This is a genomic window from Kitasatospora sp. NPDC101176 (genome assembly GCF_044768035.1).
Classification (GTDB): Bacteria; Actinomycetota; Actinomycetes; order Streptomycetales; family Streptomycetaceae; genus Kitasatospora.
In genome coordinates, this window is the sequence record NZ_JBIWPA010000002.1 from 196,793 (window position 1) to 252,611 (window position 55,819).

At 72.4% G+C, this 55,819-nt stretch carries 53 protein-coding genes and 2 tRNA genes (1 of these 55 only partly in view); 24 read left to right on the top strand and 31 right to left on the bottom strand.

Annotated elements, in window-relative coordinates; genetic code table 11:
• Positions 1 to 250: 250 nt before the first annotated feature.
• Positions 251 to 829, top strand: a complete 579-nt coding sequence (locus tag ACIRS1_RS03630) for a TerD family protein (RefSeq protein WP_360210005.1) — start codon at positions 251 to 253, stop codon at positions 827 to 829.
• Between the two features lie 149 nt (positions 830 to 978).
• A complete protein-coding gene (locus tag ACIRS1_RS03635; RefSeq protein WP_360210003.1) occupies positions 979 to 2,073 on the top strand; it encodes a DUF475 domain-containing protein in 1,095 nt (364 codons plus the stop codon).
• Positions 2,074 to 2,155: 82 nt separating this feature from the next.
• Here the strand turns inward: ACIRS1_RS03635 and ACIRS1_RS03640 are convergent, their stop codons facing one another.
• Positions 2,156 to 3,373: a DUF2637 domain-containing protein gene (locus ACIRS1_RS03640; protein ID WP_402836516.1), complete on the bottom strand. Its 1,218-nt coding sequence runs from the start codon at positions 3,371 to 3,373 to the stop codon at positions 2,156 to 2,158.
• 347 nt (positions 3,374 to 3,720) lie between these two features.
• On the opposite strand from ACIRS1_RS03640, the gene ACIRS1_RS03645 reads away from it, so the two are divergent.
• Positions 3,721 to 4,470, top strand: coding sequence for a Tellurium resistance (locus ACIRS1_RS03645; RefSeq protein WP_402836518.1), 750 nt, complete (start codon positions 3,721 to 3,723; stop codon positions 4,468 to 4,470).
• A 150-nt stretch (positions 4,471 to 4,620) separates the two neighbouring features.
• Here the strand turns inward: ACIRS1_RS03645 and ACIRS1_RS03650 are convergent, their stop codons facing one another.
• Positions 4,621 to 5,889, bottom strand: coding sequence for a TerD family protein (locus ACIRS1_RS03650; RefSeq protein WP_402836520.1), 1,269 nt, complete (start codon positions 5,887 to 5,889; stop codon positions 4,621 to 4,623).
• A 371-nt stretch (positions 5,890 to 6,260) separates the two neighbouring features.
• Here ACIRS1_RS03650 and ACIRS1_RS03655 point away from each other — a divergent pair, with 371 nt between their 5' ends.
• The 3 genes from ACIRS1_RS03655 to ACIRS1_RS03665 all read left to right on the top strand — a co-directional run bounded on the left by ACIRS1_RS03655 (position 6,261) and on the right by ACIRS1_RS03665 (position 11,186).
• Positions 6,261 to 7,457, top strand: a complete 1,197-nt coding sequence (locus ACIRS1_RS03655; RefSeq protein ID WP_396316811.1) for an HpcH/HpaI aldolase/citrate lyase family protein — start codon at positions 6,261 to 6,263, stop codon at positions 7,455 to 7,457.
• A gap of 286 nt (positions 7,458 to 7,743) precedes the next feature.
• On the top strand, positions 7,744 to 10,332 hold the full coding sequence (locus ACIRS1_RS03660) for a phosphoribosyltransferase domain-containing protein (RefSeq protein WP_402836522.1): 2,589 nt from the start codon (positions 7,744 to 7,746) through the stop codon (positions 10,330 to 10,332).
• Complete coding sequence (locus tag ACIRS1_RS03665; protein ID WP_387898022.1) at positions 10,332 to 11,186, top strand: HAD family hydrolase; 855 nt, start codon at positions 10,332 to 10,334, stop codon at positions 11,184 to 11,186. Before ACIRS1_RS03660 ends, ACIRS1_RS03665 begins: the two co-directional genes overlap by 1 nt.
• 60 nt (positions 11,187 to 11,246) lie before the next feature.
• Here ACIRS1_RS03665 and ACIRS1_RS03670 read toward each other — a convergent pair whose 3' ends face one another.
• The gene (locus ACIRS1_RS03670) at positions 11,247 to 11,468 is read right to left on the bottom strand and encodes a zinc ribbon domain-containing protein (protein ID WP_360222652.1); all 222 of its coding nucleotides are present in this window, start codon (positions 11,466 to 11,468) and stop codon (positions 11,247 to 11,249) included.
• A gap of 190 nt (positions 11,469 to 11,658) precedes the next feature.
• Entirely contained in the window at positions 11,659 to 13,026 is a 1,368-nt protein-coding gene (locus tag ACIRS1_RS03675; RefSeq protein WP_402836525.1) for a hypothetical protein, read from the bottom strand.
• A 167-nt stretch (positions 13,027 to 13,193) separates the two neighbouring features.
• On the opposite strand from ACIRS1_RS03675, the gene ACIRS1_RS03680 reads away from it, so the two are divergent.
• A tRNA-Val gene (locus ACIRS1_RS03680) sits at positions 13,194 to 13,268 on the top strand.
• 68 nt (positions 13,269 to 13,336) lie between these two features.
• On the opposite strand, the gene xerC is transcribed toward ACIRS1_RS03680, so the two are convergent.
• The 19 genes from xerC to ACIRS1_RS03775 form a co-directional block, all read right to left on the bottom strand.
• Complete coding sequence (gene xerC, locus ACIRS1_RS03685) at positions 13,337 to 14,479, bottom strand: tyrosine recombinase XerC (protein ID WP_402836527.1); 1,143 nt, start codon at positions 14,477 to 14,479, stop codon at positions 13,337 to 13,339.
• Entirely contained in the window at positions 14,479 to 14,670 is a 192-nt protein-coding gene (locus ACIRS1_RS03690) for a helix-turn-helix domain-containing protein (protein ID WP_402836529.1), read from the bottom strand. The genes xerC and ACIRS1_RS03690 overlap by 1 nt, the downstream gene beginning before the upstream one ends.
• Positions 14,671 to 14,943: 273 nt before the next feature.
• Positions 14,944 to 16,938 (bottom strand): DUF3987 domain-containing protein, encoded by a 1,995-nt coding sequence (locus ACIRS1_RS03695; protein ID WP_402836531.1) that lies wholly within the window; start codon positions 16,936 to 16,938, stop codon positions 14,944 to 14,946.
• Positions 16,939 to 17,017: 79 nt separating this feature from the next.
• Positions 17,018 to 17,377: a hypothetical protein gene (locus tag ACIRS1_RS03700; protein ID WP_402836533.1), complete on the bottom strand. Its 360-nt coding sequence runs from the start codon at positions 17,375 to 17,377 to the stop codon at positions 17,018 to 17,020.
• Positions 17,374 to 18,378, bottom strand: a complete 1,005-nt coding sequence (locus tag ACIRS1_RS03705) for a DNA cytosine methyltransferase (RefSeq protein ID WP_402836873.1) — start codon at positions 18,376 to 18,378, stop codon at positions 17,374 to 17,376. The genes ACIRS1_RS03700 and ACIRS1_RS03705 overlap by 4 nt, the downstream gene beginning before the upstream one ends.
• Before the next feature lie 47 nt (positions 18,379 to 18,425).
• Positions 18,426 to 19,019: a hypothetical protein gene (locus ACIRS1_RS03710; protein ID WP_402836535.1), complete on the bottom strand. Its 594-nt coding sequence runs from the start codon at positions 19,017 to 19,019 to the stop codon at positions 18,426 to 18,428.
• 184 nt (positions 19,020 to 19,203) lie between these two features.
• A complete protein-coding gene (locus ACIRS1_RS03715) occupies positions 19,204 to 19,509 on the bottom strand; it encodes a hypothetical protein (RefSeq protein ID WP_402836536.1) in 306 nt (101 codons plus the stop codon).
• 10 nt (positions 19,510 to 19,519) lie between these two features.
• Positions 19,520 to 19,702, bottom strand: coding sequence for a hypothetical protein (locus ACIRS1_RS03720; RefSeq protein WP_402836537.1), 183 nt, complete (start codon positions 19,700 to 19,702; stop codon positions 19,520 to 19,522).
• Between the two features lie 11 nt (positions 19,703 to 19,713).
• Positions 19,714 to 20,151: a hypothetical protein gene (locus tag ACIRS1_RS03725; protein ID WP_402836539.1), complete on the bottom strand. Its 438-nt coding sequence runs from the start codon at positions 20,149 to 20,151 to the stop codon at positions 19,714 to 19,716.
• Between the two features lie 37 nt (positions 20,152 to 20,188).
• Positions 20,189 to 20,377 (bottom strand): hypothetical protein, encoded by a 189-nt coding sequence (locus ACIRS1_RS03730; protein WP_402836541.1) that lies wholly within the window; start codon positions 20,375 to 20,377, stop codon positions 20,189 to 20,191.
• 232 nt (positions 20,378 to 20,609) lie between these two features.
• Positions 20,610 to 22,730, bottom strand: coding sequence for a hypothetical protein (locus tag ACIRS1_RS03735; protein WP_402836543.1), 2,121 nt, complete (start codon positions 22,728 to 22,730; stop codon positions 20,610 to 20,612).
• A 95-nt stretch (positions 22,731 to 22,825) separates the two neighbouring features.
• On the bottom strand, positions 22,826 to 24,559 hold the full coding sequence (locus ACIRS1_RS03740) for a hypothetical protein (protein WP_402836544.1): 1,734 nt from the start codon (positions 24,557 to 24,559) through the stop codon (positions 22,826 to 22,828).
• 91 nt (positions 24,560 to 24,650) lie between these two features.
• The gene (locus tag ACIRS1_RS03745; RefSeq protein WP_402836546.1) at positions 24,651 to 24,887 is read right to left on the bottom strand and encodes a hypothetical protein; all 237 of its coding nucleotides are present in this window, start codon (positions 24,885 to 24,887) and stop codon (positions 24,651 to 24,653) included.
• A gap of 17 nt (positions 24,888 to 24,904) precedes the next feature.
• Positions 24,905 to 25,327 (bottom strand): ATPase, encoded by a 423-nt coding sequence (locus ACIRS1_RS03750; protein WP_402836548.1) that lies wholly within the window; start codon positions 25,325 to 25,327, stop codon positions 24,905 to 24,907.
• A 50-nt stretch (positions 25,328 to 25,377) separates the two neighbouring features.
• The gene (locus ACIRS1_RS03755) at positions 25,378 to 25,752 is read right to left on the bottom strand and encodes an RRQRL motif-containing zinc-binding protein (protein ID WP_402836550.1); all 375 of its coding nucleotides are present in this window, start codon (positions 25,750 to 25,752) and stop codon (positions 25,378 to 25,380) included.
• Entirely contained in the window at positions 25,749 to 26,093 is a 345-nt protein-coding gene (locus tag ACIRS1_RS03760) for a hypothetical protein (RefSeq protein WP_402836552.1), read from the bottom strand. The genes ACIRS1_RS03755 and ACIRS1_RS03760 overlap by 4 nt, the downstream gene beginning before the upstream one ends.
• The gene (locus tag ACIRS1_RS03765) at positions 26,090 to 27,691 is read right to left on the bottom strand and encodes a DUF2637 domain-containing protein (protein WP_402836875.1); all 1,602 of its coding nucleotides are present in this window, start codon (positions 27,689 to 27,691) and stop codon (positions 26,090 to 26,092) included. Before ACIRS1_RS03765 ends, ACIRS1_RS03760 begins: the two co-directional genes overlap by 4 nt.
• Positions 27,692 to 27,696: 5 nt before the next feature.
• Entirely contained in the window at positions 27,697 to 28,095 is a 399-nt protein-coding gene (locus tag ACIRS1_RS03770; protein WP_402836554.1) for a WhiB family transcriptional regulator, read from the bottom strand.
• Positions 28,092 to 28,340, bottom strand: coding sequence for a hypothetical protein (locus ACIRS1_RS03775; protein ID WP_402836556.1), 249 nt, complete (start codon positions 28,338 to 28,340; stop codon positions 28,092 to 28,094). Before ACIRS1_RS03775 ends, ACIRS1_RS03770 begins: the two co-directional genes overlap by 4 nt.
• A 545-nt stretch (positions 28,341 to 28,885) precedes the next feature.
• Here ACIRS1_RS03775 and ACIRS1_RS03780 point away from each other — a divergent pair.
• The 3 genes from ACIRS1_RS03780 to ACIRS1_RS03790 all read left to right on the top strand — a co-directional run bounded on the left by ACIRS1_RS03780 (position 28,886) and on the right by ACIRS1_RS03790 (position 31,053).
• Positions 28,886 to 29,233 (top strand): GntR family transcriptional regulator, encoded by a 348-nt coding sequence (locus ACIRS1_RS03780; protein WP_402836558.1) that lies wholly within the window; start codon positions 28,886 to 28,888, stop codon positions 29,231 to 29,233.
• 264 nt (positions 29,234 to 29,497) lie between these two features.
• On the top strand, positions 29,498 to 30,499 hold the full coding sequence (locus ACIRS1_RS03785; protein WP_402836560.1) for an AAA family ATPase: 1,002 nt from the start codon (positions 29,498 to 29,500) through the stop codon (positions 30,497 to 30,499).
• Entirely contained in the window at positions 30,496 to 31,053 is a 558-nt protein-coding gene (locus tag ACIRS1_RS03790) for a guanylate kinase (protein ID WP_402836561.1), read from the top strand. The genes ACIRS1_RS03785 and ACIRS1_RS03790 overlap by 4 nt, the downstream gene beginning before the upstream one ends.
• A 12-nt stretch (positions 31,054 to 31,065) precedes the next feature.
• Here the strand turns inward: ACIRS1_RS03790 and ACIRS1_RS03795 are convergent, their stop codons facing one another.
• The 4 genes from ACIRS1_RS03795 to ACIRS1_RS03810 all read right to left on the bottom strand — a co-directional run bounded on the left by ACIRS1_RS03795 (position 31,066) and on the right by ACIRS1_RS03810 (position 34,948).
• Positions 31,066 to 31,914, bottom strand: coding sequence for a DUF1932 domain-containing protein (locus ACIRS1_RS03795; protein ID WP_402836562.1), 849 nt, complete (start codon positions 31,912 to 31,914; stop codon positions 31,066 to 31,068).
• Positions 31,911 to 32,567, bottom strand: a complete 657-nt coding sequence (locus ACIRS1_RS03800) for an HAD family hydrolase (RefSeq protein ID WP_402836564.1) — start codon at positions 32,565 to 32,567, stop codon at positions 31,911 to 31,913. The genes ACIRS1_RS03795 and ACIRS1_RS03800 overlap by 4 nt, the downstream gene beginning before the upstream one ends.
• 676 nt (positions 32,568 to 33,243) lie before the next feature.
• A complete protein-coding gene (locus ACIRS1_RS03805; protein WP_402836566.1) occupies positions 33,244 to 34,458 on the bottom strand; it encodes a hypothetical protein in 1,215 nt (404 codons plus the stop codon).
• Complete coding sequence (locus ACIRS1_RS03810; RefSeq protein WP_402836567.1) at positions 34,451 to 34,948, bottom strand: DUF4365 domain-containing protein; 498 nt, start codon at positions 34,946 to 34,948, stop codon at positions 34,451 to 34,453. The genes ACIRS1_RS03805 and ACIRS1_RS03810 overlap by 8 nt, the downstream gene beginning before the upstream one ends.
• Before the next feature lie 513 nt (positions 34,949 to 35,461).
• Here ACIRS1_RS03810 and ACIRS1_RS03815 point away from each other — a divergent pair.
• From ACIRS1_RS03815 to ACIRS1_RS03850, 8 genes are all read left to right on the top strand, one after another.
• Entirely contained in the window at positions 35,462 to 36,745 is a 1,284-nt protein-coding gene (locus ACIRS1_RS03815; protein ID WP_402836569.1) for a restriction endonuclease, read from the top strand.
• A 404-nt stretch (positions 36,746 to 37,149) separates the two neighbouring features.
• Positions 37,150 to 37,219 (top strand) — tRNA-Cys (locus tag ACIRS1_RS03820).
• A 356-nt stretch (positions 37,220 to 37,575) separates the two neighbouring features.
• Positions 37,576 to 40,188, top strand: coding sequence for an ATP-dependent Clp protease ATP-binding subunit (locus ACIRS1_RS03825; protein WP_402836877.1), 2,613 nt, complete (start codon positions 37,576 to 37,578; stop codon positions 40,186 to 40,188).
• Between the two features lie 194 nt (positions 40,189 to 40,382).
• Positions 40,383 to 41,681, top strand: a complete 1,299-nt coding sequence (locus ACIRS1_RS03830; protein ID WP_402836571.1) for a sensor histidine kinase — start codon at positions 40,383 to 40,385, stop codon at positions 41,679 to 41,681.
• A complete protein-coding gene (locus tag ACIRS1_RS03835) occupies positions 41,678 to 42,355 on the top strand; it encodes a response regulator transcription factor (protein WP_360220474.1) in 678 nt (225 codons plus the stop codon). The genes ACIRS1_RS03830 and ACIRS1_RS03835 overlap by 4 nt, the downstream gene beginning before the upstream one ends.
• Positions 42,356 to 42,696: 341 nt before the next feature.
• Positions 42,697 to 42,975 (top strand): SHOCT domain-containing protein, encoded by a 279-nt coding sequence (locus ACIRS1_RS03840; RefSeq protein WP_360220477.1) that lies wholly within the window; start codon positions 42,697 to 42,699, stop codon positions 42,973 to 42,975.
• Positions 42,972 to 43,727: an ABC transporter ATP-binding protein gene (locus tag ACIRS1_RS03845; RefSeq protein WP_360220480.1), complete on the top strand. Its 756-nt coding sequence runs from the start codon at positions 42,972 to 42,974 to the stop codon at positions 43,725 to 43,727. Before ACIRS1_RS03840 ends, ACIRS1_RS03845 begins: the two co-directional genes overlap by 4 nt.
• A complete protein-coding gene (locus tag ACIRS1_RS03850) occupies positions 43,724 to 46,300 on the top strand; it encodes an FtsX-like permease family protein (RefSeq protein ID WP_402836574.1) in 2,577 nt (858 codons plus the stop codon). Before ACIRS1_RS03845 ends, ACIRS1_RS03850 begins: the two co-directional genes overlap by 4 nt.
• 150 nt (positions 46,301 to 46,450) lie before the next feature.
• On the opposite strand, the gene ACIRS1_RS03855 is transcribed toward ACIRS1_RS03850, so the two are convergent.
• The 3 genes from ACIRS1_RS03855 to ACIRS1_RS03865 all read right to left on the bottom strand — a co-directional run bounded on the left by ACIRS1_RS03855 (position 46,451) and on the right by ACIRS1_RS03865 (position 47,997).
• Complete coding sequence (locus tag ACIRS1_RS03855; RefSeq protein WP_360220486.1) at positions 46,451 to 47,323, bottom strand: metallophosphoesterase; 873 nt, start codon at positions 47,321 to 47,323, stop codon at positions 46,451 to 46,453.
• A 106-nt stretch (positions 47,324 to 47,429) separates the two neighbouring features.
• The gene (locus ACIRS1_RS03860; RefSeq protein ID WP_402836576.1) at positions 47,430 to 47,801 is read right to left on the bottom strand and encodes a DUF4190 domain-containing protein; all 372 of its coding nucleotides are present in this window, start codon (positions 47,799 to 47,801) and stop codon (positions 47,430 to 47,432) included.
• A 40-nt stretch (positions 47,802 to 47,841) separates the two neighbouring features.
• Entirely contained in the window at positions 47,842 to 47,997 is a 156-nt protein-coding gene (locus tag ACIRS1_RS03865; protein WP_360220492.1) for a hypothetical protein, read from the bottom strand.
• 118 nt (positions 47,998 to 48,115) lie between these two features.
• On the opposite strand from ACIRS1_RS03865, the gene ACIRS1_RS03870 reads away from it, so the two are divergent.
• The 6 genes from ACIRS1_RS03870 to ACIRS1_RS03895 all read left to right on the top strand — a co-directional run bounded on the left by ACIRS1_RS03870 (position 48,116) and on the right by ACIRS1_RS03895 (position 55,141).
• Positions 48,116 to 48,745 carry a TetR family transcriptional regulator gene (locus ACIRS1_RS03870; RefSeq protein WP_402836578.1) on the top strand — a complete coding sequence of 210 codons (630 nt, stop codon included), beginning with the start codon at positions 48,116 to 48,118 and terminating at the stop codon, positions 48,743 to 48,745.
• 131 nt (positions 48,746 to 48,876) lie between these two features.
• Positions 48,877 to 49,800 (top strand): serine protease, encoded by a 924-nt coding sequence (locus ACIRS1_RS03875; protein WP_402836580.1) that lies wholly within the window; start codon positions 48,877 to 48,879, stop codon positions 49,798 to 49,800.
• Positions 49,801 to 50,124: 324 nt separating this feature from the next.
• A complete protein-coding gene (locus ACIRS1_RS03880; protein ID WP_402836582.1) occupies positions 50,125 to 51,609 on the top strand; it encodes a S28 family serine protease in 1,485 nt (494 codons plus the stop codon).
• 223 nt (positions 51,610 to 51,832) lie between these two features.
• Positions 51,833 to 52,648 carry a TetR/AcrR family transcriptional regulator gene (locus tag ACIRS1_RS03885; RefSeq protein WP_402836584.1) on the top strand — a complete coding sequence of 272 codons (816 nt, stop codon included), beginning with the start codon at positions 51,833 to 51,835 and terminating at the stop codon, positions 52,646 to 52,648.
• Positions 52,632 to 54,266 (top strand): acyl-CoA dehydrogenase family protein, encoded by a 1,635-nt coding sequence (locus ACIRS1_RS03890; RefSeq protein WP_402836586.1) that lies wholly within the window; start codon positions 52,632 to 52,634, stop codon positions 54,264 to 54,266. Before ACIRS1_RS03885 ends, ACIRS1_RS03890 begins: the two co-directional genes overlap by 17 nt.
• On the top strand, positions 54,263 to 55,141 hold the full coding sequence (locus tag ACIRS1_RS03895) for an amidohydrolase family protein (RefSeq protein WP_402836588.1): 879 nt from the start codon (positions 54,263 to 54,265) through the stop codon (positions 55,139 to 55,141). The genes ACIRS1_RS03890 and ACIRS1_RS03895 overlap by 4 nt, the downstream gene beginning before the upstream one ends.
• Before the next feature lie 154 nt (positions 55,142 to 55,295).
• Here the strand turns inward: ACIRS1_RS03895 and ACIRS1_RS03900 are convergent, their stop codons facing one another.
• On the bottom strand, positions 55,296 to 55,819 hold the 3' portion of the coding sequence (locus ACIRS1_RS03900; protein ID WP_402836590.1) for an inositol monophosphatase family protein. Its footprint extends 319 nt past the window's final position; 524 of the gene's 843 nt are visible here — the last part of the coding sequence; its start codon lies beyond the right edge, outside the window — the gene reads right to left on this strand; it ends in the stop codon at positions 55,296 to 55,298.

The following is a 55,819-nucleotide window of genomic DNA, read 5'->3' on the forward strand; positions in this document are numbered from 1 at the left end:
GCCGCCCCCCCCTGTGCGGGGGCCCAACCGGGCCCCCGCGGGGCCGGCGGCGGGGCCCCCCCCCGCCGGGGGGGGGGGGGCCCCCCCCCCCCCCCCCCGGGGCGGGCCCCGCCCCCGTTCCGTCCCGGCGCCGCGCGCTGGGAGGATGTGAGTTCAGGAAGTTCAGCCGGCCAAACGGGGCCGGCCGGGGTCTCGGGGGACTACACCTTGTAGGCGCGCCCCGGGAGAAGGCAAGGGAGGAAGAACAGTCATGGTGGTCACGCTCGCCAAGGGCGGGAACGTCTCGCTCACCAAGGCCGCGCCGAACCTGACGCAGGTCCAGATCGGCCTCGGCTGGTCCGCCCGTTCGACCACGGGCGCACCGTTCGACCTCGACGCGAGCGCCCTGATCTGCGGCGGCGGCCGGGTGCTCGGTGACGAGTACTTCGTGTTCTACAACAACCTCAAGAGCCCCGAGGGCTCGGTCGAGCACACCGGCGACAACCTCACCGGCGGCGACGACACCGGCGACGACGAGGTGGTCCTGGTCAACCTGGACCTCGTCCCGGCCCAGGCGGACAGGGTCGTCTTCGCGGTGTCGATCTACGACGCCGAGGCCCGGCTGCAGAACTTCGGGCAGGTCCGCAACGCCTACATCCGGGTCGCCAACTCCCTGGACGGCCAGGAGATCGCGCGCTACGACCTGTCCGAGGACGCGTCCAGCGAGACCGCGATGATCTTCGGCGAGCTGTACCGCTACGCGGGCGAGTGGAAGTTCCGCGCGGTGGGCCAGGGGTACGCCTCCGGCCTGCGCGGCATCGCGCTCGATTTCGGAGTGAACGTACAGTAAGGGCGAAAATCAGAACGATCGCACCCAACCAACGATCATGAGAACAGAGGGCAGTGCGGGGGTGACCTGACCGGGCCGGGCCCGGTCAGGGCGTCTCGGGACGAGGCCGACCCCCGGCACGGCCCGAACCCGAAAGGTAACCAAGTCCCGTGTTCCTCCGCACTTTCGGCTGGTCGTTCGCGATCACCGTCATCGGCCTGATCGCGGCCGGACTGCTCTGGGGGGCCCAAGGATTCGGCATCGTGCTGATCCTCTCCATCCTGGAGATCTCCCTGTCGTTCGACAACGCGGTGGTCAACGCCACGGTGTTGAAGCGGATGAACCCGTACTGGCAGAAGATCTTCCTGACGGTGGGCGTGCTCATCGCCGTCTTCGGCATGCGCCTGGTCTTCCCGCTGCTGGTCGTCGGCCTCACCGCCCAGCTCAACCCCAGCACGGTCATCGACCTCGCGCTGCACTCCGACAAGACGTACGAGGGCCTCACCTACGGCCAGTACCTGGAGGCGGCCAACCCCGCCATCGCGGCCTTCGGCGGCGTGTTCCTGCTGATGATCTTCCTCGACTTCGTGTTCGAGGAGAAGGAGCACAACTGGCTGGCCTGGATCGAGCGCCCGCTCGAGAAGGTCGGCAAGCTGGACGCCTTCTCCGTGGTCGTCGCGCTGGTCACCCTGGTGCTGGCCTCCAACTTCTTCGCCGGGGAGCACGCGGAGACCGTTCTGCTCGCCGGTGTCCTCGGCATGATCACCTACCTCGTGGTCGGCGGGCTCTCCTCCGTCTTCGAGGCGGGCCTGGAGGAGGAGGCCGAGCGCGAGGAGGAGGCCGAGAAGAGCGGCAAGTCGATCGTCCAGGTCGGCGGCAAGGCCGCGTTCTTCCTCTTCCTCTACCTGGAGGTCCTGGACGCCTCGTTCTCCTTCGACGGCGTGGTCGGCGCGTTCGCCATCTCCAGCGACATCTTCCAGATCACCCTGGGCCTCGGCATCGGCGCGATGTACATCCGCTCGCTGACCGTCTTCCTGGTCCGCAAGGGCACCCTGGACGACTACGTCTACCTGGAGCACGGCGCGCACTACGCGATCGGCGCCCTGGCCGTGATCCTGATGGTCGGGATCAAGTACCACATCCCAGAGATCGTCACCGGCCTGATCGGCGTGGCGTTCATCGGGCTGGCGCTCGGCTCCTCGATCCTGCGCAACCGGCGCGAGGGGTCGGACGACGACCACGAACTGGTGAGCAGCGACCAGTAGTCGTTCGGCACACCGCACGCGCGAAGGCCGCCCCCGGGACTCCCGGGGGCGGCCTTCGCGCGTGCGGTGTGGTGCGCGGTCCTCAGCCGAGCTGCTGCTCGATGGCGCGCAGCTTGCGCTCCAGCGAGTCCAGCTTCGGCATCGAGAGGGTGTCGTCGTCCGCCGTCAGGTCGACGGTCGAGCCGCGCTGGGACGAGCCCTTCTCGGTGCCCGAGGAGTACGACGAGCCCGAGGAGTAGGAGCCCGAGTCGTAGGACGAACCCGACTCGTAGGACGAGGAGGACGAGTAGGACGACGACGAGGAGTAGGACGAGGAGGAATAGGACGAGCCGACGGCGGCACGCGGGCGGCGGCCGGCGTCCAGGGCGCCCGAGGGGGCCGACTCGAGCGCCGCGGAGGCGGACTGACGCGGGGAGGCGGTGTCCGACTCGGCCGCTAGGGCAGGCTCCGTAGCGGTCGGGCCGTCTCCGGCCGCCGTCAGCGCCGGCACCTGGCGGCCGCCGCGGGCCCGGGTCAGCATGCCGCCCTGGCGGGAGATGGCCTTGAGCTCGGCCCGCTCGCGACGGTCGGCGGTGCGGGCGCGGGCCTTGGCGTCCAGCTTCGCCTGACGCTCCTCGCGCACCTCCTCGACCGCCTCGTCCAGGCTGCGGACGTTCTCCAGCAGCATCAGCGACCAGGCCGCGTAGGTCTCGCGCGGGGCGCGCAGCCAGCGGACGATCCGGATCTGCGGCAGCGGGCGCGGCACGAGGCCCTGCTCGCGCAGCGCGGCCTTGCGGGTCTGCTTCAGCGCCCGGTCGAACAGGATGGCCGCCGAGATCGACATGCCGGAGAAGAACTGCGGGGCACCGTCGTGCGACACGCCGCGCGGGGCGTGCACCCAGTTGAACCAGGCCGAGGCGATCGCGAACACCCAGACCAGCAGGCGCGAACCGAGCGCGGCGTCACCGTGGCTGGCCTCGCGCACCGCGAGCACCGAGCAGAACATCGCGGCGCCGTCCAGGCCGAACGGGACGAGGTACTCCCAGCCGTTGGAGAGCCCCAGGTTCTCCTTGCCGAATCCGACCAGGCCGTGGAAGGAGAGCGCGGCCGCGACGCCGGCGCAGCAGAACAGCAGCGTGTAGGAGGAGATGCCGTAGATCATCTCCTTGCGCCGCCGCCGCTCCTCACTGCGCTCCCAGGAGTCGCCGGCCTCCTCCTTCTTCGTGTTCTTGAAACGCAGCGTCGCCACCAGCACGGCGACGAACAGCAGGGCTGCGCCTCCGACGACGGTCCAGACCAGCTGTATGGAGGTCAGGTTCATTGCGGGTCGGGCCTCGGGTTTCCGCAGGGGACGGGTTCACGGAGCGACACAGGCGGCCAGCTCCCTTGGTGCCTGGGCCGCCTGACGGATCGTTCGTCGCCGCACGGCGTGCCCACCGCGCCCGCGCAGGACGGGACGGGACACCTGTGCGGCTAGACGATATCGCGTCCGAGGGGGCCGCATGTTACGGGAGGGCGGCTTCCCCGGCCAATCGGCCCGAGGGTGAGCGCCGGGCGGCGCTTTGGGGTAGGGGAGAGGACGGTTCGGGTATCCGGCGGCCGGGCTGATGCCCGATCATGGAACGGCGCCCCGTCAGAACGCCTGACGGGGCGGGGGGAGAGGACGGGATGGTCTCGATCTGGGAGTACCTGCGCGGGGAGCGCAACTACACCTTCGACAACCCCGGCGGTCAACACAAGGTCATACTCACCAAGTCGACCCCGCAGCACGCGATCACCGGGTCCGCGGCCACCACCGGGTACCTCTACGTCAACCTGCACTGGACCACCCGCTCCGGAGCCGTCCGCCCGAGCGGCGGCGAGCGGATCAAACGCTTCTTCAGCCCGCGCATCCTCAGCCCGCTGGAGCCGGACACCGCCCAGAACGAGCAGGTCAACGTCGACCTCGATCTGGCCTGCATGTACGAACTGTCCGACGGCAGCAGCGGGGTGGTGCAGCCGCTCGGCGGCTACTTCGGCGACCTCCGGCAGCCGCCGTACATCAAGCTCAGCGGCGACGACCAGTACGGGGCGCCCTCCGGCGAGACGATGTACGTCAACCTGGAGAAGAAGGACAAGTTCAAGCGGCTGCTGATCTTCGTCTACATCTACGACGGGACGCCGGCCTTCGAGCAGTCGCACGCGGTGGTGACGATCGTGCCGCAGACCGGGCCGCGGATCGAGATCAAGCTGGACGAGCGGGCCCGGGCGGCGCGCTCCTGCGCGGTGGTGCTGATCGAGAACGCCGGGGACAACCAGCTGACGGTGCGCCGGGAGGTGCGGTACGTCAACGGCTTCCAGGCGGACATCGACCGGCTGTACGGGTTCGGGATGCAGTGGCAGCGCGGCTACAAGGGCGAGTCGGGCGGCGCGGAGTAGTTCGGCGGGCCGGGGCGGCCCGGCGGCGCCCCGCTGCCGAGCCCGGACCGGGGGGCGGACCGGGGGCCGGGGCCGGCCGGCGGATCCCGCCGGACGAGCCCCGTGCGGCCGTGTGGTCCGTGCGGCCGTGTGGTGAGTGAGGCGGTCCGGTCAGCGCGGCTGGAACTGCGGGCCCTGTGGCGGCAGGGCGAAGTCCTCGCCTCCGGCGGGCTGGCCCTGGCCCTGGCCCTGGCCCTGGGCCTGGGCCTGGGCCGGCGGCTGAGCCGGCGGCTGAGCCGGGGGCTGGGCGTGCTGTTGCTGGTGCGGGTACCCGTACCCCGTGCCCTGCTGCGGCGGGGCGGGCTGCTGCTGCGGGTATCCGTAGCCCGTGCCGGCCTGCGGCGGGTACTGCTGGGGGGTGGGCTGCGGATACCCGTAGCCGGTGCCCTGCGGGGGCGGGGCGGAGTGCTGCTGCGGATAGCCGTAGCCGGCGCCGGACGGGGCCTGCGGCGGCTGGGGGTAGCCGTAGCCGGTGCCGGGCTGGTGGCCCGGAGGCACGGGCGGAGGCGTCGGCGGTGCCGTCGGCATGGCCGGTGGCGCGGTCGGCGGCGGAGTCACGGTCGGCGGGGCGGTGGGCGGCGGCGGGGTCGGCGCCTGGCCCGCGGCGGCGGTGGTCTGCGGACGGCCCTGGGCCTGACCCTGGCCCTGGGGCGGGGTCGAGGGCTGCGGGACGGCCGGGGCCAGGGTGAAGGTGCCGGGCTCGGGCCGGGCGGCCGGACGCGGGTCGGGCAGCGGCGTGCTGCGCGGGTCGAGGGCGGCGGTGGGCGTGGCGGTCGAGGCGGGCGCGGCCGTGGGGGCCCCCGCGGGCGCCCCGGAGTCGGCGCCCTCCGCCTCGTCGTCCACCGTGATGCCGAAGTCGGTGGCCAGGCCGATCAGCCCGGAGGTGTAGCCCTGGCCGATCGCCCGGAACTTCCAGGCCCCGGCCCGGCGGTACAGTTCGCCTGCGACCAGGGCGGTGACGTTCTCCCCGTCGCTGATGTCGAACTGGGCGAGCGCCGTCCCGCCGTCACCGCTCGCGGCGTCGAAGAGCAGCAGGCGCAGCCCCGGCACCGCCCGGAACGGGCCGCCCTCGGAGGAGCCCGCCAGCACCACCCGGTCCACGTCGGCGGGCAGCTTGGCCAGCTCGACCTCGACCGTGTCGATGATCTCGGCGCCGCCGGAGGTCTGCTGCTTGGGCAGGTGGCGGACCAGGCCGGACGGGTGCCGGGGCTGGTTGTAGAAGACGAAGTCGGCATCCGAACGGACCTTGCCGTTGGCTCCGAGCAGCAGCGCGGACGCGTCCACGTCCGGCGCACCGGGCGTGGCGCTCCAGCGCAGCACGGCGCGGACCGCCGCCGCCGGCAGTGCGATGTTGGCGCCCTTGGCCATCACGTGCGTCATAGCGGACCATCCTGCCCGTTCGCCACCCCTTCGGACAACGTGACCGGGGTTGCCGGGCTCGCGTCGGACTTTGCCAAGACTTGCGCTTGCCGGGGGTTTGCCGGGACTTCACCCGCGATCGGTGAAGTGGACGGAGATGTTCCGAGAGTTCAGTGACCCGGAACCGCGGACGGCCGGATCCCGTCCGTACGATGGGCGGTCGAAGGGCCCCCGGGGGTCCGGCGGAGGGGGATCCGCCGGCGCGCACCCGGGAACCACGGCGCCCGGCGAGCCGGTCGACCCCCGTGCCGTCCGGCCCGAACCCGGTGCCGCGCCGCGCCGCCGCACGCCCCGGCAACGGGCCGGAGCCCGTCCATCCTGAGGAGAGCACCTTGCGCCATTTCGGCCACCTCGCCGACGACGTACGCGGCCGGCTCTTCCTGGAGGAACCCAGGCCGTTCACCGCCCGGAGCGAGCCCGCGGTCCTCGCGACCGCCCTCGGCGGCACCCTCTACTGCCCCGCCACCCGGCCCGCCCTGGCCGCGGACGTCCGCAAACAGGCTGCTCGGGGGGTGGTCTCGATGGTGCTCTGCCTGGAGGACGCCATCGCCGACCACGAGGTGGACGCCGGGGAGCGCAACCTCGTCGAGCAGTTGAACGATCTGGTCACGGACTTCACCGACTGCACACAGGGTCACCCCCTGCTCTTCATCAGAGTTCGAGCCGCCTCCCAGATCCCGGACCTCGCCCGACGGCTCGGGCCGGCCGTCGACCTGCTCAGCGGCTTCGTCCTGCCGAAGTTCACCACCGAGAGCGGCGGCGCCTACCTGACCGCCCTGGCCGAGGCCGAGGCCGCCACCGGGCGCAGGCTGTTCGCCATGCCCGTGCTCGAATCGCCCGAACTCGCCCACCTGGAGACCCGCCGCGGGCAGCTGTTCGGCATCGCGGAGCTGCTCGCCGCCCACCGGGAGCGGGTGCTCGCCGTCCGCCTGGGCGTGACCGACCTCTGCTCCGCCTACGGCCTGCGCCGCTCGCCCGACCTCACCGCGTACGACGTCGCGCTGGTCGCCGCCGTGATCGGCGACGTCGTCAACGTGCTCGGCCGGGCCGACGGCACGGGGTACACCGTCACCGGCCCGGTCTGGGAGTACTTCCCGGTCCAGGAGCGGATGTTCAAACCGCAACTGCGCCGCACGCCCTTCGCCGAGGCCTCCGGCACCGACCACGCCTCCGGCGAGGAGGTCCGGCGGCGGATCATCGAGCACGACCTGGACGGGCTGATCAGGGAGGTCGAACTCGATCGGGCCAACGGCCTGCTCGGCAAGACCTGCATCCACCCCAGCCACGTCCCCGCGGTGCACGCACTCTCCGTGGTCACGCACGAGGAGTACTGCGACGCCCGGGACATCCTCCGGCAGGAGCAGGACGGCGGCGGCGTACTGCGCTCGGCGTACACCAACAAGATGAACGAGGCCCGGCCGCACCGCGCCTGGGCGGAACGGGTACTGCTGCGGGCGGAGGTGTTCGGAGTGGCCCGGGAGGACGTGAGCTTCGCGGAACTGCTGTCGGCCTGCCTGTGCGGGGGCTGAGGCGGGCGGCGCCCCGCGGCCGTGGGCGTCCGCCCGCGGGGCGAGGGCCGCGGGGCGCTCGACCGCTGATCCGAATGACCCGTTCGCTCCGGACGGCCCGATTGGTCCGGACGGCCTGATTGGGCCGGACAGCCCGATTGACCCGGACGCCCTGATTGATCCGGATGAGCTGAGCTGTTCGATCCGTAGGACCTACCAGGTCCGCAAGGCCCGGCAGGTCCGAGTGGCCCACCAGGTCCGTACGACCCACAGATCCGCAACCGCACCACCGAAGGCAGGACCAGCAGTGACAGCACAGCAGACGTGGACCGGTCAGTGGGTCGCCGACCGGGCCGGCATCGGCCTGACCGGATCCGACCGCCTCCCCGAACTCGTGGGCCTCGCCCTGCGCGAGAACCGCAAGCGCGCCCACCTGCTGGTCTCCACCGTGCTCGGCAAGCACGTCCCGCAGCGGCCCTCGGTCGTCCACCGCTCCGGACTCGAACTCGGTGCCCGGGTCCGCGAACTGCTCGGCGCCGAGGCGGCCGCCCGAGCCGTCGTCCTCGGCTACGCGGAGACCGCCACCGGCCTCGGCCACAGCGTCGCCGACGGCCTCGACGCCCCCTACCTGCACTCCACCCGCCGCCCGGTACCCGGCACGGCGCCGCTCGGCGGCTTCGAGGAGGAGCACTCGCACGCCACCTCGCACCTGCTCCTCCCCGACGACCCCGGCCTGCTCGCGGGAGACGGCCCGCTGGTGCTGGTCGACGACGAGTTCTCCACCGGGCAGACCGTCCTCAACACGATCCGCGCCCTGCACGCCCGCCACCCGCGCGACCACTACGTCGTCGTCGCCCTGGTCGACCTCCGCTCGGCCGAGGACCGGCACCGGCTCGACGGCACCGCCGCCGAACTCGGCGCACGGCTCGACCTGGTGGCCACCGCCAGCGGCGCCGTCCGGCTCCCCGTCGACATCCTGGACCGCGCCGAGCGGCTGATCGCCGAGGTCGGCCCGGCCCCGGCCGCCCCGCCGGCACCCCGGCCGGCCCCGCTGGTCCGGGCCGCCCTGGACTGGCCCGCCGGACTCCCGGACGGCGGCCGGCACGGCTTCACCGCCCGGCACCGCGCCCGGCTCGACGCCGCCCTGCCCCGGTTGGCCGAGCAGCTGGCCGCGGCACTGCCCACGACGGCGGAGCGCGTCCTCGTCCTCGGCTTCGAGGAGCTGATGTACGCGCCGCTGCGCCTCGCCGACGCCCTCGCCGACCGGCTCGGCGGCGACCGCGTCCGCTACTCCACCACCACCCGCTCACCGGTCCTCGCGGTCGACGACCCCGGCTACGCCATCCGCACCCGGCTCGCCTTCCCCGCCCACGACGACCCGCAGGACGGGGCCTCGCAGGAGCGCTACGCCTACAACGTCGCCCCCGGCGCCGACCCGGCCCGCCGCTTCGACGCCGTCGTGCTGGTCGTCGACGACGTCGCCGACACGCCCGCGCTGCACGAGGGCGAGCACGCCCTGATCGGGCAGCTGCGGCAGGTCACCGACCGGGTGGTGCTCGCGGTGCTGCCCTCCCACCGGCCGTCCGGGGCGGGGCCGGCGCCCGTGCTGGCTGCGGCGTCCGGCCCGGCTGTCCCGTCCGCGCCGACTGCGGCGTCCGGCCCGGCTGCCCCGTCCGCGCCGACTGCGGCGTTCGGCCCGGCTGCCCCGTCCAGCCTGGCTGCCCCGCCGGTCCCGGCGTCGCCCGTGGTGCTGCCGACGCCGCTCCGCGGGCCGGCGTTCTCCTCCTACCGCCCCGACGAGGTCGCCTGGCTGCTCAAGGACCTCTCCGACGTGCCGCTCGAAGCCCCCACCGAGGAGCGGGAGGAGGCCGTCCAGAACGGCGGCGCCCACTACGCCGAGTCGCTGCCGGTCGAGTACCAGCCCAGCCCCGAGTACCAGGAGCTGTTCCACCAGGCGCTGCGCAGCTCCGCCCGCCGGATCGCGCTCGCCGTCGGCACCGTCGCCGAGACCCTGCTGCGCGAACGCGGCCCCGGCCTGGTGCTGGCCTCGCTGGCCCGGGCCGGCACGCCCGTCGGCATCCTGATCCGCCGCTGGCTCGCCTTCGCCCACGGCGTCGACACCCCGCACTACGCCGTCTCGATCGTCCGCGGCCGCGGCATCGACCCGGTCGCGCTGCGCTACCTCGACGCCCACCACCCGGCCGGCGACGTGGTGTTCGTCGACGGCTGGACCGGCAAGGGCGCGATCACCCGCGAACTCGCCGAGGCCCTCGCCGGGACCGGCTTCGACCCGGACCTCGCCGTCCTCGCCGACCCCGGCCGCTGCGTGCGCACCCACGGCACCCGGGACGACTTCCTGATCCCGTCCGCCTGCCTCAACTCCACCGTCTCCGGGCTGATCTCGCGCACCGTCCTGCGGCCCGGCCTGATCGGACCGGACGACTTCCACGGCGCCAAGCACTACGCCGAACTCGGCACCGCCGACGTCTCCGCCGCCTTCCTGGACACCGTGGCCGACCACTTCGCCGCCGTCCGCGCCGAAGCCGTCGCCGCGGCCGACCGGCTCGCCGTCGACCCCGACCGTGCACCCGACTGGGCCGGCTGGGCCGCCGTCGAGCGGATCAGCGGCGAGTACGGCATCGACAACGTCAACCTGGTGAAGCCCGGCGTCGGCGAGACCACCCGGGTCCTGCTGCGCCGCGTCCCCTGGCGCGTGCTCGCCCGGCGCGGTGCCGGCGCCGACCTCGACCACGTCCGGCTGCTCGCCGCCCAGCGCGGAGTCGAGGTCGAAGAGGTCGACGGCCTGCCCTACACCTGCGTTGGCCTCATCCACCCCCGCTACAGTCGAGGCGCGACCGGAGCCTCCGGTAGGGCCGTTCTGACGAAGGAGTCCTGATGCACACCGACGTCGCGACCGAGGTGCTGGTGGCCAGCGACCTCGACCGGACGCTGATCTACTCCAACCGGGCCCTCGCCCTGGACGTGCCCGACCGGCTCGCCCCGCGGCTGCTCTCCGTCGAGGTGCACGACGGCAAGGCGCTCTCCTTCATGACCGAGCAGGCCGCCGCGCTGCTCGTCGACCTCGCCCGCGAAGCCTGCCTCGTCCCCGCCACCACCCGCACCCTCACCCAGTACGAGCGGATCAACCTGCCCGGCCCGACGCCCGGTTGGGTCCCCGCCTACGCGATCTGCAGCAACGGCGGGCAGCTGCTCGTCGACGGCGTGCCCGACCAGGACTGGCGCGCCGAGATCACCGGACGCCTCGCCGCCGGCTCCGCCCCGCTCGACGAGGTCGTCCGCCACCTCGCGCTGACCGCGGCCCCGGAGTGGACCCACAAGCGCCGCGCCGCCGACGGGCTCTTCGCCTACCTGGTCGTCGAACGCGCCGAACTGCCCGCGGGCTGGGTCGACGAGCTGACCGGCTGGTGCGCCGAACGCGGCTGGACGGTCTCCCTCCAGGGGCGGAAGGTGTACGCCGTCCCGGCGCCGCTCACCAAGAGCGCCGCCCTCGCCGAAGCCGTCCGGCGCACCGGTGCGACCACCGTCCTCGCCGCCGGCGACTCACTGCTCGACGCGGACCTGCTGCTCGCCGCCGACGCAGCCTGGCGGCCCGGGCACGGCGAACTCGCCGACTCCGGCTGGACCGCCCCCGGCGTCACCGCCCTCGACGAGGTGGGGGTGGCGGCGGGGGAGGAGATCGTCCGGCGCTTCCTCACCCGGGTCCGCGGCGGCGTCCCGGTGGCGGGCTGAGGGCTCGGGGCCGGGAGATCGGGGGGCCGGGGGTGGTGGTGAACGGGAAGGTTTCGGGTCCTAGCCGCAGCACCCCCCGCCGCAGCAGCCCCCGCCACCACCGGAAGGGGCCTGCTGCGGGGCCCCGCCGGAAGCGGCACCCGTGACGGCGACGGTGGACAGCAGCTTCGCGGTGTCCTCGTGGCCCTGCGGGCAGACGGCGGGGTCGTTGGCCTGCGCCATCGGGCGACGGAGCTCGAAGGTGGCGCCGCAGGAGCGGCAGCGGAAGTCGTAGCGTGGCATACCCGCAGGGTACCCAGGGGCGGGCCCGTTGTCCGAGCCCTGCGCGGGAGCGGCCCGGCCGCTCCCCTTCCGCCCGGGTTCCCGCTCCGGGTTCGGCCCCTGCAGCCTCGCCGTGCCGTCCTGCCGTGCCGCCTTGTCGTGCTGCCTTGTCGTGCTGCCTTGCCGTACCACCTTGCCGTACCGCCTTGTCCTACCGGTGACCGCCGAGATCGCCGCGGATCAGGTCGATCACCCGGGCCGCCGTCTCCCGCACGCCCGCCAGCTCCGTCAGGAAGTGCCAGTAGTCGGGATGCCGGCCGGCCGCCTCCAGCACGGCCACCGCCCGGTCCAGCCGCGCCACCGCCTCGTCCAGCGGCGCCGCATGCCGCGGGTCCGGCGCGCTGCGGCCCGCCATCGCCAGCCGTTGCGCGTCACGCAGCGCGAAGCGGGCCCGCTCGACCTCGCGGCTCGGATCGTGCTGCACCTCGTTCAACTGGCGCAGCCGGTCGTTCACCGCGACCACCGAACCGTCCGCCGTGTCCAGCAGCGCGCGCACCGTACCGATCGCGCCCGTCGCGTCCGCCCAGCGCTGCTCGTCCCGCGCCCGCGAGGCCTCCGCCAGCTTGCGCTCCGCAGCCCGGCCGGTCTCCGCGACCTGGTCCGGCACCCGCTGCAGGTCCTGCCAGCAGGCCGTGCTGAACCGACGGCGCAACTCGCTCAGCGCCGGCTGGACCGTCTCCGCCTTCGTCTCCAGCGCCTGGATCCGGGTCCGCAGGCTGGCCACCCGCCGGTCGATCTCCCTGGCCCGCTCCGGCAACTGCCCGGCATCCGCCGCGATCGCCTCCGCGCGCTGCTTCACCCCGTCCGCGCGACGCAGCGTCTCCGCTACCCCGTGCCGGGCCGGGCCCTCGTTCAGCCGCCCCAACTCCGGGGCCAGTTCGGCCAGCCGGGCCGCCAGGTCGTCCGCCCGCAGGCCGGCCCCGCGCGCCGCGTCCAGCGCGTTGCTCGCCTCCAGCAGGGACCGCTTCGCCTGCTCGACCGCCGGGGCGACCCGCATCAACTGCTGCTCGGCCCGATCGACGGCCGGCTGCAGCCGCTGCAGGAAGTCGTTCAGCTCCGCCCGGGCGGACCCGAGCTGCCCCTTCACGTCCTCCAGCTGCCGCCGGGCCCGCGCCGCGGTACCGGCGTCCAGCGCCTCGTCGTCCAGGTTGTACGCGTCCAGGGCGCCCAGGTAGTTCACGGTGACCTGGTCCACCCGGCCGGAGATCGCCTCCAGGTCGGCCAGCGCCCGCCGGGTCGCCGCCTCGTCCTCACCCGCCCGGACCGTCTCCACCGCCAGCTGCACCTCGCGCTGCGTCGAGTCCAGCTCGTAGAACGCCTCCTGCGCGGCGTCCCGGGCCGCCTTGGCCTCCGCCCGCACACCGTCCCCACCGCGCCGGCCCCACCAGCCACCGCTCCCGGCCGAGGCCAACCCCACCGCACCCAGCGCACCCGCCAGCACCACCGGCAACACCAGCGCGTCGGCCAGCGCACTTCCCGCCCGACGCCACCCCCGCCCGCTCCCGCCGGCCACCGTCACTGCGCGCTCCCTGCTCCGACCCTCTGATCCACCCCCATTCTTCCCGATCGCCCCACCCCACCGGCACCCCCCACCACCCGTCCCACCCCCCGACCACCCCGCACCACACCACCCCCCGGAACCAGGTACCCTAGGCACTCGTCGTGCGCCCACCAGCCCACGACGGGGGGCGCGTAGCTCAGCGGTAGAGCGCTGCTCTTACAAAGCAGATGTCGGCGGTTCGAAACCGTCCGCGCCCACCAGCGCAAAAGGCCCGCAGCGATCATGCTGCGGGCCTTTTGACTGCACTGATTGACGGCAACCGCTGATGTCAGCCGGTCTTGCGGCGCCTCTTGAGCAAGCGGTCCATGTGCCCGAGCGCCTCGCGCCTCGTCTCCTCCGAGACGTGCGTGTAGACGTTCATGGTGACGGCGATCTGCGAGTGCCCGAGGATCTCCATCACCACCCGCGGGGCGACGCCGGCGGCGAACAGGATGGTCGCGCAGCCGTGCCGCGTGTCGTGCAGCCGGATGCGCGGCAGACCGGCGTCAGCGCCGATCCGCTCGAAGGACCGGCTGAGGTTCCGGGGCTCGATCGGCCGGCCGGTCCGTGTGGTGAACACGTACCCGGTGTCCTGCCACTCCTGGCCGGCGTCCTCCCGCTGCTTCGTCTGCTGGAACCGTCGCCACCGCAGCGGAGCGATGCACATCGCCGGCAGCGGGATCGCCCGCGTCCGGCGGTTCTTCGTGCTGTCGGCGTACAGCTCTTTCTGCACCCGCTGGAGCTGGGTGCGAACGGTCAGCTTGCGGCCGTCCAGGTCGATGTCGCTCCAGCGCAGGCCCAGGATCTCGCCGCGCCGGAGGCCCAGCGTGATGGCCAGGACGAACGCCGTGTACAGCGGGTCCGGGCGCGCGGCCTCCAGAAAGGTGATCGTCTCGTCCAGCGTCCACGTCTTCATCTCACGCACCTCCACACGCGGGGCCGGTACCAGGGTGGCCACGTTCCGGCTGATCAGTTCTTCGCGGCAGGCCGCCGTCAGGGCCGTGCGCAACACGCGGTGCGACTCCTTCGCCGTGGCGGCGGATGCCTCCCGCGCCACGGTGCCCACGAGGCGGCGCACGTCGGGGACACTCAGCGACTCCAGGCGCTTGGTCCCGATGTGCGGGATCAAGTAGCGCCTGACGTGGGTCTCGTACTTGGCGTACGTCGTCTTCTTCCGCTGCGGCCGGATGAACTCCTCCAGCCAGTAGGGGAGCCACTCGGACAGCTTCTGCGAGCGCGTCGGGGTCGGGACGCCGTCCCGGGCGCGCTTCACCAGCTCCTGGCGCTTGGCGTCGCACTCCTCCCAGGTGTCGCCGTAGACGGTCTTGCGCTTGCGGGTGCCGTCGGGCTGCGGGACGTACACGCGCCCCTCGTATCGGCCGTCTTTGCGCTGCCAGATGCTGCCGGCGCCGTTCGGGTTCTTTCGGGCCATCAGGGAAGGTTCTCCTCGGTCTTGGTGCGGATGTAGTCGGCGAGGCTGTCGACGGCGATCCGCCGGCAGCGGCCTTCGGTGAAGCTGATGAGCGTCTTGGCGCGGATGAGGTCGTAGACCTTGCTGCGGCTCATCCGGAGTGCGGCCATGACCTCGGGCACGGTCAGGGCTTCGGGGATGGCGGTGGCCACGGGCGTCCTTTCCGGAGCGCGGCGGGTGGTTGGGTGCACCAATTGGTGACTACTCACGGCAACGGACCCTGTGTGCGGACGGGGATTGGGGCCGGAAAGTGTCAGGGATGTCAGGGAAAATCGCTGACCTGCGGTTTTGGCTCCTGGCAGGGCGTCAGGGATTGTCAGGGATGTCAGGGAAAATCGGCTTTTCCCTGACATCCCTGACGTTCCCTGACGGGCGGTCAGGGCGTGTTTTGGCTGGTCAGGGATTTTCCCTGACATCCCTGACGGTTACGGGGTTTCCGCTCCGTCCACGGGGGCGGCGAGTGCGGGGTGGACACGGAACGTAGCGGCCGGTTGGCGCCCTCGGCGGCCGTCCGCGGGCGGCTGGTCGCTGCGGAGGTAGCCGTGCTGTTCGAGCAGGGTCAGGGCGGGTTCGACGTCGGCGACCTTCTTGAAGCGGCGGCTGCTGGCGACGGCGTCGTGGGCCTTGATGTGGGTGCGGTGGGTGCCGTCCTTCTTCGGCCGCTGGAGCCACTGGAGGAGAACGTGGGCGTCCTCGGTGGCGGGGTCGGCGGCGATGAGGTCGAAGACGGCGAGGGTGTGGGCGGTGTAGTAGTCGGCGATCTCGGCGGCCCGGTCGACGGTGGCGGCGTCGAGTTCGCCCCGCCAGGTGCCGGGGTCCTGGTCGGAGGCGATGTGGTCGGCGAGGTGGAGCAGGACGGCGATGCGGGCGATGTGGCCGACGAGCTTGCCGGCCCAGTCCTTGATGTGGGCGAGCGGCTGGTCGGGGCGGAGCTGCACCTCGACGCGTTCCTGAAGCTTCTCGACGGCGAGGTCGGCGGCCTGGTCCATGACGACGACCACGGGCTCGGCGAGGTCGGTCATGGCGCGGAGCAGGCGGGCCAGGTTGCGGTGGTAGGCGTTCGCGACCTTGTCGGGGATGGGGGTGGTGCGGATCTTGCGGTAGCCGAGGTTGGAGGGCGGCAGGGAGTAGAGGAAGCGGGCGAGCAGGCCGCGGTCGCGGGCGCCGGGGGCGGCGCCGAGTTCCTGGAGGACGGCGGGCTGCGGGGTGGCGCCGATGGTGAGGGCGGGCTTGTCGACGGTGGGCTGCTCGCGGGTGATGCGGTCGGCCTGGAGGCGCTCGCCCTTGTGGGCCTGGAGGAACACGCCCAGGTTCGGCTTGCTGCTGTACCGGCCGAGCATGCTGTCGAACAGGTCGCCCTCCGGAGAGAGCGCGGCCAGGCACCGGTGCACGGCGAGTTGGCTGGTGACGGTCTCCGGGGTGATGTCCCCGGACAGGGTCAGGCGCGGACTCGGCGGCACGGTGATCTGCTCGGCGAGCATCTTGGCGGCGGCGATCTCGGCGACGAGCTGGGCGCGGTCGGTGTCGGGGTTCTTGCGGGCCTTGGCCATCAGGGCCTCGACCTCGGCGAGCGCGGCGTCGCGGGCGGTCTCGGCCTCGATGATCGCCGCCCTGGCCTCGGACTGGAGCTCGGCCTCGACCTTGTAGACGGGGCCCATGGTGAACGCGAAGACGTCGGACTTGCGGCTGGCCGGGGGCATCGCGCACGTGAGGTAGAGGTTCGACTGCTCGCGCCAGCCGGGGCGGATCTCCACGTTCACCCGGCCGCCGGCGGCGGTCGACAGCGCGGCCAGGGCCATGGTGGCGGACGCGTCGGGCGGGGTCTGGGTGAACTCGGCGACGGCCTCCACGTAGGCGCCGACCCACCCGGGCAGGGCCTTCACGGGGAAGACGGGCAGAGCGGCGTGGGAGCCGAGGGGGACGGGGTCGAGCCAGGTGTCGCCCGCGGCGAGGTCCGCGAGGACGGACAGGGCGGCGATGCGGACGGCCTCCAGGTCGGTCTGCTCGTCGCCGGCCATGTGGGCGAGGCGGCTGGTGGTGGTGCCGATGCGGCGGCGCTCGGCGGCGACGCGCACGATCTCGGCGTAGTAGTCGCCGTTGGCGGCGGTGGGGGTGGCCTCGATGCACGCGTGGAGGTAGCCGGGTCCGCCGACGCGGCCGAGGTCGCCCTGGGCGCGCAGGACGCCGGTCAGCAGCAGCGGGTCGACCGGCCGTTCGCCGCCGGCCATGCGGGTGATGGCGCGCCAGATCGTCTCGTGCGCGGGGTGGTGGAAGACGCCGGGGTCGCCGAGCTGGGCGGCCAGCGCCGGGATCTGGGCGGGTTCGAGCAGGGCGGAGCCGATGACGGCCTGCTCGGCGGCCTTGACCTCGGCGGGCTCGGGCCGGAACGGGATCACGTTCGGCGCGTACTCGGTGCTCAACGCGGGCTCCTTTCGTGCGGGAGCAGGGCGGTCCGGGCCCGGGAAGACGTCGGGCGCGGACCGCCCGGTGGATGGGAGGTCAGAGGTCGAACAGGGAGTCCGGCTCGTCGGCCGGGGCGGCGGCGTGCCGGGCCTTGCTGGCGGCGCGGCGGGTGGCGTCGTGGCACTCCGGGCACCACGCGGCGAGCTCGCGCTTGGTCAGGGCGGCGGCCCGGTGGGCGGGGAGGAGCAGACCGTTCGGGTCGGCGGGGGCGGCGAGCAGGCGCACGGGGCCGGCGCCGTGGCGGCGGCCGTAGCGGCCGTGGACGGTCTTGCACCGGTCGCCGTCCTTCTCGTGGCTGGTGCCGCAGGTGCCTCGGCACTGGCAGCGGCCTCCGGCGGCGGCCAGCACGGCCTGCCACAGGCCTTCGGCGTCGCCGAGCGGCGGGATCCGGTTCACGCGGCCACCCCCGACCCGGCGTCGCCGGCCGTGGCGCGGTCGAGAAGCAGGCGGAGGGCGGCGGAGGCCTGGTCGGGCAGGACACCGTTGCCCAGGGCCTTGAGCTGGGCGGTGCGGGTCAGCCCGGGGACATCGGTGACGTGGCCAGCGGGCAGGCCCATCAGCCACTCGACCATGACGGGGTTCAGGCGCCCGGAATCGTCAGTTGGTCGGGGTGCGGGGCGGCCGAGGACGGTTTCCCACCGGTGGACGGCCGGGCCGTAGGAGCCCCAGTCCGTTCCGTCCCGGGTGTCGGTGTCACGGCGCTGGCCAGGGTCGGGTTGCCCCGGGTGAACGTCGCGCTCGTGCGGTCGCCGTCGGCGGCCGTCGGGGTCGGCAGCAGGGAGATCGTGTGCCGCAGGTTCATCCCGCCCCGGCCGGTGTGTCCGGTGCCGGTGGACTCCGACACGGTCGGGGTGGGCAGCAACTCCACGTTCGCCGGGCCAGGCGAGGAGGAAGACCCTGTTGCGCTGGTGGGCGGCGCCGACGTCGGACGCGCGCACGCTCGTCCATTCCGCATCGAACCCGAGGCCGGCCAGGTCTCCCAGAACGGCGCCGAGAGCGCGAAGAGCGAGGGGCCGTCCGGTCGCCGGGTCCAGATCCGGCGCTGCGGGTCCCACTCCAGCAGCGTCGCCGCGGTCGGCTTTCGCCGAGAGGAGGCCTTGGACATTCTCGATCACCACCAGGGAGGGCCGCAGTTCACGGACGGCGCGGGCGACCTCGACCCACAGGCCGGAGGTTGCGCCGGGGGCGATTCCGGCCCGCAGACCGGCCAGGCTGACGGACTGGCAGGGGAAACCGGCGGTCAGCACGTCCACCGGCTCGACGTCGCCCCAGGTGACGGCGGTGATGTCGCCGAGGTTCGGCACGTGCGGGTGGTGGTGGGCCAGGATCGCCGACGCACCCGGGTCGGGGTCGGCCACCCACGCCAGCTCCCCGCCGAGCACGGCGCGGGCGGCCATGTCCAGGCCGCCGTACCCGGTGCACAGGGACCCGATCCGCGGGCCGGTCACGACGCTTCTCCGAGCAGGGCGGCGAGGGCCGGGCCGGCGATCCGGTTGACGTGTTCGGCGAGCACGGCGACGGAGGCCTTGGCCTCGTGCGTCAGCATGGCGCCGGTCCGGTTGGTGGTCGGGGTGATCAGCACGTCGGTGGGGATGGGCAGGCAGAGGTAGGCGGAGAGGACCAGCGTGGGCCGGTGGTCGGGGATCGGCTCGACGGTGGGCGACCAGGGGCCGTGGTGGTGGCAGTCGCGTTCCCAGTCCAGCCATCGGCCCGGCCGGGGGCGGGTGGCGAGGGCGTGGTGGGGGACGGGGGCGGTGAGGCGCATGACCAGGCCGGTGGGGTCGTCCTCGGCCAGGTGGGCGGTGACGGCGAGCAGGTCCGGGCGCAGGTGGACGTAGCCGGGCGACATCACCGGGACGGTGGCGATGCCCCACGCGACGACGGCGAACTCGGCCGCGGTGTAGGGCGGTTCGCCGTCCTGGGGGAGGCCGGCGTGCCGGTCGAGGTAGGCGCCGAAGCGGGAGTGGCCGTCGGAGGCGTGGCGCCTGTCGTAGCCGTCATCGACGACGGCGAGCGTGAAGCGGTCGAACTCGGGCATGCTGGTTCCCGTCTCTGAGAAGGGGACGCAGGGCCCCGCACCAGCCGACTCTCTGCCAAGAAACGGCGGCTGGCGTGGGGCTTCGTGCTGCGTGGGCGCGGTCTGTCCGTCCCCCGCACCGCCCGGACCCCCGCCGCGGGCTGCGGCGGTGGTCCGGATGGCACGGCGGTCGGCACAGGCCGGATCAGTCCCGGTCGAACTCGCAGGTGGCGTCGCAGTCGTAGTAGCCGCAGCCGCCGCATTCGGGGCAGTGCTCGTAGTCGATGAGGACGACGTCGTGGATCTCGTCGTCCCAGTACTCGTCTTCGTAGCCGCCGCCGCTGCCGTGGCAGCCCTCGCACATCTCGGTGTGACCCGGCTGCGGACCGGCCGCCTGCTCCTCTTCGATGCGGCGCTGTTCGTCGGCGAAGTCGAGGGCGATCTCGGCGGCCTTCTCTTCCTCGCGGTTGGGCTGGTCGACGTAGTCGTGCTGGTCGAAGTCCTCGTCCATGGGTGGCCTTTCAGGCGTCGGGCGCGGCGGGCTTGGGCTGGTCGGTGAGGGCGTGGATGGCGTCGGCGATGGCGAGCAGGGCGAGTAGGTGGGCGTGGTCGGCGGGCGGGAGTTGGCCGTATCGGGCGTAGACCTGGGCGAGGTCGTAGTTCGAGGCGTTGAGCAGGCCGGCGGGGTCGAGCGGGTTGGTCAAGAGGGGTCCGTTCAGCGGTTGTGGTTGGAGACGGTGACGTTGACGTTCACGGCGCCCTGGGAGCCCCCGCCGCCGGTGGCGCCGCGGAGTTTGGCGACGCAGTAGGTGCCGGCGCCGATGGCGACGAGTCCGCCGAGGCTTCCGGCGGCGGCCGAGAGGGCCTGGGCGGCGTAGCCGATGCCGAGGCCGGCGGCGCCGAGCCCGATGCCTCCGGCGGCGAGACGGGCGGGCCACGGGTCGCGCGCCGGAGCGGGCGGCGCGGCTGGGGCGGGGGCCGGTATGACGACGGTGGGCTGGTGCGGGATCGGCGGGTGGGCGTAGAGGACCGGCTGCGGGGCGGCGGGCTGGTAGATGGCGGGCGGTGCGGTGAGCGGGGCGGCCGCGTAGTAGGGCTGGCCCTCGGCGGTGTAGAGCACCAGGGCGGGCTGCGGGTACGGGGTGTGGTCCACGGTGCTTCTCCCGTCGGGACGTTGAGCGGGGCGGGGGTCAGTGGCCGGAGACGATCCGGGTGACGGCGGAGAGGAAGTTGTTCACGGGGTCGGCCATGCCGGTGGAGGCGAGGGTGAAGCCGGACAGCCAGAGCACGACGGCGGTGGGCAGGGAGACGCGCCGGCCGCGGATGAGGACGGCGGAGAGGATCGCGAACAGGGCGGTGATGCTGAGCGAGACGATCACGGCGGTGCCTCTTCCAGTGGTCGGGAATCGGGTGTGGGAAGGCCCGCCCGGGCGGGTGCCGGGCGGGCCTCGGTGCTGTCGCCTGGTGCTGTCGTCCGTGCTGTCGTGTGAGCTGTCGCGCGACTGTCGTGACGACTGTCGCCTTGCAGGTCAGAGGGGGGTTTCAGGGCTCTGGAAGCCCGGACCCCCTCCTTACGCGGCGAGGCGACAGCTCGGGCGACAGCAGGCCGGTTCAGTCCCCGGACGGGGGGTTCTGGGCATGCCGCCGGTGGACGTAACGGGTCTTGTTTCCCTCGCCGACGCGGACGGCTTCGCCGCTCTCGGCCCACTCCTTGAGCCAGCCGTTGATGGTCTGGCGGGTGGTGCCGAACTCGGGCTTGAGGATCTTCTCCATGGCGCTGGCGCCGGTGCCCTCGGACCCGGCCTTGATCAGGAGCGCGAGCGCGGCGTCCTTCGCGCCGGGGGTCTCGGGGGTGGTGTCCTCGCGGCCGGTGGCCCAGGTGGATGGGTCGGCCCAGTCGGTGCCGGGCGGGGTGGTGCCGGGCTCGGCGGCGGAGGGCAGGCGCCAGATCGACTCCAGGTCGTCCGGGTCGGCAGGGGTGTCCCATCCGGCGGTCGCCTTCCAGTCCGGGACCGGGTTCTTGCCGCGGCGCATGGAGCCCATCAGGCCGTCCGATGCCGGACCCGCCGAAGTGCTCGGCGCCGCGACGGCGGTGACGGGCTCGGTGTTCTCCCAGAGGTGGCCGCAGCGTTCCAGGAGCCAGCGGTCGGTGTAGTCGGTGCCGGCCGCTTCGAGCGAGGGGGCGTCGAGGGCGGGGCGGCGGTGGGCGGTGAGCGCGCTGACTTCCTCGATCTGTTCGGGGGTGATGCGCCATTGGCGGGCCTTGGCGGGCTGCTTGCCCTCGGTGCCGACCAGCACCGACCCGGGCCCCGAGAAGCTGTCTTCGGCCCGGAGCGCGCGCCAGCCGAAGAGGTGGCCGAGCTCGCTGTCCTCGAACGCGCCGGTGGCGAGCCGGTTGCTCGCCATCTTGCGGACGAGGGGGTCGGGCATGACGTCCTGGGTGACGCGCAGGACGGAGACGACGGCGCGGATGGCCATGGCGCGGGCGATGCGGATGACCTCGGAGACTCCGGCGAGGACGGCGCGGGCCTCGCGGGTGGCGGCGACTTCGGCGCCCTCGTCCATGATGATGACGATCTCGGGGACGGTCGGGCCGACGGGCAGCTTGTCGTCGTTGGCGTCGCGCATCGCGTCCTGGTAGGCGGCCTTGCGGCGCTTGGCGATCCGCACCGCCGCGGCGAGCATGCGCTTGGCCTCCTCCGGGGTGGAGGCGACCCAGTCGACGCCCGGCGTGGGGATCTTCGCCTCCGCCCAACGCGAGCCGGTGCGGCCGAGCTGGGCGTCGCGCCAGGCGTTGAGCCAGGGCAGGCCGATCGACCCGGCGTTGAGGTCGATCACCCACACCAGCGTGTCGTTCGTCTGGTTCAGGAGCGCGATGAGGGTGTGCAGCCAGTTGGTCTTGCCACTGCCGGTGGGACCGGTGACGATCGTGGACGCCTGGCGCAGGTCCATCTCCGCCCGCGCCCCGTCGGACAGCAACGCGATCGGGATCGGGTTGTTGACGGTGGTGACCTCGTTCATCTCCTCCAGGGGGAAGTCGAGCGTGGTCGTGATGACCTTGGTGGTGACCTGGATGAGCACGCGCCTGCGGGAGATGCCGGGCATGACCTGGAGGCCGCAGCCGTCGGGCAGATCGAGATCCGAACCCAGAGCCTCGGTGCGGTCGGTGATGGCGCGTCGGGTGGTGCCGCCCTCGGGGAGTTCGATCTCCAGGGTGTAGCCGGCGCCGGAGGGCCAGTGCTCGACGCCAAGAACGGTGACCTCGACGTTGCAGACGCGGCGGATGCGGTCGGTCCAGTCGGCGGCGATCTGCCGGCGGGCGCCGATCAGCAGCAGGTGGGCGCGCTTGGCCTGCTCGACCTCCTCGTGGGCGGCGAACCCGGCGCCGAGGGTGCCGGCGGCGATCCCGGCGACGGCGAGGGTGCCGACCTCGGCCCACTGCCAGGGGCCGCCGTGGGCCAGGGCCCAGGACGACCAGCCGCCGGCGGCCATCCAGCACGTCCCGCGGAACGTGATCGTGGCGACGGTCAGCCGACGGCGCAGACCGGCGGCGAGGGTGCCGAGGGCTCCGGCGGCGCCGGCGGCCAGGGCCCAGGTGGCGGGCATGTCCGCGGCGTGGCCGAGCGCGGTGATCGAGAGGGCGCCGAGGGTGCCGTTCACGGTGCCGGACAGCAGGCCGTGACCGGCGCTCCAGTCGACCATCGGCGCGGTGTTCTTGGTGGTCTTGCTCATGGCGGTGGCGTCTCCAGCCGGATGCGGGCCGGGCCGTCCACAGCCTGTGGACGGCCCGGCAGGGGTGTGGGTGCTGGGGTGGGGTGCGGGGTGGGTCAGACGTTCCACTTCCGCTCGGCCTCCAGGCCGTTGCGCGGGTTCTCGTGGCGCTCCAGGTCCTCGGCGTGGGCCTGTCGGAAGGTCGGGGCGACCTCCTCCAGGGCGTGCACGACGCGGCCCATGGCCTGGTAGCCCTGGCTGATCTCCTCGACGACCGCGGGGTCGAGCGGCAGGCGCTCGGCGGCCAGCTCCGCCAGGACCCGGAGGACTTCCTGGATGGTGGCGTAGGCGATGGGCAGGTCGTCGGCGAACGCCCCGAACTCGATCATCGTCTCGGGGTCGAAGGTCGTCGCGGCCTGGAGCAGGACGTCCGCGGCGGAGGTGAGGTTGAACGTGGAGGCGGTGCCGTCCAGGGGCGTCGTCACGGTGGCGTTCTCCTTGGTGGTGGGCTTGCCGAGGGTGATCGGTTCGACGGTGCGGGTGCGGTCGGGGCGGCCGGGGCGGCCGAAGACTTCGTAGGGGCCGGCCGTGTCGGGACCGCCGGTGGCGGCCGGGGTCGGGGTGGGACGGCCGGGGATGTTGACGGTCTCGGCCGGGACCGGCACACCCGCCGCCCCGGCCGCGGTCCCGTAGGCGCTGGCGGCGGCCTGGTTGCCGAGGATCGCGGCGTTCCGGGCGTCGCGGACGGCGCGGGCGCGGGCGGCGAGCCGCTGCCAGACGCGCAGCATGTGGCCGGTGACCCGGCCCGGGTGGCGCCAGTTGAAGGCGAGGACGGAGGCGAGGCCGACCAGACCGGTGGCCACCCCGGCGCCGGCCATCCGGGCGCGGTGGCGCATCGCGGAGCGGCGCAGGGCCTTCGCCTGGACCGGCGACGGCCCGGACCCGGTCCGGGCGGCGGACCCGGCAGCGCGGGCGCCGGCGCCGGTGGCGGGGTCGATCCCGGCGGCCCGTTCGGCCTTGGCCTGGCCCTTGGCGACCCGGCGGGCGGTGCGCTCGGCGACCCGGGCGAGCCGCTGCTGATCCCGCGCGGCCCGCCGCTCGTCCCGCACCCCGCCCGTCCAGGCGTCGCCGCCGGGCAGGCGGGAGGCGGCCCTGGCCAGGGTGTGCGCGGCGGCGGTGGACCGGTGCCGCAACCCGCCCCCGCTGCCGCCCCGGCCGGCCGGGCGTTCGGCCCTGCTCTGGCCCGGGACCGTGTCGGCGGCCCAGGACGCGGCAGGCCCGCCGCCGCGGGTGGTGCGGGGGATGGTTCCGGCCGTTCGCGCCATGGCGCTCGGTCCCTTCGGGTCTGCGGTGCGCGGGGCATGGACGGCGGGCCCGGGGCGGTAACCGGGCGCCGGGGCCGGCGGGTGGGCGCCCGCGCTGCGGTGGCCGGCGGGGTGCCGGTGCTGCGCGGGCGGGTACGTGGTGGCGCCCGCGTGCCAGGTGGCCCCGCGGTGCGGGGCCGGGGCGAGGCCACCCGCGGCCGACCGGGTCGCGGCGGACTGGCGGGCCGCGAGGCGGGGGGTGGTGGTGCGGCGGTGGTTGCGGGCCCGGCGGACGAGGCCGCCGACCACGGCGACACCACCGGCCGCACCGGCGGCGACGAGCGGGGCGGGGCCGCCGAGCGAGAGGGCGCCGGCGCCGAGGCCACCGAGGGCGTTGACGACGGCCACCGCCAACGGCACCCCGGGCACCGCGCCCGGCGGCGGCGCGGGCGCGGACTTGGAGCCGTCGGCTGCGGGGGTGGGGGGTGGCTGATTCGCGGGGGCGGGGACGACCTCGACCAGCGTCGAGGCAGCGGGTTCGGTCATGATGAGCGCTCCGGTTCTCTGCGGAGGGCGGAAGGCCCGGAACCGCCGCCATGCTGGCGAGCTACCGGCGGTTCCGGGCCGTTAGGGCTGATCAGAGCCGGTACGGCTCCAGCGAGAAGAACAGGACGTTGGCGCCGGCCATGTCGGGGTCCTGCTCGTCGACCCACGTCCGCACCTTCCGGTACGCGATGGGGCGGGTGTCGCCGGGCTGGGCGCTGTAGGTGCCGTCCACGGTGACCGTCGCCAGGCCGTGGGCGAGCGGCTTCTGAAGGGTGATCACCCAGGCGTGGGTCGGCCCGGCGGCCGGGCCCGAGGTGGTGTCGGACATGGCGATGTCTCCAGTCATCAGGCGTGGGCGGGGGTGACGGCGCCGCCGGTGGCGGTGCGCTCGACGACCGGCTTGGGCAGGTCGCGGTGGGTGAGGTGGACCGGCACGCCGGTCTTGCCGAGGCGCTTGGCGAGGACGCGGGCCACCGTGGCCGCGCGGTGCCTACCGCCGGCGCACCCGACCGCGATCGTGAGCGGCGCGTCCTCGGGGCCGGCGTCGTAGGCGTCGACCACGGCCGCGGCGGCGGCGATGAGTTCCTGGATGCCGGGGGTGGCGAGGACGGCGGCGCGGACCGGCAGGTCCTCGGCGCTCAGGTAACGCAGGGCGGGGTTGACGTGCGGGTCCTTGAAGTGGAGGCGCAGGTCCAGCGTCAGGTGCGCGGGCGGCGGGGCGTCGTGCAGGAAGCCGAACGAGATCACGCGGATTTCGGTCACGGACATGACAGGGCTCTCCTTGCTCAGGTGGCGGTGGAGCAGGTCAGGGGGTGGGCTCAGGCCGCGAGGGCGGAGCCATCGGCGCAGGTCAGGCAGGTGCCGAGGTGCGCGGGGAGCACGTAGCCGACGTCCTGCCCGCAGTCGGGGCAGGTGCGGCGCGCCCGGTTGGCCTTGGCGAGGGCGGCGGCCTTCGCGGGGGTCATCGGCTGCACGGGCTTGGCCCGGTCGAGCCGGTAGAGGTAGGCCGGGCAGGTCCCGCCGAAGCGGGAGCGCCACATGACCTGCGCGGCAACGTCCTGCCCACCGGGGCGAAGACCGCGGGCGCGGAGCTGACGGCGGGTGAAGAGGCCACGCGGCGCCATCCGCCACGGGTAGGTGGGCGTGCCACCGTGGCGGGAGCCGTCGGGGTCCCAGTGGCGCGGGCGGCTCACTGGTCGTCGCCCGGGTCGAGCGTGAAGAAGCCGGACAGGGTGACCAGGGTGCTGGCGTGCATGCCGGTGACGGTCAGCCAGTGCGTCTGGCCGCGCTGCTTGAGGTCGACGGCGGCGGGGTCGAGGCCGAGGGCGGCCCGCCACTGCTCGAAGTGGTCGAGGCCGTCGTGCAGGGAGATGCTCAGCCCCCACGCGAAGTCGCAGGTGCCGGGCACGATCTGGAGTTCCACCTGCACGGCCGGGGCGCGCAGGTGGGCGTGGGCGGTGAGCAGGGACATCAGGGTGCCGGCCGCTTCGATCTGCTCGGCGGCGGTGTCGGGGGCCTCGGTGGTGGCGGTCACGAGAGCGTCCTTCCGGGGTTGTAGCCGGTGGCGATCAGTTCGGCGGCCTCGGTGCGGCGCCCGGAGGCGGTGGCGATGGACACGCCGAGGGCCTCCGAGATGGCCTTGAGGCTCACGGCCTCCGGGTCGCCGTTGGCGTCGGCGGCGAGGATCATCCGGGCCACCTTGCGGGTGGCGCGGGCGGCGGGGGTCAGACCGGCCTCGTCCTCCGCTTCAACCGCGCGCAGCTCCGCTTCAGCCGCACGGGCGCGGGCTTCAGCGGCACGCAGCCGGGCGGCCTCGGCGGCCTCTTCGGTGTCGGCCTGGGCGCGCTTGGCGGCGGCGGTGTCGCGCTCGGCTTCAGCCGCGCGGCGGCCCGCTTCAGCGGCAGCCTCCTGCGCTTCAGCCGCGGCCTTGGCCGCTTCGGCCGCACTCAGACGCGCGGCCTGGGCGGCCTGCTCGTCCTCGGCGCGGGCCCGCTCGACAGCAGCGGCCTCGTGCTCCGTTTCAGCCGCACGGCGCCGCGTTTCAGCGGCGGCCTGCTCCGTTTCAGCGGCGGCCCGGTCGGTCTCAGCGGCACGCTGGCGGGCCTCGGCGGCGTCCTGTTCGGCGGCGGCGGCCTTCAGCTCCTCCTCCGCCTGGTCGAGCCGCTCGGCGGCCTCGGCCTCGCGGCCGGCAGCGACGGTTCGGGCGTGGGCGTGGGCCTTGGCGGTGGCAGTCTCGGCACCGACCTCGTACCCGGCGGCCTCCACCCGGCCGGCCGTGCGCAGGCTGGAGATCCGGACCTCAGCGGCACGGGCCTCGGCCCGGACGGCTGCCTCGGCCTCGAACGCGGCCTCGCGCTCGGCTCGCAGCCGGGCCCGCTCGTCAGCCTCCATCGGCAAGGCCAGAGCCTCGTCCACGCTCAGCCCGAACCGCTCCATGGTGAGAGGAAGCAGCAGGTCAGAGGGGATGTGCTCCGGGTTCTTGCCGTGGTCGCGCTCCAGCATCACCCGGTAGACCAGGCGTTCACGCTCCAGCTCGACCGCCCGGTCGTAGGAGGCGATGCCGTTCAGGCGCATCCGCCGGTACATCTTGAAGGACGGCCACGGGGCGAGGATCCAGCGGTGCAGCGGCACCCCGTCGCGCTGGTGTCCGGCCTCGATCCGGGTGATCCGGATGACCAGGCGCCGGCCGGCCTCCACGACCGCCACGAACATCACCGGGATCGCCGCGTGCATCGCGGTGCCGGTCGGATCGGCCAGCAGCGGCCCGGCGCTGGCGGCGTTGAAATAGATCGTCCCGACGGTGAAACCGTGGGCCAGCAACCGCAGCCACGGGGCCGGGGCGCCCTTGCGGATCAGGTGCAGATCCATCGCCAGCAGGGCCACGATCCCGGCGTCCACACCGACCGGGAACGCGTAGCTGAAGATCCCGAAGTGGTGGTTGAAACCGAGGTCCCGCAGCGCGTTGTAGGAGCCGCTGAAGCCGATCCCGGCGAGGGCCGCACCACCGACCGCGGCGAGGATCGCCACGCCCAGCATGAGCTTGTCCGAGGCCGCCGCCCGCATGGCTGAAGCGGCGGGCCGCGAGGTTGAAGCAGCGGCGGCCGGGGTTGAAACGGCCGTCGGGGCGATCATCGTCGTCACGCGGCACCCCCGGCGGCGCGACGCTCGCGGGCGGCGATCTTCAGGCGGCGCTCGTGCAGCGCGGCGCGCTCGCGGGCGTTCAGCCCACCGAAGACGCCGTGCTTCTCGTGGCGCTCCAGCGCCAGCTCCAGGCACATCGTGCGCACCGGGCACCCGGCGCAGATCATCCGCGCACGGCGCTCGGCCCACTCTGCCTTCACGGCGATGTCCTCCGTGACCTCGGCGTCCTCGTCGGGCCCCGGGTAGAACAGGTCCGGGTCGGCGCCGGTGCAGGCGGCGCCGGACAGGTCTCCGTCCGCGGCCGGCCGGTACTCGGCGAGCCGGGTGGCCAGCGGGAGGGCGGGCCGGTGCGGGGCCCGGGTGCCCGTGAAGTACAGGGTGCGACGGAGGCTCATGCGGCGGCCCTCCAGGTGAGCACCCGGCGGCGCTCGGCCGTGCGCATCAAGCCGGACGCGAACCGGGCCGCCGGCCCGTCCAGGTCCCGCAGAACCTCCTGTGCGACGTCGAGCCGGGCCCGCCGCTCGTCGGCGGACTCGCCCTCGACGCCCGCGAACAGGTCGGCGTCGACACCGAAGCCGAAGGCGAGCTCAGCGAACTCGTCCGGCGTCGCGGCGTCCTGGCCTGCGACAATCAGTTTCATGGGTTCACCTCGTCCAATCGGGGGGTGAGCCCGCAGGGCCGCCGCGCAGACCTTGGCCGGGAGCGCGGCGGCCCGACTCATGCGGGCCCAGCTACTCGTGGTGCACGAGCAGCCATGGCCGCGGCCCAACCGCGAGCGGGAGGGCCGGACCAAAGTCACTCGTTCACAGAGCTCAGGCCTTGCCCCAGCGAGAGGAGCAAGGCCTGTTGTGCCGCCCTTTCGGGATCTGATCCCAGGCATTGGCGGCGCTGACCTTTCGGTCTCTAGCCATCCGGACTGACAAGGCGCCGGTTGCCTCGGCCCGATTTGTCCCGGGCCCCTTCGCCCTGGGCGCGGCTGTAGCCGGCCATTTGCGGGCGCATTTGTGCAGGTCATGCAGGAATAGCGAGGACAGAGAGAGCTTTGTCCTCTCTGTCGCACAGTTCAACTGTGGGGCAGAGGCGACATAGTTGGCAAGTCCACTGGCCGGGCGAGATGCGGAAGCATTGGTTCCGGCCGGAGGGTGCGGCACTATGAGGCAGAGACGCAGAGGGAGTGGAGAGTTGATGGTCGAGTGGACCGGGGAGAAGTCCGCCTATCGGCAGGTGGCGGACGACCTTTGCGCGCGAATCGCTGCTGGCGACTTCGCCTCCAGCGGGCGGATCCCGTCGCTGGCGGCACTCCAGGCGGAGTACGACGTGACGGTGACGGTCGCCCGTAGGGCTGTGGCGCACCTGAAGGAGGCCGGCCTGGTGGTGAGTCACCAGGGCAAGGCGGCGTTCCTGGCCGCGGATGCGGCGGTCAAGGTCACTGCGGCGGCCGGGGAGGCCGGGCAACTGCGGCGGGAACTGGCAGAGGTTCGAGGCGAACTCCGGGCGCTGGCCGCGCGGGTCGCGGAGCTTGAGGCCAAGTGATGGCCGGCCGGGGGGTTCAGGGGATCGCGGGTTCGCTGCGGTCCCCTCTCTGCATATCGGGGCGGTCGGCTTCGCATTGCTACCTCCTCGGTGGTGCGAACTGAGATCAGTTCACACCTGCCGCCCGGCAATCGGTATCACGGAGCCTTACCGGTATGCGGTTGCATGTCTTTACACGAGTACTATCACGACTTCTATCACGATTTTCAGGTGACTCAACGAGCCGCTACACTCGCGGCACGAGCAGTTTCCTAGGAGGGGAATATGGCTCGGCAGCACCCAGATTGGAACCCGGCAGTTCTCAAGCAGGTTAGGGAATCCCACACCCTGACTCTTGAGGAGGTCGGTGAGAAGTTGCGGAAAATCGGCGAGCGTCATAATTTCAGCCTTGCGGCCAACTTTCAGACGGTCTGGTCGCACGAAAAGGGTACGGCGTACCCGCGTGCTGACTATCGCCGGGCCTACTGCATTCTCTACCGCCTTAATGAGGCGGAGCTGGGATTTCGCCGAGCTCTCCCCGGAGAGGTCGCTACGGTGCCCAATCAGCGTTCAGCGGAGAGCGTTCCCGATCTAGCCGAGTCCATCCGGGAGGCTCTCGGCAGCCTTCGTGAGGGTGTGGACGGGGTCGACGTCGAGGCGTTCCGCAGTCGCATCGTGGAAGAGTGGAAGCGCCGGGCGGGTGGTGACGACGCCGGGCCGGTAGTTCTTCTGGTTGGCGGCTATGCCGGATCTGGAAAGTCTGAGTATGCCAAATTCATTGGCCGGCTCACGGGATGGCCGATTCTCGATAAGGATTCACTGACTCGACCGTTGGTCGATCAGCTTCTCCTGGCGCTCGATGGCGAGGCGAATGACAGGAGTTCCGACCTTTATCGCGAGAAGGTGCGGCCACTCGAATATCGTTGCCTCATGGAGGCAGCTTGGGACAATCTCAATTGCGGCACGTCCGTGATTCTGGATGCGCCGTTCCTGGCGGAGTTCTCGCGGGCGGACTGGATGCAGCGGTTCTATAACCGGTGTAAGGCAAAGCGGGTTGCCGTGGCTGCTATCTGGGTCGAATGCGATCCCGAGTCGATGAGGGAGTACATCGAGTTCCGGGGTGCTGCTCGCGACATGTGGAAGATGGAGGCGTGGGACGACTATCTGGCCACCATTGACCTGAAGCTACGGCCAGCGGGCCCGCACTTCGTCGTGGACAACCGCCTTGGCGCGGCCGTTGCTGCGGCCGACCAGGCCCGCGACGCGCTGAGTGGGGGCGAGCTGTGAGCGCTCGCGGCCTCATCCTCTACGGGCCGCCCGCCGCCGGGAAGGACACGGTGACGCGGGCGCTCCAAGAGATCGGGGACTACAGGCTTTTCTCCCGGCTCAAGATCGGAAGCGGTAAGGCCGAGGGGTACCGGATGGGCACTCCTGAGCAACTCGCCGAGCTTGAGTCGGCGGGTGACGTCATCTACCAGAACAGCCGCTACGGCAACACCTACGTCATCGACCGTCCCGGCACGGACAGGGCGTTCGAGGGCGGGATCCCGATCGTGCACCTGGGCCAGATCGAGGGTATCGATGCCCTGGTCACCGGCTACCCGGCGGACTGGGCGGTGGTGCTGCTCTGGTGCGGGCGCGAGGTGACCGCGGCGCGCTCAGCCAGCCGAGGGGACAAGGACACCGAGGCCCGGCTGAATGCCTGGGACGCCACACAGTCCGACATCGAAGCGCACCCTGATCAGGTGTGGGATCTGTCGGTGGACACGAGCGCTGTCGGTCCGGCGGAGGCCGCCCGGCTCATCGACGCGCTTCTCGCGGGAGGCGGTCGGCGCCCGTAGGAGCCCGCCCTCCTACGGGCGAGCGAGACGGTCAAGGGCCTCGTCAGGCGTCAGTCCGGCGAGGTCCTTGCTGTCGGCCCAGCGATCCAGAGTCCGGGCCACCGCCCGAAGGACCTCGTCCGGCAGTCCGGCAGCCGACAGCATGTCGGCTGCCTCATCCATCTCGGGGCCCCAACGCCAAGCGCGAGCTGCGGTCTTGGGGATGTAGCCGGTCTCCACCAGGTAGCTACCAGGCCGCTTTCCCGCGATGTCCAGCAGTGCTGCCTCCACACCGTGTGCTCGTGCCGCCCCGTATGCCTCGGCCGCCAGCACACGCGATGCCTTTTGGTACGCGGTGTAGGCCAGCTTCAGCGCCGACGCCTGGCCCACTTCGCTGCCCAGCACGGGCGTCTCCACCAGACTGTCGGCGAACAGGGCTTCCACCTGCGAGACGGCCTCCGGTTCACCAGCCAGGTACAGCCGGGTGCGCTTCCCGTGGACCGGCGGAGAGCCGACAACGGCGCCGTCGACCACTGCGCGAGCGGGGCCGTCCAGCACGGCAACGATGCGGGCCATCCGCTCTGGACTGATGGCGTTCGCCTCCACGTAGATGCCGGCGAACCCGCACTCGGCGACTGCGCGGGCCATCTCCTCGGCGGCGGCGGGTGGGCAGAGGCTGAGCACGATGTCGGCCTGCCTCAGCAGGTCATCGAGCTTCGCTACGGCCTCCAGCCCGTGGCTCTCTGCCCGCGCGGCGGTGGCGGCGCTACGGTCCGTCGGGCACCAGAGCACGCGCCGAGCCTTCGGTTTGGCGCAAGCGGCCACCGCAGCCCCCATGCTCCCCGGGTGGAGGATCCCGACGGTCGACTGACTGGCCATCATGCACTCTCCGAGAGTTCGAGCAGGTAGTCCGCCGCGTCGACCACGGTCACTGCAATGTGGTGCGGGGTCACGTCCGGGGTGCTCCACGCCGCACCCGCTGAGATCCAGATTGTCGACAGTCCAGCGGCGTTGGCGCCGGCGATGTCCGACACCGGGTCGTCCCCGATCATCCAGACGTCTCCCGGCGGCTCGAATCCGCAGTACGAGAGGGCGGCCCGAAACGCCTGCGGATCCGGCTTTCGGGCGCCGATCTCTTCCGAGATGCACACTGTGTCCACGTGGCCGAGGACGCCCGCGGCGGCCAGCTTTGCCCGCTGGATGTCCGAACCGCCGTTGGTGAGCACTCCCACCGACCACCCGGCGGTCCGGAGCAGGTCGAGACGGACCAGGGCCTCCGCGCTGCTGGCCACCTTCGAGGCGATCTCGGCGACATAGCCGCTCCACAACTCCGCCGCTGATTCGGCCAGGCCGAGCGTGTCGCGCAGTCCGGCAAAGGTCTCCGGCCGAGCACGCTCCCGGAGCGCCTCAGCCACTACCCGCGCGGCCTCCGGAGACAGCCGGTGGTTGGCGGTGAAGTCGGCCGCCCATGCGGTGACTGCACTACGCCGGTCGATCAGAGTGTCGTCGAGGTCGACGAGAACGAGCCTGCCCATGTCGGCGACCCTACCGACGGCGTGGCCGGGCGCGCGACGCCCAGTGGCGAGTATCGCGACCTGTGAGTGGCAAGGCAGAAGGCCAGGGAACTGGGGAGCGTCGCCCGTGCCACAGTCGTGCCAGGACGGGTGGGGAATCACGGGGAATTGCGGGCGGCGGCGGCAAGAACCTGGGGTGGAGCCCCATCACCGCTTCGGTGCAGGTCAGGGCGGTTAGCCGACAACTGTGCTCCTCAAGCCGCGATACAGCCCGCAGCGTGCATGCAAATCCTCTCTGCCGCCTCAAGGCTCGCACAGCGCGCCAGCGCGCGGCCTGGCCGCGCGCCGACGCTCCTGTCTTCGCCCCGCTCCGGCGGCGTCCCGGCCGCGCCGGCGAACGGCAGAAGAGGGCTGAGTTCAGAACCCCGCCGGGGCTGGGGGCGGGCGGCTCCACGGTTTTACCCACCTGTCAGGACCGGGACCCGCACCGAGCAAGACCGGGGGGCCACTCGGCCAAATTGCGGTCAGGCCCAACAGCCCTGACCGAGTCGCAGCAGATTACGCCCCCCCCGATCATGCTCGGACCCAACCCCGACAGGACACCGGCCAAAACCGCTCCACCGTCCGGGCGAATAGCCATCGCGTAGCCGCAAGCCAAAGTCGCCTTGTCATGCTCGCGGCATGCGATAGTGACTCGTCAATCGAAAAGCCCAGGCTGATCGACTTGAGCTTGAGGCTTTCGCTGCTTCTTCGGATCGAGGTCTTCAAGCGGTCCGACAATGCGAAGGACTGTCGCGTTGTAGAGCCAACTCAGGTTTCCTTCTTTTTCAAGCCTGCCGCTCACTTGAATCGCAAGGTCCTCTTCGTGTGCACGGATGGCTGCGTGATAGTCCTCCTCATCGGCGAGCCTCACGCGCACCTTTTTGGGAGAACCAGAACCGAGCGACTCGACTCCAAAAACCCCTGCGCTTCCGGCCTGCTTCTTGGCTAGCAGATGCACTCGCCCAAGCACTGTCACGAATTGTGGTCCGTCGTCCTGGGCGAGCTGCCGAGCAGCCTTATCAAGGACTTCCGCATCGGACCCCTGCAGCTCGAAATGGTGCGAAGTTGCACCACTGACAGGGACGGCAGCATCCCAGTCGATCGTGATGTCTGCCCCATCGGACATCGAAGCCATGCCCAGCAGTGCACTTGTCATCTCGTATGAGACGCCATTTTCAACGCCCGCTACAAAACCCGACAGCGCGCCAGTGGACTTATAGTGAGCAATCGCCTCTACTGTCGATTCGACTGCCCTGGCGAAGGCCTCACTGACAGAACGCGAAGAAACCGCTCCAAAGCCTGTAATGATTGGCTCTGGCTCGGCCTTAAGGGGAACGCTTGAGTCAGGCGGAACGAAGGCCGTGACAATGTAGCTACCTGGCTCAGTCTGTCCCATTAGAACCTGATCGAGGTAGCGACTCGCGAACCTTCCATGCCGGTTAACAAAGTGACGCTCCGGGCCAAGATAGTACTTGGCTCCAGCTAGCATCGCACGTCTTGCTGAATCAATCAGCCGCTCACCACTTCGCCAATCGATTAGCCCACTTGGAGCAGCCGATTCGCGGCGGAATTTGAACTCATCGGCACTATTCGTGACGATCTTCGGAAATACGACGCGAGTCCAAAAGTCATGATTCAACGAAATTTGATGAAGCGCGACGCTCATAACTTCGCGATAGTCAGGATCTTCCTGATCCAGCGGCAAGAGAAGGCTTGTTCGAGGCCACTCTGGACTGTCACCGGGTGGCGACAGTCGGAGGAAGATGCCCCGCCGGCCTCCGGCAAGCTTCCAGCCAGAGTCTTCGAGCAGGACGGCGAGCTTCGCTGGGTCAACACGCTCTACTAGGGCAGAGGAACTGGGCTCAGTCATGAAGCTTCTCCTCTCTATCGACCCGGTCCATGAGCTTGATCAGAGTCGGCGCGTCAAAGATGTCGCTGGTTGACAGTCTGACACTCGGCTTGTCCACCGTCGGGCTGACTTCCACGCCCTCAAGGTGTCTCCAATAGGATGCTCGTCGGATCAGCAGACCCTCGTGAGTAACCTCGGTCCACTCCGCCTGGTTCTGCGGCATGGTCATCACGATCAAGATCGACTTGTAGTTGCGGCGCGGCTTCGCCAGCTGCTCAAGGTATGCGCGCTTGGAGAACTGGTAGCTGAACCAGCCCTTCGCGGGGTCTGGGACCGTCTGGGTAGTGCTCTTGAGCTGGGCCAGGAGGTGCACCTCCTCCTCCAGCGGGGTCGTCGGCGGCCGGATGAACCTCACATCCATGCCGAACAGGTCCTTGCCCACCCGCTCAACCAAGCAACCCGCCGTCGCAGCCACGCTAGTGACTAGGCCGATCTGGAGCTCCTCCATCATGCTGGTGAGCGTGCGATCGTCTACGGCCTGGACGTGGCGCTGGCGCGGCTTGGAACCGCTGCTCGCCTCGCTCCCAGCCACCATGGGCACACCTCCAGGCGGCAGCGTAGATCACTGAGGATCGGCGGCGTGAGCGTTCCGTAGTTTTGGCCATGGTCGAACGGTAGTGCGAGGGACTGACGGAGGCCAGAGCCGCAGGGCGACCTGGGACAGCTGCGTGACTATCTGCACTACTACGGCCCCGCATGTCGGCGGACAACCACGGACGCCTGGAGCCTGTGCTTGCAGGTCAGCGACTATCTGAGCCCAGGTAGAGGGCATTCCCGGGTTGCTTCGGGACGAAGAGGCCGTGGGCTAATGATCCCGATCTCGTAGGTAGGGGCCCCGTCGGCGTTGACTGGTGGGGCCTCTGACGGGACGCACACCGCAGGGACTTGTGTCCTACCAACGTGCCAGGATCGCGAGCGGACCGTTCTGTTCGTTGAAGGGGGCGTTGTGGGGCGTTCATTGCGTGTGGGTGACGTGCTGCGGTACACGGCTTCTAAGGACACGGCGCCCGCGGCCATTGATGGGTTCGACAACTTCTACTTCGTCACGGACAGCCCTGGTCAGAAGCGGGCCCTGCTCGAAGCAGGGATCAACGCGATGGCCAAGGTCAAGATGGGCGGTGGGATGCGGCGGCCGGCTGTGATGATCCGGTCAAGTCCGTGGAAGGCGGGGTCGGACCAGACGCCATGGCACGACGTGTTCGACATTGACAACGGACACGTCCGCTACTTCGGCGACCACAAGCCGGAGATCGCGAAGCCGGTCGGGACCACCACGGGCAACTCTGCGTTGCTGGAGGCATTCGACAGCCATCAGGCGGCCACAGCTGAGGGCAGGGCTGCCGCGGCACCGCTGTTGCTGTTCCGGTCGGTGTCGAAAAACGGCAAGGTCAAGGGGCACGTCCAGTTCTGCGGCGTCGCTCTGATCGAGCGGGCGGAGCGGGTTGTCCAGTGGGGCGGGCCAGCGCGGACGACGTTCACCAACTACGTCTTCGACCTCGTGGTGATCGACCTCACCGCGGAAGACGACAAGCTGGATTGGGACTGGATCACCGCACGGCGAAACCCGGATCGGACGGACGCCGAGGTGTTGGAGATGGCGCCCGCGGCATGGCGGGAGTGGGTGAAGCACGGTCACTCGGTCCTGCCGAAGGTGCGCCGGCGGGTGGCACGCTCACAGGTCGTCAAGGTACGCGATCAGAGGCCGACTCAGGGCAGCTCGGTCGAGGCGGACCTCCAGGCGGTTTACAAGCGGTTCGACAACAACAAGCACGCGTTCGAGGTGCTTGCCGCGGTCGTTGCTGCGAAGGTGATGAGGGCGTCCGGGCACAGCTACAACGAGGGCTGGCTCACCCGTCGTTCGGGCGATGGTGGGGCGGACTTCGTCGGCCGGCTGGACCTCGGCAGTGGTCTGGCCGGTACCAGGCTGGTCGTTCTGGGGCAGGCGAAGTGCATCAAGCCGGACAGCCTGGTGTCGGCCGAGCAGATCGCCCGAGTGGTGGCCAGGCTAAGGCGCGGGTGGATCGGCGTGTACGTCACCACCGGGTCGTACTCAGAGCCAGCGCAGCTAGAGATGGTCGAGGACCAGTACCCAGTGATACTGATCAACGGGCAGGATCTGATCAAGGAGCTGTACGAGATCGCAGGCAAAGACCACCGCGGCGATCTGATGGGTTGTGTCGAGGATCTGTTGAGTAGCCGGTCGCTCGAAGTGCTCAACCGGCGGCCCGAGGAGATCCTTCTCGATTGAACTGCCGAGGGTGGCTTCTCGCGTGCCTCACGCGTGCCACAAGGGGCGGTACGTGGCGGTCAGTCGCGGATGCTGGCAGTGCGGCGGCCCGGGAACGGGCAGAGTAGGGGAGTCGCAGGTCAGGCAGGATGGCTTACAAAGCAGTCATCCGTCCCTGGGCCGTCTGGGGGCCGTCAGGGGCAGGCCAGCAGCCACTCCACGGCAGGCCTGCATCGACTGATCGAACCTGTCCTGGGGCGACACCAGTCCCTGCGCAACAAGCGCCGAGGTCATTCAAAATCTCACCCCTGGTGCGATTGCCTGGAGGGCTACTGACGGCAGATCCTGACGGCAACACTCACGGACATGAGGCAGCAGCGGAGGCTTCATACGCCCGCTCGACGGGAAACTCGTGTGGCTTCGCCGAGCGTGTCCGAAAGGTCGAACGAGCTTACAAAGCAGATGTCGGCGGTTCGAAACCGTCCGCGCCCACCAGCAGAACGAAGAAGCGCAGGCGGTGGCCTGGATCGGGAACGTGATCCCGATCCAGGCCACCGCCGTTTGCGCTGGTCTCCGGGTTCCTGGCGCGTCCGGATCTCCTGATTTCCTCCCAGATGATCACGGTGGGTGCGCAGGCCGGGGGCGATGGTGGGACCGACGGCGCGTGGACCGAACTCGGCATCGAACCGCTGGTGTTGACCAGTCCGTGGCCGGCGGCCGGGTGGGGGTGCCTGGCGGGTTTGGTGACGGGGTGCGGGGGTGGGACCGGGTGGGTCCGTTCGGGAGGCGGGGTGGTGCGGGCTGTGTTTGTGTGGCTGCAGACCGCTTGGGAGAGGTGAAGTGCCGTGACCATGCCCCCGTTCGGATCGAGCGATCCGTTCTCCGATCTGCTCAGCCGGTTCTTCGGGATGAGTCCGGTGGCCTCCCCGCCCGCCGTGCAGCGGGTGCCGATCGGGCGGCTGCTGAGCGAGTCCTCGCAGGAACTGCTGGCGCTGGCGGCGCAGCGGGCGGCGGAGGACGGGAGCAGCGACCTCGACACGGCGCACCTGGCCTGGGCGGCCACCCGGGCGGAGCCGTCTCGCCGGATGCTGGCGCGGGCGGGGATCGATCCGGACCGGTTGCGCGGTGACCTCGAGCAGTCGCTGCCGTCCGGGAACACGTCCGGGAACACGTCCGGTAACGGGTCGCGGGGGTTGCCCGGGGACGTGTCCGGGGCGGAGGGGCGGCCGGCGCTGACCCCGGCGGCGAAGCGGGCGCTGCTGGCCGCGCACGCCCGGTCGCAGGCGGCCGGGGCCTCGTACATCGGTCCGGAGCACATCCTGGGCGCGCTGCTGGACCAGGAGCGCTCCGGTGCGGGGACGGCGCTGCGCAACGCGGCGCCCTCGCAGGAGGCGCTGAAGACGGTGCTGGACGGGCGCGGGGTGGGTGGCGAGCGCAGCAGCACGGGCGCGCACCCGAGCGAGACCCCGACGCTGGACGAGTACGGCCGGGACCTCACCGAGGCGGCGCGCGCGGGGCGGCTGGACCCGGTGGTGGGGCGGGCCGAGGAGATCGAGCAGACCGTCGAGATCCTCTCCCGGCGGACCAAGAACAACCCGGTGCTGATCGGGGAGCCGGGGGTCGGCAAGACCGCGATCGTGGAGGGGCTGGCGCAGCGGATCGTCTCCGGGGACGTGCCGCAGAGCCTACGCGAGAAGCGGGTGGTCACTCTGGACCTGACCGCCCTGGTGGCCGGGTCCAAGTACCGGGGGGAGTTCGAGGAGCGGCTGAAGAGCGTGATCGACGAGGTCACGGCGGCGGAGAAGAGCGTGATCCTCTTCCTGGACGAGCTGCACACGGTGGTCGGTGCCGGGGGCGGTGGCGACGGCTCGATGGACGCCGGCAACATCCTCAAACCGGCCCTGGCGCGCGGTGAGTTGAGCGTGGTCGGGGCGACGACGCTGGACGAGTACCGCCGGTACGTGGAGAAGGACGCGGCGTTGGAGCGGCGGTTCCAGCCGGTGCTGGTGCCCGAGCCGAGCGTGGAGGAGACCGTCGAGATCCTGCAGGGGCTGCGGGACGCCTACGAGGCGCACCACCAGGTCCGGTTCACCGACGCGGCGCTGGACGCGGCGGCGTCGCTCTCCGACCGGTACGTCAGTGACCGCTTCCTGCCGGACAAGGCGATCGACCTGCTGGACCAGGCGGGTGCGCGGGTGCGGCTGCGCAGCCTGAGCGGGTCGACCGCGGCGACCGGGGTGCAGGACCGGATCACCAAGCTGAAGAGGGAACTGGAGGAGGCCGTCGCGGACGAGGAGTTCGTGCGGGCCGCCAACCTGAAGACGGAGCTGCGGCAGACCGAGGACGAGCTGGCGGCGCTCGGGGAGTCCCGCGAGGAGGTCGTGGAGGTCACCGCGGACGACATCGCCCAGGTGCTGTCGTCCCGGACCGGGATCCCGGTGGCGGAGCTGAACGCGACGGAGCGGGAGCGGCTGCTCAAACTGGAGGAGCACCTGCACGAGCGGGTGGTCGGCCAGCACGAGGCGGTCACGGCGGTGGCCCAGGCGGTGCGCCGCGGTCGGGCCGGGATGGGCGACCCGGAGCGGCCGACGGGCTCGTTCCTCTTCCTCGGGCCGACCGGCGTCGGCAAGACCGAGCTGGCGAAGGCCCTGGCGGCGCTGCTCTTCGGGGACCCGGACCGGATGATCCGCTTCGACATGAGCGAGTTCCAGGAGAAGCACACCGTCTCCCGGCTGGTGGGTTCCCCGCCCGGGTACGTCGGCTACGACGAGGCGGGGCAGCTGACCGAGGCCGTGCGCCGCAAGCCGTACAGCGTGCTGCTCTTCGACGAGGTGGAGAAGGCGCACCCGGACGTCTTCAACCTGCTGCTCCAGGTGCTGGACGACGGGCGGCTGACCGACTCCCAGGGGCGTACGGTCGACTTCCGGAACACCGTGGTGATCATGACCAGCAACATCGGGTCGCAGCGGATCCTCGAGCGCGCCGGCGCGGTGGACGCCCGGAGCGGGGCACCCGACCAGGCGCTGCGGGACGACCTGATGCGCGACCTGCGTCAGCAGTTCAGGCCGGAGTTCCTGAACCGGATCGACGAGGTGATCGTCTTCCACGCGCTCACCCGGAAGGACCTGCTGTCGGTGGTGGACCTGCTGCTGGAGCGCAGCCGGCGCCGGCTCAGGGCGCAGGACGTGCGGCTGGAGGTCACCGAGGCGGCCAAGGAGTGGCTGGTCAACCGTGGTTACCAGCCCGAGTTCGGGGCCCGGCCGCTGCGCCGGACGATCCAGTCGGAGCTGGACAACCGGGTGTCGAACCTGCTGCTGGACGGCACGGTGCGGGAGGGGGACACGTTGATCGCGGACGTGGGCGACGGCGAGCTGGTGGTCACCCTGGCGCGGCCGGAGGCGTCCGCGGACGTCGCGGTGGCGGAGCAGGGAGCGCAGGCGGCGGCCGCCGCGGCGACGGGCTGACCCGGGGGGCCGACGAGCGGGTCGGGCCGCGCGCGGTCAGGCAGGCGGGCCGCTAGGCAGACAAGGGCAGGCAGGCGGGCAGACCGGCAGGCCGGCGGTCCGCGGGCGGGTTCGGGCGTACTCCCGTGGGAGTACGCCCGAACGCCACTGGTGGAGGACGCGTGGGGAGGCGGCGCGGGTCTAGCCTTCCGGGCATGATGCCGCGCACGCCCCCGCCGTCGGAGGACCCCCCGGTCGGGCCGGGGGTACCGGAGCCGCCCGGGCCGCCGCAGTCGCCCGGATCGGCCGGGCCGCCGTCCGAGCCTCCCGGGCCGCCCGAGCCGTGGCGCCCGCCGTGGGTGCGGGCGGCCAAGGCGGGCTGGCCGCTCGGGCTGGCGGCCGCGGCCGCGCTGATCCAGGTGGTCGGGTCGACGTTCGCCGCCCGGAACCAGCCCGGCCGGGTCCCGCTGGACGGGCTGGGCTACTTCCTGCTGCTGGTCGGCCCGGCGCTGCTGGTGCTGCGCTGCCGCCGGCCGGTCGCGGCGGTGCTCGGCACCTCGGTGGTGACGGCGGTCTACCTGGGCGCCGGGTACCCGTACGGGCCGGTGTTCCTGAGCTGGCTGATCGCCTGCTGCGCGGCGATCGGCGCCGGGCACCGCCGGGCGGCCTGGGCGGGTCTGGCCGGTGTGTACCTGGTGCACGTGCTGGTCACCTTCGTGCTCCCGGAGGACTGGCAGCGCACGTCGTCGTCCGGTGTCTCCTGGCAGGAGGAACTCGGCCTGCTGGCCTGGCTGTTGCTGGTCGCGGTGGGCGCCGAGCTGGTCCGGTTCCGGCGGGAGCGGATCGCCGCGCACCAGGCCTACCGGCAGCAGTTGGAGCAGCGCCGGGCGAACGAGGAGCGGCTGAGGATGGCCCGGGAGCTGCACGACATCCTGGCGCACAGCCTGTCGCTGATCAACGTCCAGGCGGGGGTCGCGCTCGCGCTGCTGGACCGCCGGCCGGAGCAGGCCCGCACCGCGCTGGTCACCATCAAGTCGACCAGCAAGGAGGCGCTGGGGGAGGTCCGCCAGGTCCTCGCGACGCTGCGCGGGCCCGGTGCGGCGCCGCGCGGACCGGCGCCCGGGCTGGACCGGCTGGACGAACTCACCGACCAGGCCGACCGGGTGGGCCTGGCCGTCGAGGTGCACGAGGACGGTGACCGGCGGGCGCTGTCCGCCGCCGTCGACCTCACCGCCTTCCGGATCGTCCAGGAGGCGCTGACCAACGTGATCCGGCACTCGGTGGCCCGGCAGGCCGTCGTGGTCCTGGACTGGCGGGATCCGGCGGTGCTGGTGGTCCTGGTCGAGGACCCGGGCCCGGCCGTGCTGGGCGATGCGGGCGGTTCGGGCAGCGGACTGGCGGGGATGCGCGAACGGGCCGGCGCGTTCGGTGGCACCATCACGGCGGGGCCGCTGCCCGGCGGCGGCTTCCGGGTCAGGGCGGAGCTGCCGACACCGAAGGCGGAGAGTGAGTGATTCGGGTACTGCTGGCGGATGACCAACTGCTGGTCCGGGCCGGGTTCCGCGCCCTGCTCGACCTGGAGGACGACCTCACGGTGGTCGGCGAGGCGGACGACGGCGAGGCGGCGGTCCGGCTGGCCCGCGAACTCCTGCCGGACGTCGTGCTGATGGACGTCCGGATGCCGCGGATGGACGGCCTGGAGGCGACCCGGCGGATCGCCGGGGACGAGGCGCTGTCCTCCGTACGGGTGGTCGTGCTGACCACCTTCGAGCTGGACGAGTACGTCTTCGAGGCGCTGCGTTCGGGGGCGGCGGGCTTCCTCGTCAAGGACACCGACCCGGCCGAGCTGCTGCGGGCGATCCGGGTCGCGGTGGCGGGGGACGCGCTGCTGTCGCCGGGGGTGACGCGGCGGCTGATCGGCGAGTTCGCGGCCCGCTCGAAGGGGCCCGGGGCGGCGCCGGCGGGGCTCACGGACGTCTCCGCGCTGACCGAGCGGGAGCGGGAGGTGCTGGCGCTGGTCGGGATGGGGCTGTCCAACGACGAGATCGCCCGGCGGCTGGTGGTGAGCCCGTTGACGGCCAAGACGCACGTGAGCCGGACGATGCTGAAGCTCGGCGCCCGGGACCGGGCGCAACTGGTGGTGCTGGCCTACGAGTCGGGGCTGGTGCGGCCGGGCTGGCTGGGCTGAGCGGCGGCCGGGCCGAGTGGCGGTGGGTCCGAGCGGCGGTAGGGACGCGGGCAGCCGGGCCGATCGGCGGTGAGTCCGAGGGCCGGTGAGTCCGAGGGTCGGTGGGTCCGAGGGTCGGTGGGTCCGAGCGGTGGCAGGGATGAGTGGCGACCGGGCCGAGTGGCGGTGCGCAAGGGCCCGGTACTCCCGGCCCGGCGTGTCGGGAGCCGTCCGTACTCTCCCGGGAGTATCGCAACTGTCGCTGCTGGTAGGACGCGTGATGAGAGGGCTCCGCGGCACGCTCTAGTCACCTCGGGAACCGCCCGGGGTCCTGGAGGCAACCGCCGAGGAGATGAACCGCCATGTACACGCTGCTGGCCGACTGGGACGGTCACGGTCCCGGTCCCTGGATCCTGCTGGTCCCCCTGGTCTGGATCGCCGTGGTGGTCCTGGTGATCACGGTGCTGCGCCGGACGTTCTGGCGGCGCGGCTGCGGGCCCGGGGCCGGGGCGGACCACCCGATGGCCGTCCTGGGCCGCCGCTACGCCGAGGGCGACATCGACGCCGAGGAGTACCGGGCCAAGCGGGCCGTGCTCACCGAGTCGCCGCGCGACCAGTCCCGAGGGGGTGCCGGGAAGTGACGACCCTCGACCTCGTCCGGGGCACCGCCGCCCGGGTCGCCGACGCCGTCAAGGTCTACGGCGTCGGCGGCACCGAGGTCCGTGCGCTGGACCACGTGACGGTGGAGTTCCCGGCCGGGCGCTTCACCGCGATCATGGGGCCCTCCGGCTCGGGCAAGTCCACCCTGATGCACTGCGCGGCCGGGCTGGACACCCTCAGCTCGGGCCGCGCCTGGATCGGCGAGACCGAGCTCGGCCCCCTGAACGACCGGCGGCTCACCCTGCTGCGCCGCGAGCGGGTCGGCTTCGTCTTCCAGGCCTTCAACCTGGTGCCCACGCTCACCGTCCTGGAGAACGTCACCCTGCCGCTCGACCTCGCCGGGGCGGCCCCCGACGAGGACTGGCTGACGGCGCTGATCGACGTCGTCGGCCTCGGAGACCGGCTGCACCACCGGCCCGGCGAGCTCTCCGGCGGCCAGCAGCAGCGGGTCGCAGTGGCCCGGGCACTGGCCGGGCGGCCGCAGGTGGTCTTCGCCGACGAGCCCACCGGCAACCTCGACTCCCGCTCGGGCGGCGAGGTGCTCGGCCTGCTGCGCCGCGCGGTGGACGAGATGGGGCAGTCGGTGGTCATGGTCACCCACGACCCGACGGCCGCCGGCCACGCCGACGAGGCGCTCTTCCTCGCCGACGGGCGGCTGGTGGACCGGATGGAGCGCCCCAGCGCCGCGGCCGTGCTGGACCGGATGAAGGCCTTCGAACGGGGGCGGTCATGACGTCCGCGGTCACCTTCCGGCTCAGCCTGCGCTCACTGCGCGCCCACAAGCGGCGGCTGGCCGGTACCTTCCTGTCCATCCTGCTCGGGGTCAGCTTCCTGACCGGCACCATGGTGCTGGGGGACACCCTCCGGGCCAACTTCGACACCCTCTTCGCCGACGCCAACGCGGGCACCGACGTGGTGGTCCGCAGCGCCGACGTGCTGGACTCCCCGGGCACCGCCGGCGGGGTGCGGGCCCCGGTGGACGCCGCGCTCGCCGACGGGCTGCGCACCGTCCCCGGGGTGGCCGCCGCAGAGCCGTCCGTCCAGGGCGCGGGCCAACTGGTCGGCTCCGACGGCAAGCCGATCGGCGGTCAGGGGCCCCCGACCCTGGCGGGCAACTGGCTCACCGACGGGAGGCTCAACCCGTACCGGCTCGCCGAGGGCCGGGCGCCGGCGGCGCCGGGGGAGGTCGTGGTCAACCGGGGAGCGGCGCGGTCGGGCGGGCTGCACATCGGCTCGACCACCGTGCTGCGCACCCCCGACCCGGTCCCGGTCACCGTCGTCGGTATCGCCACCTTCGGGGCGAGCGCGGACGGCATGGGCCCGAGCACCTTCACCGCCATGACCTTCGCGGACGCCGAGCGCCACCTCACTCCGAAGGGCGCCGGGCAGGCCAGTTCGATCCAGGTCCGCGCGGCGGCCGGGGTCGGCCAGCGGGAGCTGGTCGACCGGATCACCCCGCGGCTCCCGGCGGGCGTCCAGGCCATCACGGGAACGGCGGCCACCCAGGAGAGCACCCAGCTGCTGTCCGGGCGGTTCCTGAGCATGTTCACCACCCTGCTGCTGGTCTTCGCCGGGATCGCGCTGCTGGTCGCCACGTTCACCATCCACAACACCTTCGCCATCGTGGTCGCCCAGCGCACCAGGGAGAACGCGCTGCTGCGGGCGCTCGGCGCGGTGCGCGGCCAGGTGCTCGGCGCGACGCTCGCCGAGGCCTCGGCGGTCGGCCTGCTGGCCTCGCTCGGCGGCCTGCTGGGCGGGATCGGCGTGGCCACCGGCCTCAAGGCACTGTTCTCCACCCTCGGCTTCGCCCTGCCGACCGGCGGCATGGTGATCGGTGCGGCGGCGATCGTGCTCCCGTTGCTGGTCGGGACGCTGGTCGCGGTGGGCTCGGCGTTGCTGCCCGCGGTCCGGGCCGGGCGGACGGCACCGCTGGCGGCGCTGCGGGAGACGGGCGTCGACCGGGCCGGACAGGGGCGTTCCGGCACCGTCCGGGTGCTGGCCGGCGGTCTGCTGCTGGCCGGCGGAGCGCCGGTCGCCGTCCTCGGCGCCACCGACGGCCCGTCGGTGGCCCTGACGGCGGGCGGGGCGCTGGCGGTGCTCGCGGGCGTGGTGGTGCTCGGCCCGGTCGCGGCGGCGTTCGCGGTCCGGACGCTGGGCGCGCCACTGCCCCGGCTGCGCGGGGTCTCCGGCCTGCTGGCCCGGCGCAACGCGGCGCGCAACCCGCGCCGGACGGCGGCGACGGCGAGCGCGCTGATGATCGGGGTCGCGGTGGTGACGCTGTTCACCGTCTTCGGCGCATCGATCAAGGCCACCCTGGACTCCACGGTGAGCAAGTCCTTCGCGGGAGATCTGGCCGTCACCAGCCCCTCGTTCGGGGCCGGCGGCAGCGGGATCAGCCCGAAGGTGGCGGACGCGCTGGCCGGGCTGCCCGAAGTCCGGCAGGCGGTCGGGCTCGGCCGGGGCGTCGCCCGGATCGACGGGCACGGGCGGGCGCTGGACGTCACCGATCCGGCCAGGCTGCCGGGGATCGTCGACCTCGGCCGGGTCGACGGCTCGCTGGACGGGCTCGGCACGGACGGCCTGGCGGTCTCCCGCAGCGAGGCGCGGCAGCACGGCTGGCAGCTCGGACAGCCCGTCACCGTGGGCTTCACCGACGGCAGCAGCGGGCCGTTCACGATCCGCGCACTCTACGAGGGCGGCGGGCTGGCCGGTGACTACCTGGTGACCCGCCAGGCCTGGGCCCCGCACCGGGGGCAGGACGCGGACACCATGGTCGCGGTCGGCCTGCGCGACGGCGTCTCCACCGCCACCGGCAAGGCGGCGGTGGAGAAGGCACTGGTCCCGTTCGGCAGTCCGCAGGTGCAGGACCGCGACGGCTACGCGAAGAGCGCGGCCTCCGGCGTCGACATGATGCTGTCGGTGGTCTACGCGCTGCTGGCGCTGGCGGTGCTGATCGCGCTGCTGGGAATCGCCAACACGCTGACGCTGGCGGTGCACGAGCGGACCAGGGAGCTCGGGTTGCTGCGGGCCGTCGGCCAGACCAGGGCGCAACTGCGCGGCATGGTGCGCTGGGAGTCGGTGCTGGTGGCCGCCTTCGGGACGGTCGGCGGGCTCGGGCTGGGGGCCTTCCTCGGCTGGGCGCTGGTCCGGGCCGCGGACCGCGCGGGGACGAGCTCCTTCGCGATACCGCCGGGGCAGCTCGCCGTGGTGCTGGCGGCCGGGCTGCTCGCCGGCGCGGTGGCCGGCCTCCGCCCGGCGGGGCGGGCGGCACGGCTGGACGTCCTCCGGGCGATCGCCACGGAGTGACGGCAGGGGCCCGGCGGAGAACGGTCGGCGGGCCGAACCAACGACGGAAGGAGGCGGAGGTCGTGAGCGGACGAGGAGAGGGAGCGTGCCCCGTGCCGCCGTACTCCCCGTGCCGCCGTACCCCCCCCCCGGGCCCGGTGCTCCCCGGGCCTACCGCGGGAACACCTCCCGCAGCAGCGGGTCCGGCAGTCCGCGGCGGCGCCACTCCCGCGGGTAGCCGAGCGAGACCTCCTCGAAGGGGACGCCGTCGTAGCTGGTCTTGCGGGGGATGTGCAGGTGGCCGTAGATCATCGCCGCGGTGTTGAAGCGGCGGTGCCAGTCGGCCGTCAGCTCGGTGCCGCACCACTGGGCGAACTCGGGGTACCAGAGGATCTCGGTGGGGTGGCGGACCAGCGGATAGTGGTTGACCAGGACGAGCGGTACGTCCGGGTCACAGGCGGCGAGCCGCTGCTCGGTCAGCCGGACCCGCTCGCGGCACCAGGAGTCGAGGTCGGGGAACGGGTCGGGGTGGAGCATCCGCTCGTCGGCGCAGACGATGCCGCTCTCGTAGGCGGCCGCGAGGGACTCCTCCTTGGTGGTCGTCCCCGGCGCACGGAAGGAGTAGTCGTACAGCAGGAAGAGCGGGGCGATCCGGACCGGGCCGCCCGCGCCCTGCCAGAGCGGGTACGGGTCCTCGGGAGTCACCACGCCGAGGTTCCGGCAGAGTTCGACGAGGTGCTCGTAGCGGGCGACACCGCGGAGCGTCACCGGGTCCTCGGGGTGGGTCCACAGTTCGTGGTTGCCGGGGGCCCAGATCACCCGGGCGAAGCGTTCGGCGAGCAGGCCGAGCGCCCACTCGATGCTGGTGGTCAGCTCGGCGACGTCTCCGGCGACGAGCAGCCAGTCGTCGGGGGAGGTGGGCTGGAGCTTCTCCACCAGGTCCCGGTTCTCCTGGTAGGAGATGTGGAGGTCGCTCACGGCGAGCAGCCGCCCGCCCGCTCCGGTCGGCTCCGTCGACGCGTCGCCGCGGTGTTCGGTCGTCACTCCTGCCCCCTGTGCTCACCCTGCCGATGTCGCCACAGTACGTGGCGGATGGGGGCCGTGGGGCGGGTTGGCGGGATCGCGCGTTCGAGCAGCCGGCATCGGCGGTTCAGCTGCCGAAGTCCATGAGCACACCGTGGGCGGAGACGGTGGTGACGGTCAGGATCGCCAGCGAGGCGATGCCGAGGGCCAGGCCGAGGAGGGCGCGGCCGCGGCGCCGGGTGCCGCGGACCAGGGCCAGCGTGGCGAGGACGATGGCGAGCGGCCCCAGGGCGATGTTGAAGATCAGCAGGCCGGGCAGGCCGAGGAGGAAGGAGGCGACGGCCAGGTTGTCGGCCTCGGCGCCGGCGCGGTCGGTGGCGGTGCCGCGGTGCTCGGTGGCGTGGTCGGTGCCGGCGCTGCGGGCGGCGATGCCGGCGCGGTCGGTGGGGGCGCCGAGGTGCTCGGTGGCGGTGCCGCGGTGTTCGGTGACGGTGCTCATGGCGGTGGCGGGTCCTCTCTGGTGAGTCGGAGCGGCCGGGTCAGCGCTGCCGGAGGCGGGCGATGCCCTCGCGGGCGCCGAAGGCGAGCAGCCAGGCGGCGATGGCGGCCGAGGCGGTGAGGAAGACGGGGAGCGAGGTGTGTGCGGCGGCGCCGATCAGGACGCCCATGGCGACCAGGGCAGAGAACAGGATCATGGCTGGCCCCTCCGGCCGGTGCGGTGTCATCCGAGTTTCGGTTGACAAGTGTTCACTGACTTCGGTGTCACTCTACGCCGACTGGCCAATTTCGGCAAACACTTGTTTACTGAATGGCGTGAGTCACACCGTTGGGGCCAGACAGGCCCAGAAGCAGCAGAGTCGGCGCGCGTTGCTGGACGCGGGTCTGCACCTGCTGGCCGATCAGAACCTCGCCAGCCTCGGCGTGCGCGAGGTCACCCGGGAGGCCGGACTGTCCCCGGCCGCCTTCTACCGGCACTTCCCGGACCTCGCCGCGCTCGGGGTGGCGCTGGTCGAGGAGTCGCTGGCGAGCCTGCACGTGATGATCAGGTCGGTGCTCGCCGAGGCGGGCGGCGCCGAGGAGCTGATCGACCGTGCGGTGGACGTCATCGAGCGGCACGTCATGGATCACCGGGCGCACGTCCGCTTCCTGGCGCGCGAGCGGCACGGCGGGGTCCGGCAGGTGCGCGAGGCGATCGATGCGGAACTCGGGCGGTTCGCCGCCGAGGTGGGGGAGGCGCTGGCGCTCCAGCCGGTCTCGCGCGGGTGGAGCGGGCAGGACCTGGGGATGCTCGCCGAGTTGTACGTGGATCACATGGTGTCGACGGCTTCGGCCCTGCTGGAGGCCGTGGAGGCCGATCCGGCCAGGGCGCAGCGGATCGCCGCCACCGCGCGCCTGCAGCTGCGCCTGATCAGCGTCGGTCGGCGGCACTGGCAGGGGAGTTGACGGCTCCTCTGTCGGGCTGAGGGCGGGAACTGGCCATTGCGGCCGGAGTGACCTCTTGGGGTGGTCTTGACTCTTGACAGTGAGTCATGTCCGCGACAGCTTTGGTGGACCCCCACACCGAGAGGTCTCTCATGAAGAAGCCGCTCATAGGCATGCTCGCCGCGCTCCTGGTCGCCGGGACGACCGCCCTCGCCGGAGCCCTCCCCGCCCAGGCCGCGACCCCGGAGGCCCCCGCCGCCGCCCCCGCCGCCGCCGCCCCCGCCGCCGCCGCCGCGTCCGGGGCGGACGCCGCCGCGGTGGACACCAAGGCCGCCCCCCTCGCCGCCGTGACCTTCGCCGGGACGGTGGCGCTCAGCAACTGCTCCGGCTCGCTGGTCCGGATGCCCGGCTCGGCCGCGAGTGACCCGGCCCTCGTCCTGTCCAACGGGCACTGCCTGGAGTCCGGGATGCCCGGCCCCGGCCAGGTGGTCCTCAACCAGTCCTCCAGTCGGACCTTCACCCTGCTCAGCTCCACCGGCGGCCGGCTCGCGACCCTGCGCGCGACCAAGGTGGTCTACGGGGCGATGACCGACACCGACGTGTCGATCTACCAGTTGAACACCAGCTACTCCTCGATCCAGTCCCGCTACGGGATCGCCCCGCTGACGATCTCGGCCGCCCACCCCACTCAGGGCGCCTCGATCAAGGTCGTCTCCGGGTACTGGAAGAAGATCTACTCCTGCTCGATCGACGGCTTCGCCTACCGGCTGCACGAGGCCGACTGGGTCTTCAAGGACTCGGTGCGCTACACCTCCGGGTGCAACGTGATCGGTGGTACCTCCGGCTCGCCGGTGGTCGACGCGAACACCGGCCAGGTGGTCGCCGTCAACAACACGATCAACGAGAGCGGCGAGTCCTGCACCCTGGACAACCCCTGCGAGGTCGACCAGAGCGGCCGGGTGACGGTGCACCAGGGCATCGGCTACGCCCAGGAGACCTACGGGATCCCCGCCTGCTTCGCCGCCGGCAACCGCTTCGACCTCACCCTGCCCGGCTGCACCCTGCCCCGCCCGTGACCGCCGCCCCGCCCGTGACTGCGACCCCGCCCGTGACCGCCGCCCCGCCCGTGACTGCGACCCCGCCCGTGACCGGTGCGCCGCCCGTCGGCGGAGCCCGGGGCGCGACGAGGACCCCGCCCGCGACCGGCGCTCCGGCGGCCGCGAGCACCCCGCCTGTCACGGGCCCGGGGCGACCCCACTGACCAGCATCCGTTCCCGATGGGCCACCCGCGATCGGCGGGTGGCCCATTCGGCCGTCTACCAGGCGGCCGTCGCACCACCCGCACCGCAGAGTTGTGCCGACAAGGCAGCAGTCATGTCCGTTGACCAGATGGAGAGTTGATGACCACCACAGTGCGAAGGCTGCTGGTTTCCGCCCTGCTGATACCGCTGCTCGCGTTCGGCGGCCTGTCCGCCCCGGCGATGGCCGCCGGTGCGCAGGGCGTCGGGGCGGCCGATGCCGCCGCCGGTCGGAGCCCCGCCGACGACCCGAACGCGGACATCAAGGACCGCCTCGCGGCGATCCCCGGGGTGACCATCACCGAGGAGAAGCCCACCACCACCGGCCACCGGTACTTCCTGGCCACCTACACCCAGCCGATCGACCACGCGCGGCCCTGGCTGGGCACCTTCCAGCAGCGCTTCAGCCTGCTGCACCGCGGGTACGACCGCCCGACCGTCTTCTACACCAACGGCTACACGCTGGGCACCACGCCGTCCCGCACCGAGCCGGCGCGACTGGTGGACGGCAACCAGGTGTCGATCGAGTACCGCTTCTTCACGCCCTCGCGCCCCGAGCCGGCGGACTGGACCAAGGCCGGCATCCGCCAGCAGGCCGCCGACTCGCACCGGCTGGTGACCGCGCTCAAGCGGATCTACCAGCAGGAGTGGATCTCCACCGGCGCCAGCAAGGGCGGCATGTCCTCCACCTACTACCGCCGTTTCTACCCGGACGACATGGCGGGCACGGTCGCGTACGTGGCGCCGAACAACACCGACGTCAACGACTACGCCGCCTACACCCAGTTCTTCCGCACGGTCGGCACCGCGGAGTGCCGGGCGGCGCTGAACGCGGCGCAGCGGGAGCTGCTGGTGCGCCGCGACCGCCTGGAGGCGCGCTACGTGGCGGACAACAAGACCGCGGGCTCGACCTTCAACACCCTGGGCACGCCGGACCGGGCCTACGAGGCGGGTGTCCTCGACGTGGTCTGGGCGTTCTGGCAGTACAGCACCGAGGCGGACTGCGCGAAGGTCCCGGCCGCCGCGACCGCGACCGACGACGAGCTGTACGCCTGGTTCGACGCGCAGTCCGGCATCACCGGCAACAGCGACCAGTCGCTGGCGAAGTACACCGCCTACTACTACCAGGCCGCCACCGAGCTGGGTGCGCCGTTCTTCGACGTCTCGTACCTGAAGGACCAGCTGCACTACGACTACAAGGAGCTCTACTCGGCTCGCTCCTACGTGCCGAAGGAGATCCCGACCACCTTCAACCCGTACGCGATGCGTGACATCGACCGCTGGGTGAAGCACGACGCCGAGCGGATCATGTTCGTCTACGGCGGCAACGACCCGTGGGGCGCCAAGCCGTTCAAGCTCGGCCGGGGCAGCGAGGACAGCTACGTCTACACCGTGCCGGGCGGCAACCACGGCTCCAACATCGGCAAGCTGCCGGCCGCGGAGTCGGCCGAGGCGACCGCCAAGGTGCTGGAGTGGGCCGGTCTGGCCGACCACGACTCGGCCCGCTCGCTCTCCAAGGCGCAGCAGATCCCGCCGTTCGGCCCGCTCGACGAGGAGGGCCAGAAGCTGGAGCGCCGCCCGCTGTAGTCGGGACCGCGCTACCAGGAGGCCACCCCCGCCGGGGTGGCCTCCGTGCGTTCCGGGGCTCCCCCGTGGTCCCGGGGCCGGTGTGTTCCCGGGACTTCCGTGCGTTCCGGAGCCTTCGTGCTTTCCTGGCTCCCGGCCGCGCGCCCCGGGCCGGGCCCGAGGGCGTCGCGCGACGCCGTCCGCCCCCCTTACCGAAGCAGTGAATCGGTGCTTCAATGCTTCCATGGCCTACCGACGCACGCCCGCCGTCCAAGCCCGGCTGGACGCCCAGCGTGAGACGGTGCTCCAGGCCGCCGTCCTGCTCCTCGCCGAGCGCGGGTACGGCGGTTGCACCATGGCCGCCGTGGCGGACCGCGCCGGGATCGCGACCGGGAGCCTCTACCAGCACTTCGCCAACAAGGCCGAGCTGTCGGTGGAGCTGTTCCGGCGGGTGGTGACCCGCGAGATGGACGCCGTCAACGCGGCCGTCGCCGCCCGGGAGACCCCGCAGGACCGGATCGCCGCCGTCGTCGAGACCTTCGCCTCCCGGGCGCTGCGCGCGCCCCGGTTGGCGTACGCACTGCTGGTCGAGCCGGCCGACGCGGTGGTCGACGGCGAGCGCCTGGTGTTCCGGCGGGCGTTCCGGGACGTGATCGCCACCGAGATCGCCACCGCCGTGGCCGACGGCGAACTCCCCGCACAGGACCCGGTGCTGACTGCTGCCGCCCTGGTCGGCGCGGTCGGCGAGGCGCTCGCAGGCCCGCTCTCGGCCGCACCCGGCCGGCGCGGCGCATCCGCCGGGCCCGTACCCGACACCGCCGCCCAGCCCGTACCCGCCGCCGCCGGAGCGCCCCCGGAGCCCGCACCTGCCCAGCTTGCACCCGCCACCGGCGCACCCACCGAGCCCGCACCCGCCACCGGCGCACCCACCGAGCCCGCACCCGCCACCGGCGCACCCACCGACCCCGCACCCGCACCCGGAGCCGCCACCGCGGTGGTTCCCGCCCTGGTCTCCTTCACCCTGCGTGCCCTGGGAGGACGCGATGACAGCGACGCATGAGGTCACCAACCAGGTGCCCCTGCCGTACGGCCACGACACCGCCGCCGACCCGACCCTGCTCGCCGCGCTGCACCGGGCCGGCGCCGGCTGGGCCGAGCCCGAGCTGCGGGAGCTCGGCCGGCTGGCCGGCTCCGAGCAGGCGGCCGAGTGGGGCCGGCTGGCCAACGAGAACCCGCCGGTGCTGCGCACCCACGACCGCTTCGGCCACCGGGTCGACGAGGTCGAGTTCCACCCGGCCTGGCACGAGCTGATGCGCACCGCCGTCTCCCACGGCCTGCACGCCGCGCCCTGGCGGGACGACCGGCTCGGCGCGCACGCGGCCCGCGCCGCGAAGTTCCTCGTCTGGAGCCAGGTCGAGGCCGGCCACACCTGCCCGATCTCGATGACCTACGCCGCCGTCCCGGCGCTGCGCGCGAACCCCGCCCTGGCGGCCGAGTTGGAGCCGCTGCTGGCCGCGACCGAGTACGACTTCGGGCTGCGCGAGCCGCGCACCAAGCGCGGGCTGATCGCCGGCATGTCGATGACGGAGAAGCAGGGCGGCTCGGACGTCCGCACCAACACCACCACCGCGACCCCGCAGGCGGACGGCACCTACCGGCTGACCGGCCACAAGTGGTTCACCTCCGCGCCGATGTCCGACCTCTTCCTGACGCTCGCCCAGGCGCCCGGCGGCCTGAGCTGTTTCGTGCTGCCGCGGGTGCTGCCGGACGGGATCCGCAACCGGCTCCAGCTGATGCGGCTCAAGGACAAGCTGGGCAACAAGTCCAACGCCTCGGCCGAGTTGGAGTACGACGGTGCCGTCGGCTGGCTGGTCGGCGAGGAGGGGCGCGGGGTGCCGACCATCATCGAGATGGTCAACATGACCCGCCTGGACTGCACCACCGGCGCCGCCGCCGGGATGCGCTACGGCGCCACCAGGGCCGTCCACCACGCCCTCCACCGGCGGGCGTTCGGCAAGGCCCTGGTGGACCAGCCGCTGATGCGCAACGTGCTCGCCGACCTGGTGGTGGAGTCCGAGGCGGCGACGGCCGTTGCGATGCGCCTCGCCGAGGCCACCGACCGGGCGCTGGCCGGGGACGGGACGGAATCGCTGGTCCGGCGGCTGGGCCTGGCGGTGGCCAAGTACTGGGTCTGCAAGCGCGGTCCGGCGCACGCCGCCGAGGCGCTGGAGTGCCTGGGCGGCAACGGCTACGTCGAGGAGTCCGGGATGCCGCGGCTGTACCGGGAGGCGCCGCTGGTGTCGATCTGGGAGGGCTCCGGGAACGTGGCCGCCCTGGACGCGCTGCGCGCGATGGCCAGGCGCCCGGAGACCGTGGAGGCCTTCCTGGGCGAGCTCGACGCCGCGGCCGGGGCGGACCGCCGGCTGGACGCCGCCGTCGCCGACCTGCGCAAGCAGTTGTCGGACCCCACCGACCTGGAGTTCCGGACCCGCCGGCTGGTCGAGTCGATGGCGCTGGCCCTGCAGGGCTCGCTGCTGGTGCGCCACGGCAGTGCGGCGGTGGCGGACGCGTTCTGCGCCAGTCGGCTCGGCGGTGACCACGGCGCAGCCTTCGGCACGCTTCCCTCCGGCGTCGACACCACCGCGATCATCGACCGGGCCCGCCCGGTGCCGGCGTGACCGGCACCGAGGCCGCGGACGTCCGGGCGTTCTGGCAGTCGCTGGGCCTGCCCGGGCTGATCGACGTGCACACCCACTTCATGCCGAAGAACGTCATGGACAAGGTGTGGGCGTACTTCGACGCCGCGGGCCCGCTCGTCGACCGCCCGTGGCCGATCACCTACCGGGTGGCCGAGTCCGAACGCGTCGACCGGCTGCGGGAGTTCGGCGTCCGCGCGTTCACGTCGATGCTCTACCCCCACAAGCCCGGCATGGCCGCCTGGCTGAACGCCTGGGCGGCGGACTTCGCCGCCCGCACCCCGGACTGTCTGCACACCGCGACCTTCTTCGCCGAGCCCGAGGCACCCGGCTACGTGGCGCGGGCGCTCGAGGACGGCGCCCGGGTGTTCAAGGCACACCTGCAGGTCGGCGGCTACGACCCGACGGACCGCCGGCTGGACGAGGTCTGGGGGATGCTCGCCGAGAGCGGGACGCCGGTGGTCTGCCACTGCGGATCCGGGCCGGTGGCCGGCAAGTTCACCGGCCCCGGTCCGATCGGGGAGGTGCTGGACCGGCATCCCGGACTGGTCCTGGTGGTCGCCCACCTCGGCATGTCCGAGTACCGCGACTTCCTCGACCTCGCCGAGCGGCACCCCTCCGTCCGGCTGGACACCACCATGGCGTTCACCGACTTCGTCGAGGCCGACGACCCGTTCCCGCGCACCGAACTGCCGCGCCTGCGGGCCCTCCGGGACCGCGTGCTGCTCGGCAGCGACTTCCCCAACATCCCGTACCGGTACGTCCACCAGCTGGAGGCGTTGGCCGGGTTGGGCCTGGGGGAGGAGTGGCTGCGGGCCGTCTGCCACGACAACGCCGCCGCGCTCTTCGGCCTCTGACGCGCCGGCCGGCCGCCCTACTCCGGCCGGCCGCACGTCACCAGACCGCACGTCACCAGACCGCGCGCCGCCCGGCCGTACGCTGCCCGGCCGTACGCCGCCCGGCCGTACGCCGAGTGACCCGCCCCCCCCCGGCCGGCCGCGCACCGCCGGCTCAACGCACCACCCGCAGCACCCCCAGCGCGTCCGCGTGCAGCCCGGGCGCGGCGGCGAGGAAGCTGTCGGACCCGGCCGTCCAGGCCGCACCGGTGGCGTCCGTCACCGTCGCCCCGGCCTCGCTCGCGATCAGTGCTCCGGGCAGCAGGTTGCCGGCGTCCCGGCCGTACTCCCAGAACAGCGCCAGGTGTCCGGAGCCGACCTGCGCCACCTGCAGCGCGGTGGGGCCGAGGTTGCGCACGGCGGGCACCGCGCCGGCCATCGCGGACAGCGACTCGCCCGCCCGGCGCAGCGCCACCGGGTCGGCCGCGACGAACGGCGGCTGGCTGGTGCCGGCGACGGTGGCCGCGAGCTCGCGCGGCAGCGGCGCGATCGCCCGCCCGTCCAGCCGGGCCCCGCCGCCCAGCACCGCCTGGTACGTCCACCCGGCGCCGGGGCCGGTGCCCAGCTCCGGCGCGTGCACCACGGCGAGCACCGCCGCGCCGTCCCGGATCAGCGTCGCCGTGACGGCCCAGTGCGGCT

Excerpts from the sequence above, each read along its gene's own strand:
- ACIRS1_RS03630 (WP_360210005.1), top strand. The coding sequence starts at position 251 with ATGGTGGTCACGCTCGCCAAGGGCGGGAACGTCTCGCTCACCAAGGCC.
- ACIRS1_RS03640 (WP_402836516.1), bottom strand. The coding sequence starts at position 3,373 with ATGAACCTGACCTCCATACAGCTGGTCTGGACCGTCGTCGGAGGCGCA.
- ACIRS1_RS03645 (WP_402836518.1), top strand. The coding sequence starts at position 3,721 with ATGGTCTCGATCTGGGAGTACCTGCGCGGGGAGCGCAACTACACCTTC.
- ACIRS1_RS03650 (WP_402836520.1), bottom strand. The coding sequence starts at position 5,889 with ATGACGCACGTGATGGCCAAGGGCGCCAACATCGCACTGCCGGCGGCG.
- ACIRS1_RS03665 (WP_387898022.1), top strand. The coding sequence starts at position 10,332 with ATGCACACCGACGTCGCGACCGAGGTGCTGGTGGCCAGCGACCTCGAC.
- ACIRS1_RS03670 (WP_360222652.1), bottom strand. The coding sequence starts at position 11,468 with ATGCCACGCTACGACTTCCGCTGCCGCTCCTGCGGCGCCACCTTCGAG.
- xerC (WP_402836527.1), bottom strand. The coding sequence starts at position 14,479 with ATGGCCCGAAAGAACCCGAACGGCGCCGGCAGCATCTGGCAGCGCAAA.
- ACIRS1_RS03705 (WP_402836873.1), bottom strand. The coding sequence starts at position 18,378 with ATGGCCGCCCGCGCCGTGCTCGGCGGGGAGCTGGCGTGGGTGGCCGAC.
- ACIRS1_RS03710 (WP_402836535.1), bottom strand. The coding sequence starts at position 19,019 with ATGCCCGAGTTCGACCGCTTCACGCTCGCCGTCGTCGATGACGGCTAC.
- ACIRS1_RS03715 (WP_402836536.1), bottom strand. The coding sequence starts at position 19,509 with ATGGACGAGGACTTCGACCAGCACGACTACGTCGACCAGCCCAACCGC.
- ACIRS1_RS03735 (WP_402836543.1), bottom strand. The coding sequence starts at position 22,730 with ATGAGCAAGACCACCAAGAACACCGCGCCGATGGTCGACTGGAGCGCC.
- ACIRS1_RS03740 (WP_402836544.1), bottom strand. The coding sequence starts at position 24,559 with ATGACCGAACCCGCTGCCTCGACGCTGGTCGAGGTCGTCCCCGCCCCC.
- ACIRS1_RS03745 (WP_402836546.1), bottom strand. The coding sequence starts at position 24,887 with ATGTCCGACACCACCTCGGGCCCGGCCGCCGGGCCGACCCACGCCTGG.
- ACIRS1_RS03750 (WP_402836548.1), bottom strand. The coding sequence starts at position 25,327 with ATGTCCGTGACCGAAATCCGCGTGATCTCGTTCGGCTTCCTGCACGAC.
- ACIRS1_RS03765 (WP_402836875.1), bottom strand. The coding sequence starts at position 27,691 with ATGATCGCCCCGACGGCCGTTTCAACCCCGGCCGCCGCTGCTTCAACC.
- ACIRS1_RS03770 (WP_402836554.1), bottom strand. The coding sequence starts at position 28,095 with ATGAGCCTCCGTCGCACCCTGTACTTCACGGGCACCCGGGCCCCGCAC.
- ACIRS1_RS03775 (WP_402836556.1), bottom strand. The coding sequence starts at position 28,340 with ATGAAACTGATTGTCGCAGGCCAGGACGCCGCGACGCCGGACGAGTTC.
- ACIRS1_RS03780 (WP_402836558.1), top strand. The coding sequence starts at position 28,886 with ATGGTCGAGTGGACCGGGGAGAAGTCCGCCTATCGGCAGGTGGCGGAC.
- ACIRS1_RS03785 (WP_402836560.1), top strand. The coding sequence starts at position 29,498 with ATGGCTCGGCAGCACCCAGATTGGAACCCGGCAGTTCTCAAGCAGGTT.
- ACIRS1_RS03795 (WP_402836562.1), bottom strand. The coding sequence starts at position 31,914 with ATGATGGCCAGTCAGTCGACCGTCGGGATCCTCCACCCGGGGAGCATG.
- ACIRS1_RS03800 (WP_402836564.1), bottom strand. The coding sequence starts at position 32,567 with ATGGGCAGGCTCGTTCTCGTCGACCTCGACGACACTCTGATCGACCGG.
- ACIRS1_RS03805 (WP_402836566.1), bottom strand. The coding sequence starts at position 34,458 with ATGACTGAGCCCAGTTCCTCTGCCCTAGTAGAGCGTGTTGACCCAGCG.
- ACIRS1_RS03810 (WP_402836567.1), bottom strand. The coding sequence starts at position 34,948 with ATGATGGAGGAGCTCCAGATCGGCCTAGTCACTAGCGTGGCTGCGACG.
- ACIRS1_RS03825 (WP_402836877.1), top strand. The coding sequence starts at position 37,576 with ATGCCCCCGTTCGGATCGAGCGATCCGTTCTCCGATCTGCTCAGCCGG.
- ACIRS1_RS03830 (WP_402836571.1), top strand. The coding sequence starts at position 40,383 with ATGATGCCGCGCACGCCCCCGCCGTCGGAGGACCCCCCGGTCGGGCCG.
- ACIRS1_RS03840 (WP_360220477.1), top strand. The coding sequence starts at position 42,697 with ATGTACACGCTGCTGGCCGACTGGGACGGTCACGGTCCCGGTCCCTGG.
- ACIRS1_RS03850 (WP_402836574.1), top strand. The coding sequence starts at position 43,724 with ATGACGTCCGCGGTCACCTTCCGGCTCAGCCTGCGCTCACTGCGCGCC.
- ACIRS1_RS03860 (WP_402836576.1), bottom strand. The coding sequence starts at position 47,801 with ATGAGCACCGTCACCGAACACCGCGGCACCGCCACCGAGCACCTCGGC.
- ACIRS1_RS03865 (WP_360220492.1), bottom strand. The coding sequence starts at position 47,997 with ATGATCCTGTTCTCTGCCCTGGTCGCCATGGGCGTCCTGATCGGCGCC.
- ACIRS1_RS03875 (WP_402836580.1), top strand. The coding sequence starts at position 48,877 with ATGAAGAAGCCGCTCATAGGCATGCTCGCCGCGCTCCTGGTCGCCGGG.
- ACIRS1_RS03880 (WP_402836582.1), top strand. The coding sequence starts at position 50,125 with ATGACCACCACAGTGCGAAGGCTGCTGGTTTCCGCCCTGCTGATACCG.
- ACIRS1_RS03885 (WP_402836584.1), top strand. The coding sequence starts at position 51,833 with ATGGCCTACCGACGCACGCCCGCCGTCCAAGCCCGGCTGGACGCCCAG.
- ACIRS1_RS03890 (WP_402836586.1), top strand. The coding sequence starts at position 52,632 with ATGACAGCGACGCATGAGGTCACCAACCAGGTGCCCCTGCCGTACGGC.